Raw genomic sequence first — 57,671 nt, 5'->3', positions numbered from 1 at the left:
TATATGTACCTGCACTCGTGTAACCAGGTGTCCAGGTAAACATTGCGGTGTCAACATCGAAGGACGCACCCGTTGGTAAACCTGACACGGTATAAGTAACAGTTGGGTCACTACCTTCAAGGATCGTTAATTCACCCTTACTGTTACGGTCTTGTGGTACAAATCCTGGGTTATCTGGGTCAAAGGCAAATGCACGGAATCTAATACTTTCACCCTCTTGCGCTTCCCATTTGGTTAATCCTTCAAATAGAGGTGCAGCGTTAACATTCAATACAGTAATTTTGGTGCTTTGCGTTGTAATCGACTCACCATCAGTAACATTGAAAGGTATTTCAAACTCACCAGCTTGGAAGTATGCAGGTGTCCATTCAAACACACCTGTTACTGGGTCGAGAGTGGCACCACCTGGAAGTAAATTGCTGAAGTAAGTTAATGCTGTATTATCTGCGTCGGTTGCTTTTAATTGAATGCGGACATAATCACCTTCACGGACAATCTTATCAACAGGACGTACCAGTGTTGGTGTCTGATTGGTTGGTGCAACCAGAATATTTACAGTTTGTGTTACCCTTTCCTTGCCATCGTTAACAACAAACTGAACATTTTCATAGGTTCCAGCTTGTTCATAATTAGGTGTCCATGTAAGGATACCTGTGGTTGGGTCGAATACTGAACCACCAGGTAGATTCACTGCCCAATACGTCAGTTTATCTTTATCACTATCTGTGGCGCCAACTTTAATTTGTAGAGTTTTACCTTCAGCACCACGAATTATTGTAGGGGAAGTGGTTGTTGTTCCACTATTACTATTAGTAGTAATTGTGCCACCGCTAACCGCAGGAGTATTAAATACAGGTTTATTATTTGCCCCTAAAACATTGATAGTAAACGACTGCGTTGTATAACCACCACGCAAATCGTAAGTATATAGAACCACATCGTTTTGATTTGCACTACCTGCAACAGGAGTCCAACTAATCAACCCATTATTATCAACCTGCATTCCAGTTGGTGCATCGTACAGCAAGTATCCCAACACACTACCATCTGGGTCATTCGCAGCAACTTGATAATTATAATTTTGTCCAACAATAGCAGTTGTCACCGCATTTGAAGTAATTACCGGAGCAATATTGGGATATGGCATTGCATAGATGTCGGGTATAAATTCAACCCTCAATGCATCCGGATTATTAACAGTAATGGTACGAGTTGTAGTTGATTGACCCGGTTTGAGACGACCGTCGGGTAAACTATCCTTTAAATCAAGCAGATACGCACCATTATTTGCTTTTCCAACTGCACCAAGTGGTGTTCCAGTGAATGTTGCACTTGGATCTAACAGCAACATTACAGGTAGCAACAAGTCTTGGTCAGCTTTACTCGTAATTGTGACATCATAAGATACTGTATTTGTAGAGCGATACTCCTCCGGAGTCGCTCCACGAACGCTCCTAGCATTACTAAAGTTAAAATCAACTAAGTTGCTAAAGTTAGAAATAGTTGTAAATCTCTCACTATATGCAGTTTCTAATTCAGCACCTGCCGTACTCTTGATATTACGCAGTACCTTAAATTCATAGTTACCTGCATCAAAGCTATTAAATCCAAGTAATGCTGATTTTCTCGCTGCGTCATATTGTACAGATACAGGATTAATAATATTACTGTTGGCATCAACTAACTGATAATTATTTGGGTTGAGTACCGATGCGAGGTCACTACTTACACCCGCAAACATATCTGAATCAAACGTGACGTTGATAGTATTTAGCGGTAAAGCAATAATCGCATCTTTAACAGGATTGGTTGCAGCAACTTTTGGTGCAACAATTGGACTGAGAACATCGATTTGACTCGAATGGCTAATTAGTACTCGACCATCAGGTGTTGTTTCTATATTCTCACCCCAAGTGGCGCCTGTTTTCCCGGTTGCAACTTTAACGTATTGCATGGTAGCTAAATCTACCATTAATACATCACCTTTATTCGTAGAAACAAACGCTAATCCTGCTAATTGACTATTAGTCTGACCAAATGCTAAGGAATCTACTGGTTCTGATAACGATAGCATTCGTTGTGCGTTACCTTTGTTGTCAAACTTGACAACCAGTCCTCTATCAGGCCACGATGTACCCCATAAATTACCTTTACTATCGAACACTAAACTATCAACACGCAAGTCACTATAATGCTTGAATGTTTCTTTTACAGGGTCAAATATCTCAATCCCATTACCCGAAGAAACGTAAATTAACCCACTCGCTGAATTAATTGCCAGTGCTTGAGTAATACTTTCACCATAAGACTTGATTATTTTGCCAGTTTGTGAATCGAGTTGTAGTAAAGGACCACCACCTGTAGTTGCCCATAATGTACCATTACGATCAACTGCCATATCGTAAACGGGATGTGGTAATGTTGCAAGTGGTGTTGCAGCAGTTCCACCTATTGAATTGAAGCGGTATATAGAACCCCGATTGGCACCACCACTAGCAAGTACTGTACCATCCGGTAGGAGTGCGATCGCCATTGCACCAATCGAAGCATTACTTGTTGGAATATTAATTGCAAATGCACTTGCACTAAATGGTCGCAGGACTTGTTCAAATTCAGGTTTATTTATTGTTGGTAAAGTAGCTGGAGTATTATTTTCAGATTTCGCTTGAATAAATAATTGATTTGTCGAGATTTGTTGTGCAGGCGCTTCTGGTGGTAATATTTGCTGTAAGGTAGTTTGTCCAACAGTTGGGATAGTACCCAAGTTGACGCTAAACCCATCCGATGGTGCAGTAATTCCTAATGGTGGTGTTTGCTTATTACCTGCATTGTCGGTTGCAAGAACAAGGAATTCATATTTAGATGTTGCTTTACCACTAAATATTGTTTCTGTGTGAAGTGTTTGAGATTTCCATACTTTGAAGTCTCCACCATTTTCGGCAACATATATAGTTACATGCTTAACCCCTGAACCATTACTTTCATCAGTCGCATTCCACTTGACTTTATAATCAGTGCTACCACTAACTGTTGCGAGTGGAAGATTGTTTGTCGCACTATTATTACTACCAAGTGGTGTTGCAGTAATTGTCCCAGTTGGTGCTGCACCATCGATTTTACTTACAGTACGATTTGTATCGATTGGGGAAGTTGTGTTGAAGATAACTTTGGCAGTGCTGGTTATCTCTATTCCGGTTTTACTATTATTTAATGGTGCAATTGTGTAACTGACAAATCCAGCGCCTATTGCATTCGGATCATTCGGCAGTAAAATACCAACGTTGGGGTTTTTGATTACATTTCCAGTTTCTGGGTCGATTGCTTCGAGTAACCAAGATGCAGTTTTAGTTGGTAAATCAATTCCTGCACTGACTCGTAATATAAATCCTTTCGTTGCTGTAAAATCAAAGTCTCCTTGGAACGAACTTCTTCCAGCAGGAATATTTACTTGGATATCTCCTAATTTAAGTCCACCAAGTTGGAAACTACGTTCGTCTAAATCATCATCAAGTTTTGTGACAAGCTGGACTTTTCCAACAGCAGTTGGTGTAGTTGCAGCATTTTCAAACCTGATTGTGTAGGGTAAGTCTGCGCCGAGTGGGATAATATTATCGTTACCGTAACCAATTGGTCCTGTTAGTGAGACAAGGTTACTTGTGCTGCTGGGTGTTGTAAATGCACTGCCAAAATTAGGTGCTGGTACTGCTACACCTTGCGGTAACTCTACTCTTGCTTCTTTGAACGGTACGTAGATACTAAATGCTTGCGAGTGTGTTTTACTTGATAGTCGTTTATCAAATTGTTTTAAATCAGGAATTGCATTACTACCAATTTTGCTTGCGTCATGTCCATACCATTTACGAACATTTTCAAAGAAGTTGACGAGATTACCAGTTGATTTGATTTCTTTACCAGCAGGACCAACTAATAAACCTGTAGACAGTGTTGCTATTAAACTGATAATTTGCTGACTTTCTCGGATTGGTAGTATACCATTATCTGGACGCAATAATCCTGTTTGTTCCAATGCTGCAAGGAATGCGTTTGTCCAAGTGTCACTATTGGCAGCAAGATTAATTAATGCAGGTGTTGCAGTTGTATCCTTAAGGATAGCTTGTCGTAATTTGAGTGCTTCTCGTGATTGTTCTGCAACGAACTCTGCACGAGTCATCGCTGTTGCTGTTGCGACGATATTAAATTTAAACGCTAAATCATCACCGCTTAATTCTTCTAACAATTCGGGGTTTTGTAGGAGAATTTCTTGCAATCCGGGATAAGTTTGAACATTGAAGTTCATTCCCGTAAACCCTGCATTGGGTAAGTCAATCACATAACCAGGTGCAAGAATCTGTCCATTTAAGTTTACGTCTGATACAATTGAAGCCCAAGGAACATCGTCAAGTTTACCATCGGGGTTCTTATCAGGTTCTCCCCGTAAGTTTGAAGTGAATTTGACGTAAGGTATTTCTAAAATTGGATTTTCTCCAAGTTCGGGAATACCAAAACTAAAGTGGACGTAAGGTGTATCTATATTAGTGAGACTTTCTACCGATACTCGATATGTACCAGTTTCTCCAGGTGCAAGGATATTGGGTCCACCCAATCCTACCGTAACGTCGGTCTCAATTGCACGCTCAACTAAATAACGGTAAGGTAAAGTCGCTTCAATTGGAGTTGTACTACCAACAGTAGTCTTGCTAACCTTAACATCGTACAATCCATGCGGTGCGTTGGTGAGGTCAAATACTGCTTTAATTGTAGTGCTATCAATTAGCTTGATATTAGATGCTATAAATTCACCAATACCGGGACGAACTAGTTTGACAAAAGTCTTATCATCGAATTGAGCACCGATTATGGTAGTGGTAACATAACGACTATCACCACCTCTGTCCGTTGCAATGTCGGTGACACTAAATGACAATACTTCTGCTTTTATTGTTATTGGTTCGTCACTACCTTCGATACCACGTACTAATATATAGTATTTACCTGGTCTGGTGTTAGAAATGATTGCACTTTGGTCAGAACCAATTAAACCTTTTGAGATGCTGGTGTATTTGGTACTTGTAGGTGCTTCACCAAAACCGATATATATTTCATTTCCTGTTCCTTCACTACCATCAGTTGTAATGCGGATTGTTTGACCAACTTCGGTAATCTCAAGTTCAAACAACCTTTCTTGCTGTTTGCGTAGAGTTGTAGTTTGAGGAATATTAAGTTTTATTTCTGATGCATTAACTTTGAAAGTGTCTCCACTTGCTTTTAGGTTGTTGGTTTCTCCACCGTTAACACCTTCATAGACAGAGTTGTAAACATCGGTGCGAACAATGATGCGGTAGTTACCCGGTGTTACACCTGGTAGGAGAATATTATCGTTTGTGTTTAATTCGAGTGAGTAAGTATTACTGCCATCGGTAACATCATTACCCGCAAGACTTCCTTTAAAGGTTTTACGTCCAATTAAGCGATCGCTTATATTCCCTTTCTCATCTAGCCTTATATATACTGCATCACTCCATTCACCAGTAATGCTATAAGAGCTGTTATTCTTAACCGTCCACTTAATATTGTTAACTGTTTCTCCCACTTTGCTATTACTTGGGACGGTAATAGTATTTGTTAGAGTATCTACTTCTAAGTCTACTGGGTCTGGGCGCCGGATAATTAAAGGTTTGTCGTTAAATAAGCTATTATTACCTTCTAAGCTACCTTCATATACTACTCCACGCGGGTTGCTTTGTTGTGGGTCAGTGACAACAAAGACGTAATATGAACCATCAAGGTCGATAGGTAAATCAAAAGTTTGTTTATTGGTATAGCTGACCGAAGCACTTAACCCACCTGTATGGGATATATAACCAAGATAACGGTCAGCAACTAAATCAAGTTTTTGGTCGCGGGACAGGTATACTAAATCTGTCCAATCACTTTGACGTAGTGGTGTTGTTCTTTGACTAACGTTGGTGACAGTGTATTCAACGTTGAGTTTTTGTCCTGCAACTCCACTTTCTTGGGTTTTAAGTGCAGTAACTTGTAAATCAGGTAATATTGTCGGGTCAATAGTTAAGGAAACATTGTCTTGGTTGTTATCTTCCTGATCGAATTCAGGTACACGGGCAAATTTTCGGTCTAACCACCATTCAAAATTCAGATCATTACCAGCATACGGTGCATATGCATAGTTTGAGTCGGTGAATATTATAACTTTGTAATTACCCGATATATTATCTGGCAGGACGAACTGTTGAGTGCGTATGTAAAATTCGTCTTTCTTCAACCCAGTGGTATGCTTGTATTCACCAAGGAAAATATCTTTGCCATCTAAACTATTATCTCCCAGCGAGAGATAAACGCGGTCAATCCATTCGCTTTCACGGGTATCACGAGTTCCAGTGTTGGTGACTTTCCAACTTGCGGTAATTGTTTCCCCAGATTTAGGATTAACACCTGCTTGTTCCGGTTCAACTGTAATGTTGCTAATTGCTAAATCAGCTTCACGGAAAATAACTGGAATTGCAGCTTTATTATAATTGTTCGAGGTAACTTCGTAAGCACGGGTTTGATAACCAACACCCGTCCAATAGTTGTCACCCCCACCAGTTGGTACACCACCGCTATAGTAACCATCTGCAATGCTTTGGTTAGCAAAAACGTGGATGTGGTAATTGTCTTTAATTCCTGCTGGCAATGTTACAGTTTGCTTTTGAGTGTAAGATTGACCAGTAGCTAAACCACCAGTTGGAAGGTTTTGTGCAAACAGTCCTAACCAAGTAGCTTTGTTGGAATCAAAGGTACTATCTTTAGAAATCCATACTTCATCGTACCAATATCTAGTACCTGACCAAACAGCGGCACCATCATTTCTCACTGTCCATTCTATAGTAGTGCGATCGCCAGAATAATTTGGAGTAAATGTCTTGATATCGGTGACAACAAAATCAGCAGGTATGCTTGTTACGTCCGTTGTTGCATTTAAAGTATTGTTGTTGCTGTAGGAACCTTCCCAGACATTAACAACCGGATTAGCGTTAGTTTTAACGATGACATATTTACCACTAACACCTGGGGAAAGTACTGTTTCTAATTCTTCTGTGTAACTTCCTCCAAATGCTTGTAGCTGTGTACTGCGTTCAACACTTCCTAAGTCCCATATAACTCTTGATGCTTCCAAAGTTGGAGCGTCAGTAATGTATACTTCATCGTTCCAGCTACCCGAAGTTATAGCTACATTACCCTTATTTTCTACTTTCCAAGTTACTTTAAATGGTTGACCACCTGTTGCAATAGAAGTTGGATTTACTGATGTTACTTGTAAATCTGGTGCTGAAGGTAACAATACTTCGATGCGATTGCTGCTTGAGTAATTGTTGCTGTCAAGTTCGTTAGGGTCATTCGGATTAGTGTTAATATCTTGTGTGTCTTCGTAGACATCATCTAATGCATCCGACCAAACGGTAACATACCACTGTCCAGCGTCCAAACTATTTGGTAGGGTAACTTCTACAACGTTTTCATAGAATTTTGTACCCTTAAAGTCGTTTATAGTTTGTAGTGTTCCGGTATGACTAAAACTAGCAAGTTGAATATCTTGTGAACCACCATCAGCATTAAAGGGTGAAGGACGAGTTAGACCACGAGTTAACCAAATCGAATCAGTCCATGTGTTGCGTGTTGTTTCTCCAATTCCTTCATTGCTAACAAAATATTTTACTTTAATTGTGGAACCAGCAAATGCTTGTAATGGTGCAACGACGTTACTTGTAACTAAGTCAGCAGGTGGAAGTGATGTTAAATTGAATTCTGCAACTTTGATATTATTGTCGTCTTGGGGATATTCGTCAATGGTGTTACCAGCATCGGTTTGGACAATAATATATGCTTTTTCCCTAAAGTATGAAGGAATTTCAAAATTAGCCACGTTATGGCTATATTGGACTTGTCCTGGTAGCGCACTATCGTTATCGAAGCTACCGATTAAGATATCACTGCCGTCAATCGTACCATCTAACGATAGGTAAACATTATCAGTCCATTTACCCTTTGCTTCAACTGGTGAGAAGTTTTTGATTTCAAAACTTACTGACGCTGTTCCACCAGCACTAATTGCTGTTGTTGGTACGTTTAATGCATTAACACGTAAATCAGGACGGGTGGGGAGACTAACTGTAATGTTAGAAGTTGATTTAAGCGTGTTATTATTTAGTGCAGTTATTTCTTCATAGACACCACGATTACCTCTATCATCAACAACATTAGTTTCAACAACTACTTCATAGGTTCCTTCGAGACGGTCTGCCAAGGTAAATTGTTCGGTGCGAGTGTAGAATTTACCTGTTTGTAATCCATTATCTTGCTCAAAGATACCAAGATTAACTGTTCCCCCTGTAGTAATGTTCCGCAAGTAAACATAATCAATCCACTTACCACCTGCATCCCCAGTATTCGGTGCATTCGAGTTAAATACCTGCCAGGTTACATCAATCTTACTACCAGCTTGAGCGCTCGGTACGGTGCTGACACGACTGACATACAAATCGGGTGCAGTACCACGTTCAATTGTTATGGGTGTCGATATTTTAGTATTGTTGTCAGTGTAGATAAATTCGTAAGGATTGTTGCTACTACCTGTGGTGACAACAAAGTAATAAGTACCCGCTTCTAAGTCGTAGGGAATAAAAACATCACGACTGCGGGTATATGTGTTTTTCTCTTTTTGATTTGAAAGGACACCTGTACGGTCAAAATAGTAGGGAGAACCAATTAATTCAAGCGCACCATCTGAATTTTTACGTGCTAGCTGTACGGTGTCATTCCAAGATACACTATCAGTGGCTGCAATCCCGTTATTTGCAACTTCCCAATTGAGTTTGAAGAATCTACCTGTTAAAGTTGTCGTTGCTTCTGTATCAACTTTGGTGACAGTTAAATCTGCATAGGGTTTACGTGCGACTAAAAAGTCGTTGGGTGACGAAACTGTGTTGTTAGCTTCAAGTCCGTTTTCAAACACCGAGTAGATGATTTTGCCGTTACTGTCACGAACAGGTGCATTAGTTTGAACAAATAATTTATACTTTCCTTCAAATCCCTCTTTGAGTTGAATTGTCTTGGATTGATTGTAATATGCGTCTTTAAGGGTGGCACCACTGTGTTCAAATTCTCCCAGTATTACGTCATCGCTGTTACCAACAATCCCATCAACCGACGCAATAATGCGATCGTACCACTTGGACGTGATGCCAGCACCTGTACCAATATTGCTGACAGTCCAACTGATAGTAGCACTTGCTGGGTCGCCAATTATTGTTCCATTGGGAGTAAACGTGACATTAGATACTGCTAAATCTGCATAAGGTGCAAGGTTAATCTGAATTAACTTGCTGGCAACATTATTGTTTGTAACGTTGGTTTCGATTACTTGATTGTCTGCATTTGTTACTACAAGTAGGTAGCGATTGCCACTCACCTCTAAAGGTAAATCGATATCGAGTTGCGTCGAATAGCTGCTGTTTCCTAGGAGTGGTTGAGTGCGATTATATTCATTGAGCAGTAAATCGTTTGCATCAAACTTATTATCAGTTGATAAGTAAACACGGTCAACCCAATTTTTTGTTGCTGCTGCCGTACCTGTGTTATTTACTGTCCACTCCAAGGACAAAGTTGTGCCAGAAGTCGCAGTATTGAAATTTGAATTAATATTTGGTACTAGGTCAATCGAACCTAAAGTAATTGGGACAGCAGAAACGTTATTATTTTCATTGATTTCAGCTTGATACCCACTGCCATCAGCTTTAACTAATAAATACCATTGACCTGGTACTACACCCGAAACACTGAGATTTTTTTGTGAAGTGTAGCTACTCGACGCATTTAGAGGACTTGAACCAGGGGCAGATTGCCAATCTAGGTAAGTATCATTTACATCTAATATTTCATCAGCAGACAAATAAATATAATCATACCAATTGGCAAGGGCAGAACCTGTGCCAATATTGTTAACCGTCCAGGTTAGGGTTATTTCCTCACCCAATACACCTGTAGTTGTTGCCGTGACATCAGTTACCTTTAAATCTGGAGCTTTTACTGAGATGGCAACAGCACGGACGTTATCTGCTTCGTTGGTTTCTGGTTGTTTATTACCGTTATTGTCGGTCGCAAATAATAAGTACCAATTGCCTGCTACGACATCTGGGATAGTTATATCTAAGTTATTAGTATAGCTGGTGGCACTGTAGAGCGGACTGAAAATATCTGCTGTTTTTTGTCCTAAGTAGATGTCGCTGTCCGATAGAGTGCGATCGCTCGACAAATAAACATAGTCCTGCCAATTAAAATTAGCTGCACCCGTTCCGCTATTGCTAACAGACCAAGCAACATTAACTGTTTGACCTAGCGTTACCGATGTGGGAACATTTGCATTTGTAACGGTAAGGTTGGGTGCAGTCAGATTAAAAGATATTGCTTTGACATTATTGTTGTTGTTGGTTTCACCTTGAGCATTATTGGCATCTGCGACAACCAACAAATACTTACTTCCTGTTCCCCAATTACTTTGGATGGAGATGCCCAAGTTTTGCGTGTAACTACTTAAAGCGGCTAACGGTGCTTTACCAGTATTATTTAAAGACGCAACAAATCTATCCGTGCCATCGAGAGTAGCGTCATCCGAAAGATAAATTTGGTCTCCCCAATTAGCAGAAGCACTGTACGCTCCGGTATTTGTTATTGTCCAAGATACATTAACAGTATCACCCCACGCAGCACTATTTACATTACTACTAGCAGCAGTTACTTCCAAATCGGGTGCGGTTAGGGTAATTGCAACTGCTTTAACGTTATTGCTATCAAGTCTTTCTTCAATTTGTTTAGCTGCATCTGCTACAAACAATAAGTAGCGCTGACCTGTAGTAGTATTAGGAATGGTAATATTGCGATTGAAACTGTAAGTACCATTAACAGCAAGTGTTGTGCGTGCGGAATCACTATACGAAGTTAACTGCTCATCTGATGAATCAAACACCAAATCATCAGATATATAAATCGAATCATACCAATTACCTGTGGCAGCTACATTACCTTGGTTTTGAACCGTCCAATTTACTGCGATAGTTTCTCCTAATGCAGATTGTGAGGGAGATATTGCTGTGGTGACTACTAAATCTGGCTGTTGGTCACCAACAACAATTGGAACGACTTTGATGTTGTCCGATTTGCTTGTCTCACCTTGATTGTTGTAGAAATCGGTTACAAACAATAAATAACGGGCACCAATTGGTGTGTTAGTTGGTATAGTTAATAACTGATTAATTGTATATTTCCCACTTGCAACCACGGGGGTTAATCTTGCAGCTGATACCTCTTTAAGTAAAGAATCTTTACTTGTATCTAAAGTTGTATCATTAGATAAGTAAACACGGTCATACCAATCTTGGCTTGCTGAGATATTTCCCTGATTTTTAACAGTCCAGCCAACTTCAATCCGCTCACCGGGATAAATTTTAGTTGGAGTTACGGTATCTGTTATTACCAAGTTTGGAGCTTTAACGTTAACGGCAACGGCATAGACGTTGTTAGTCTCGTTAAGCTCATTTTGATATTTATACTTGTCGGCAATAAATAATAAATACTGATTGCCAACCCGATTTTTGGGAATTGTGACATTGAGAGTTTTAGTATATTCTCCATTACTATCTAATGGTGTTTCTTGTGACACCCATGTATTGTTAAGGTACTCATCGCTGCTATCAAAGATTGGGTCGTCAGAAATATAAACAAAATCGGACCAGTAAGAGGTTGCTGTTAACGTACCTATATTCTTGACCTGCCAAGAAACAGATACTGTTTCTTGTACTGTCACCGTACTGGGTGCGGTTGCTGTTACTACTCGTAAATCAGGTGCTTCACCTGCGATTGTGAGTGGAACTGCTTTAACATTATTGGTTTCGTTGCTTTCTGATTGATTGTTACGTTCATCTGTAACAAATAGTAAATAACGCTTGCCAGGTTCTCCAACTCTATAGTTGGGTAGCGTAACACTGATATTATTAACTTGGTAAGTTTCATCAACTCCGAGTTGAGTCGAATCTACCCAATGCTCGTCAAGTAGCCAATCGGAATCATCGTAAACAGCATCATCAGATAAGTAAACTCTGTCTAACCTACTTGTAGAAGTTGCTGTTTCCCCTTGATTTTTTATCGTATATGAAATATTGATGCTCTCACCACTTGTTGCAGTAGTTGGGGCACTAGTATCAATAACTACAAGGTCTGGTGCTTTGATTTTGATTTGAATTGCCTTAGTATTATTATTCTCGTTTGTTTCCCCTTGGTTGCGATCGCCGTCTGCAATAAATAGTAAGTAACGATTACCTGCTGTTACATATGAAGGAATAGTAATATTTGCGCTATTGGAGTAGTTATCCCCTGGTTCGAGTGGAGTTAACCCATTTGACCTAGCATCAACATATTCGTCGGAACCATCATAAACTGTATCGTCTGAAAGATAAATGTAGTCGTACCAATTACGACCAGCAACAACGTTTCCGGTATTGGTGACTGTCCAAGAAACTGAGACAGTTTCACCAAGCGCTGCTGTAATAGGAAACGTAGCTTCATTTACCTCTAAATCTGGGGCAGTAATTGTAATTGGAGTTGCGTAAACGTTATTTGTTTTGTCGGTTTCACTTTGGTTTTGACTTCCATCGGTGATAAATAGTAGATAGCGCTCCCCAAGCTTGGTTTGAGGAATTATTATATCCCCTGTAATCACCTCGGTTGCATTCGCTTCTAGAGCTTCGTTACTACTGCGATTTAAGTTAGCAACGTGTTGGTCATTTGCATCAAAGATTGCATCATCCGAAATATAAACCGATTCGTACCGATAACCAGCAGCTGCGACAGAACCATTATTTTTCACCGTCATTGACACCGCTACGGTTTCACCAATCGCTGTACTATTTGGAGCAGTTGCCGTAGTAATAGTTAAATCGGGAACAGTAATGTCAATGGGAATTGCATAGACGTTGTTGGTTTCGCTAGCTTCTGCAATATTTCTATCTCTATCTGTTATAACTAGCACGTACCACTTACCACTGTTGGTATTTTCTGGTAGTTTAAAACTTTGGCTATGAGTGTAGGTTTGTCCCGCTAACAAATTTTCGTTAATTGCGGCATAATCCATGTATATATCAAAACTATCAACTACCGTATTTTCCGAAAGATAAACGTAATCGTACCAACCCGATGCATTTATTGGTAAGCTGCCAGTATTTTTAACCATCCAATCCACTGTAATGGACGAAGCAGAAGCAGCAGTTTGGGGTGCAGTTGCAATTGTTACAACTAAGTCAGGATTGCTGGAACCTTCTGAGTTCTGGTTTTGAACTGGGGTACCAGGTAAAAGTAAAGACAGATTTGGGTCAAAGTCACTTATTTTAATGGAAACTGCTTGAACATTATTGTTGTCATTTATCTCACCTTGATTTTTATATTTGTCTGTGACAAATAGTAAATATTTATTGCCCTTGTTAATATTTAATGGTAGTGAAAGTAATTGAGAAACCGTATAGCTGGTGTTCTCTAATAGTGGGGTAAGAGAGCTAATTTGGGTATCTTTGAGAAGGATGTCATCATTCGAGAATGTGTTATCATCCGACAGATACACCGAATCGTTTTATTGAGTAAGGGCAGCGCTATTCCCCTGATTGTTTACAGTCCACTCTACTTCGATTCGGGCATCAGCATAAGCTACAGTAGGTGCAGTAATGTTTGTTACTATTAAGTCGGGTGCTTTTACTTCAATTGGAATTGCACGGACGTTATTATCCTTGCTCAACTCACTGATGTAATTGTAGGCATTTGCAACGAACAGCAAATATTGACTGCCTGTTCTTCCAGTCGGGATTGTAATGTCCCAGTTTTGAGTATATTCTTCGTTGACTAACAGTGAAGACTGATTTGAATTCCAATTACTAATTACTGTATCGTTGGCATCAAGAGTGCGATCGCTAGAAATGTAAACAGCATCATACCAGTATGAGGATGTCTCTTGCGTACCTGTGTTCTTAACCGTCCACGATGCCGATACCGTCTGTTGGGTTGTCACCGTGCTGGGTGCTGTTGCCGCTGTCACCTCTAAGTCAGCATTGTTACCCGTAATTGTTAGAGGTATTGCCCTAACGTTGTTATTTTCGTTGGTTTCCTGTTGGGAGTTATAATAATAAGCATCTGTAACAAATAATAAGTAACGGCTACCTGGTTGACCTACTGCATTGTTGGGTAGCGTGATATTGATATTATCTACTGTATAAGTATTATCTACGCCAAGTGGTGTTTGCGTTGAATGATAGTGCTGGTGGAGTTGGAAATCCGAACTATCATAAACTGCATCGTCAGATAGGAAAATATAGTCATACCAATCTCGAGTTGCTGCTATTTCTCCTTGGTTTTCGACTGTATAGGAGAGAGTAACGGTAGAACCAGGAGTAATAGTGGTAGCATCATATGTTGCATTAGATACTATTAAGTCTGGGGCTTTAACGTAGATGGGAACTGCCCTAACGTTGTTGTTTTCGTTGGTTTCACCTTGCTGATTACCGTTATCTGCAACGAACAGCAGGTAACGATTGCCTGCTTTTGCATATGTAGGAATAGTAATATTTTGGCTGATGCTATAGCTGGTGTTGCTAGCTAAAGGAGTTTTGTCACCTGTCCACTTGTCAGCTACGTACTCGTCTGAACCGTCTAAGAAAAGGTCATCACTAAGGTAAATTCTATCGTACCAATCACTATCCGCACTAACGTTACCAGAGTTTGTTACAGACCAATTAACTGATATAAGCTCACCCAATGCAGCTTGCGTCGGTGAAGATGCTTCACTTACAATCAGGTCGGGGGCATTTACTTCAACACGTATTGCCTTAACGTTGTTGTTTTCGTTGGTTTCGTACTGATTGTTGTAGTAGTCAGCAACAAATAGCAAGTAGCGATTCCCCAATGCTGTTTGGGGAATGGTAACAGTTTTTGTTAGGGTGTAACTTCCACCTGCCTCTACTGGTGTACCACTGACACCAGAATCAAAGTCGCTAACATATGTATCTGATGCATCTACTATTTGGTCATCTGAAATATAAATACGGTCATACCAGGGGTGAGTTGCCTGAACGCTTCCCTGATTTTCCACCGTCCATGAAATATCTACGCTACTACCTACTGTAATCGCAAGGGGTGCGGTTGCATTACTTACTACTAAATCTGGTACGGTAATATCAATGGGTAGCCAAAAGACGTTGTTGGTTTCACTTTCTTCAATTTGACCGTTATTGCGGTTGGCAACAAATATTAAATACTGTTTACCAGCACCTACCCGTTCCGGTAGTGCCATATTTGCTGTTACTGTATAACTATCGCCTGAGAAGAGTGGTGTTTTATTACTAGTAGAGACATACCCCATGTAGCGATCAGAGTTATCCCAAATCGTATTATCTGATAAATAAACGTAATCATACCAACTATCGGTTGCAGTAGCTTCTCCAATGTTGCTGACCGTCCAACTTAAGGAGACGCTACTGCGTTCGGGGGCTGTTATTGGTGCGGTTGCGCTTGTTATAATTAAATCCGGCGCACCAAAAGAAGCAGTTAAATTATACGCTCCTGTGGCACCGCTGGCATAACTAGTAACCCGCACTATATAATTAATGCCTGCAACAGGAGTAAATCTTATTCTTGAGTTTACACTTCCTCCTGAATCATCATTTTCTGTAATTACCCCAAGGGTATCTGCATCCACAAGTTGTAGAAAGGCATCAAAGTTGGAGGAAGATAAGTTCAGGGTTACCAGTTTCCCGACTGTAAAATCAGTTAGTAGGTAATCATCTTTTCTTCGACCATCACGAGTCGGGTTAAAAGGGTCTGTAGTACTTAATTCCCCAGGAATTGTATTGTTAGTTGGTGAAATTGTAGGTAAGTTTAAGGAAGCTGCATCTCTAACAGGTTCTAATCCTAGAGAAAAGTGTGAATCATCTAGTACTGGTATCCTTCTTGTCCCCACTGGTAAAGCAGGACTCATCAGGTGGTTTGGCTGTATAGTTGTTTCTACGTGTTCAATTCCCAGTACGTGCCCAAATTCGTGGGTAAGTATCGTCAGTAAGTCTACACGTCCATAAGCTAAATCGCCGGATACCGCTTGTAATTCGCTTGAGTTTACTACATTGCTAAATTCAATATCGTCGCTGGGAGTAGAATCAATAAACCACCCTTCACCCGCTCCATTAGTATCAATTTTGACTGTGTAACTGTCAGTTAAACCTAGTTTGTAGCCGGGTAAATCTTCAATTACCAGTTTTACGTTGTTAAGAATGCCTGTATCAAATTCTCCTACTCCTAAAGAATTCCAACGGGCAATGGCCTCGGTGCGGAATGTTTCTAATATTTCTTGTGTAAGTTGGTTTGATATTATATCGCTATCGGTTATTATATTTGTTTCTTTTTCTAAACCCAGTGATGGAGAAATTGACAATAAGCCAATATTTAAAGTGTTAATCGAATTAGCAGCGAGTGTATCGTCCTTGATATCACCGACTAATGGGGCATCAAGAATACCACCTGTAATTGGGTCTACCGAGGCTTTGTTATCGATTGTTCTATCTTTGATTAGAGAATTATTTGCAGCCGAATCAGGGAGTAGAGTGCTTGAGGAAGTTTCCTTACTGCTCAGTGGTTGTACGAGGTCGGTACTGGGGGCACCAATTGGTGAGGATGTTTGGTTGCTCGAAAACGGGTCTAGGTTTGCTGCTAAGGGGTCTACAAATGCATTATTATTTGATAACTCGTTGTTATTAAAAAGTGAATCGTTATTGGGTGATCCAAATTCGTTATTGCCTGCCATGTTGACCCCGTTTTATCTAGTAATGAAGAACCGTGTTTTTTTAAGTAGGTTGAAATCAAATATTAATTGCAATTTAAAGAGAAGCCGCGTGTTTTTGGGGATTGTGAGGCGAAAAATTTGTTATTAATGGATGTAAAAACCCCAATCGGATAATACGATACCGCTGTAGTGCAGCATCTTGGGGTCAGCATATATGGGTTGCGGTTGTTGCGTGTCGAGGATGAAATTTATTTCGTGGGGGACGACGGTGGGTGTCATGGGGTATGCGTGGGTGATTGTAGACACCGAATTGCGCCAAAAGTGAGGGATTTCTCCCTCACTTTGCGTGTATATTTTATTTTTTCGCTGTACTGACTGTTGATGATGCTAATTACACCGCAGCAGCAACGTTGTTCAGGGTAAATACATCGGGTACGCGACTTGAAGCTTGATGACCGAGGAATTTGTCGTTGATAATATCGCTGAATTCTTGTAAGTCGGTTTTCCAATTGCTCATGACTGCAAGCAGGTTGGTGAGCTTTTCGCTTGCGGTTTCTCCCGATACTTCGTAGCTGTAGCTGCCGGAGAACAAGACGATGGGAGTGCTGGTTTCGTCGGGGTTGCGGAGTGCTGCTTCGTTGAGGGTGAGGTATAAAGGCGCACGCTCAAAGGTGTAAACGAGGTTGATGGTGGAGCGCATGGGGGTAGTACCAACTTGTTGCCATGCTCCAGGTGCAAACATTCCTTCACTCATGAATCTGCGGGCTGCATCTGTGTCTGCACTTTCAAAACCTTTGTAACCGCGTGGGTTGACTCCCAAACCTTGATATTCGGCGTTGGGTAACATTTTTACGTAGCGTTCTGCGATCGCTGCGACGCTAATTTCTTCTGCTTTCTTATCCTCCAGCGATTCGACGAAAATGACGCGATTTGTTTCGGCGATTATGCTGACACCGTTTGTATATGTTACTTGAGAAACGCTACTGGAAAAAACAGGTTGACGAGCCAATTCCCACTCGCTAGGAACAATGCCAGTATATTTGAGGAAATCTGGGTTGAGAATAGCGGGTTTGTTATCTTTAATAGCGACGATAATCCCAAATTCTTGTACAACTAAACTTTGACTCATGATTTTTTATTGGTAGATTGTTTGATTACAGTTGTTTGTTCTGATAAAAAGTACTGAAAAACACGCTTTGGTGGAAAAAGCATAAGTGCTTTTCAAGAGTGCTTTCTTGGCAATTGCATCTTTAGCCAGAGTCTTGGACGATATTTTTATCAGCTATAAAAAGCGCTATTTGCGATTCTATTGTCTCAACCCTTGTAGCCGTATAGTATCTGACCTTGAGGTGTCAACCGCGCAAACTGGTTATTACTCGTCACTAATTGCCTATCGCTTTTACATTTCTACTCTTATTAGCCACGGGGCATCATGGGGGTAAATGCGTAATTTATTATTCTGGCTCTTTTTACGTGCTATTTCGTAACTGATTCGGTTGGTGGCCTGACTGAAAATTTATATTCTGGCTGAGAGTGCTAATCCGGCTTTTTAGCTAAAAGCCTTACCAGTTAACAATTGTAGTCTTTAATACCTTTGTTTAGTATTTTATAAATTCTTTTTTCAAAATAATCAAAAAAAATTACTTGTCAATACAATAAGTAACAAATCATACTAAGATATAATCTATTGACTATGAGCAGTTAGTAACAATCTCAGTATATTTAAGACGCTCCGGTGTATAGTTTCTTGATTCAGCATATATTTTTTTGCTCGTATATTCCTTTATGTGTGCGCTTTATACTATTTTCACTTAGTGAACTGGCTGCCGTTTGATTCAAAGCGAAAAAATCAGGCTGCGACTTTACTCGACGCTCGGAGTGGAGAAGGTGTCAATTCCTATAAGTACTCTTGCCAAAATTGTTAGCTTCGGTCTACCATTACCAAACCCTAACCAAATTCATCGCTCCTGTGATAATGTGCTGTAACGTAGTTTGGCGTAAGTTTTCACTGTTTCCTAATTTTCTTCATCACTCACTGCGTAATGCTTCTCCAACCATTGCAACAAGCCATCCTCGACAGGGGTCAAGTAAGTCTGCCGTCCCAAAGACTCCAGCACTGTATAAGCGCATCGGTCTAGCATTCCACAGTTACGCAAACGAGAAATGCGTTTTTTGATTTGTGGTAGTTGGTGATGTGCTTCTGGAGAATTAATTCTGCTGAGGTTTTCAGGTTTCACGTTTAGGGTAGTATCATGAACTTCAACCTCTACAGTAAAGTCATTGAGCGCAACAGCGATCGCCCAACACCCATTATATTTGCGTTCAGTACCCTCTAACCTAGTTAAAGTAAACACGTCACCTATTTGACAAAAATCAGTGGCACGAAATAAAGGCTTTTCCTTCAGCCGTTCGACAATTCCCTTGACAATACGCCCACTTGGAGCTTTACCACCAGCTTCTTCTACTCCCTGCAACCATGCATCCGCTTGAACTTCTGGTTCAAAATTCGATGACGCCAAATCTCGCAATTGACGTTCGTTGGTCGGCATAGGAATTTGCCGACCATTGGTCGGCAAAAATTTCTGGATGTTGTCATAAACAACAGCAGCCGCAATCTTCAGGTAAGCAGTGTCGCGACTATAGTTAAAGCGATCGCGGCAGTATTCCTCAAAATTACTGTGAGTACTCCGGTACAGCCGCCGTTCCAGCAGTTCTCTCAAGGCACAACCTGCCTCATAAAATGCCCGTTCTATTTTTAGTTCTAACCGATGGCGGTCATCTGCTTCATCCTGAGTTAGCTCCTCTAATATCTCAACCGCAACTACTACAGTATCAGCAGTTGGTAATTTCGACTCTGTTGAAAATTCTTCCGAGTGCATGGGTTCGCACTGTAGAGGATTACAGGACGTAGCGGCTGAAATCTCGCTATCACTTTTTTTTAATACCTTGTTATCTTTGTTTGCATCAACTTCTTCACCAGGTTTGAATTTAACTTCAGTAACTGTCATAGTTAATACCTATTCAAAAGTGCTGAAACTTTTGTACGGCAAAATTTCAGAGCCGACTGCGGTTATTTCCGTTTTAGGAGTATCAGCGCATCCTAGCTTTTGGGTGCATCAACTACAGAATGTTAAGTTAGATGCGGTTATTGCCTATTTTGTCAAGGTAAGCGTACCTAACTACCTCAAAACGGGATAAAATACGATATGCGAAAATGAATGGCAACAAAAGTTAGTGTAAAGTGCGCTTGCACCTAGCTTGATGGTGCTTTTCGGATTTGTCCTTCAAAGACATACATCACCCCGTCTGCATCAAAGAAAGTGAATTGCTGCGTTTTTTCAATTAAATTGGCAATTCTCATGCAAGCATCGATGAAATATCCACCAATCCGTTCCCCAGCCAGAGTCAACACCTCAATAGGCTGAAGCTTGGGGTTATCTTCTAGCCCATTCTCTACAATTGATTCCGGTTGTGATGTCAATACCTCAACAGGCTGGAGATTGTGGTCGTGTTCATTGCTACTTGTAGCCATTGCATTTACATCTTGCTCTGTCTTTTCAGTCACTTCTGAGGAAATGGAGTTAGCGATCGCTACGTCTACCACTATTTCAGTAGATTCTTGTCCCTGACCTTGAAAAGCTTCCCCAGCTTCAAAATCTGATAACGGGAGCATTGCTACATCAGCTGACTCAACGAGATGAGGTGCATTATCGTCTCCGCTCTGCGTCAGCGAGTAAATTGCGTTCCCGGAGCGTTTCGCAGACAAGCGCAGATCGCTTGGGGTTTCTATAATTACACTCATTGGGAACTTTGGATCGACGCTGGGTGAATTATCGTCTTGCTGATCGCCTGGGGTTTCTATATTTAACGATTCATCAATTGACAATTGACATTCCGATTGACCCTCCTGGTCAATCGAATCAGTGCCAGTTACAGTAGGCATCTCAGCATTTGAATTGACAAATTGACATGACTCTACATTTTCCACGTCCAATGAGGAATTTAAGTTGTGGCTAATAATCTGCTCTTTTACAACATCTGCCAAAACATTTGTGTCAAACGAGTCAATTATGTTGTCAAATGCAGTTTTGATAGGCGTTTCAAGGACTGACACTTGTGTCAATTTTGTGTCAATTTTGTCAATTCCTTTCGGTGGTACACTGTTTGCCATATAGACTGAATTGGAGCCAGAACCTTCAACCCAACCCCAACCCGCAGCTGCCATCATTTCCATCAGTTGGCGAATTTCAAAAGTTGCTTTTTTCCGCAGAGCGCGAATACGGCTTTTGAGCATGGAAGCTGTAGCTCCTCCCACTTGTTCAGCTAACTTCTGGATTTTCAGACCCCAAGATGTCAGTCCCGATTCCGGGGAGTTTTGAGTATGAATCAATTTATGCTGCCAAAGAAAATAAGCCGCTAGCTCAATTGCTTTTTCCATCGTGTCCCCAGAAATCACCTGGGTCGGAGTTTCACCTGCTAACACAGCATTAACAATGTGTAACCACAGCGCCAATCTTGTGGTATAAGCTTCAATTTTGGGATATACTATCCTTATTCCATAGGACTGTTCAGCAACTTGGGCATCTACAAGAGAATGCTGCCACACCTGGAAAAGCATAGCTGCGTCTGTGCTTAAAAAGTAGTCTTTTTCTGGCACCAAGGCAAGTTTTATGTAAAGCTGACGTAGTGCTTGGGAGATACCAGTATGGGGAGCAGAATTTTCTCCAACTAACCGCAGATAACGTTTTGGAGACTTAGCAGCGCAGAACAACCACCGAGCAAAACTGCCGTTGTAGTCATTGTGATCTCCCATTATCGCAGATAAAACTTCCCACTGGATGCTACCCGTGCGGGAAATGGCACTTTTGGGTAAACATACAGATTTTTCTGAGCGATCGTAAATAATTGCAGACCCATTAAATTGATCGAGTTCCTGCTCTTCATCAGCTCCCAAACCACCGCGATACTGATTGCGGGTTTTAAATAGCCCTACTAATTCATCCCGGTAGTACAATACCCCCCGTGGGTTTTCGCCATGAATCCGCTGCAATGTTTCCAGTGTGCTATCTTTAGTCACGTAGCGCTGGCGTCTGGGTACGTTTAAAGACTGATCATCAGAGTCGTCTTGCTTTTTACCTTTATGTGCTGCTTGTAACTTCCTGTATTCGGCTGCTTCTATTTGATAGCGTTCAAAAGCTGAGGTTTCTAATTCTACCAATGGGTCAATAATTACTCGCTGTGCCGGAGTTTTTACGGAGCCAGAGTCAGCGACAATGCTCGTCCACATTACCATTGGTTGGGTGTAGTTGGCGGACGGTTTGACAACTATCCGTGCTGCCGAGCCAATCTGAGATGCCGCAGTTGCCAGAAGCGTCGTGAATAAAAATTCCGGAGCTGTAGGCATGGCATTCGCGGTATCAATTAATAGTCGGGCGAACTGAGGTTCCAGTAATCGGGTTAGGTCAAGTTGTTGAGGACAAGTTTTAAGCAGAGATGAAAGTTTCTGCGTGGCAACTAAAGTATCAAAGTCTAAATCTACTTCATCTGTGAGTATTTTGGCTAGCTGCTCAATTTGCCGATATGGAAGCTTTACCAAATTAGCCAAATCCATAAGTGCGATCGCTCGCATTGATTCGGAATCATGGCGGCTTAAAATTTCTAGAATGCGTTCGCGAAGCGTCTCTCTAGGAGATTCGCGCTGTGTGTTATCTGAAATAGGCTGCTTATTCCCAACACTGTAAACATTATCAAAACCAGGATTACCAGAACTAGCTGATGAATTTTGATTCGGCTTGATATGAGTATTCCAGTACCAAGCCTTAATGCAAGTTTCCACACCTTCTGGAGTGCAACTGGGACCTGGGTGGTCTTTCTCGGCTGATTTCCAGATGCTATCAACTTCTTTGGCTGGCAGTGGTGGGGTGCAGCGATCGGCATAATCTTGTAAAAGTTGCTGTGGATCACCGTCAAACTGCTGACCGATGCTAGTAAAATGATTCGCAGTACCAATTAAATCTCGTGCTAGTTTTGCCCCATTGGTATTGCGACCTCCTTCGTTTACCCCAAAGTTAAGCAAAGCGCGAGACTCTTTTGAGAGGCAGACTTCGAGTGGTACTGCAACTGGTACAGGTACAGAAATATCTTCATAGCGAGTATACTGTTGCTGGTGTGCAGTCAGTTCAAAGTGCGATCGCGATCGCTCTGCGTCAGCGAGTAAATTGCGTTCAGCAGATCGCATGGCTTCACGCTTTTCTTGAACTAACTCAGGTTGTTGTTGCGCTGGAACAGAGGAGCGCAATTGTTCATAGGTGTATTTCAAACCAGACTGTGAAATAATATCGCAACGTAGCGGCTTTTCCCCTGGCTTAATGTGCCATGCTCCAGCCAATCGCATCACCCGACTAGGATTTTTGATGGCTGGGTCAGCATTGGTGTATGTTAAAAGGTCAGTTTGCAACTGCTTCCAATCTTCAACAGAGATGGGTTTTTCAAACACCCAGTAAGAATGGACGGATTTACGAGTCTGGACTTGAAAGGTTGGTTCTGGTAGCGAGAGTGTTTGCCACAAATCCCGCTGTAATTCTATTTCTAAGTCGTCATGCTCAATAAAAACCGCACGGCAAAGTTGAACATTTTCATCTTTATGACCACCACCGTTGATCACAAAATATACACCATAACCTTGCTGCTGCCACTGCAAAATTTGTTTGAAGTTGATTTTATCGGCTTTGCGTGCTGTGCCTGGAGCAAAACGGGGGTCTTCTTTGGGCAAGAAAGCTCGGACATAAACAGCATCACCGCGCTGGTATCCCAAAAGTTCTAGCTGCTTAATCGCTTGGGAGGTATCAATTTCAAATGATGGAAATTGTGTAGTCATGACCAAGCACCCTCCTTGTTCAAAGTAGGGGTGAGCTTGGAGACAAGAGCTAATGTGAGATTGCGGTATTTAAAGCAAATGGCAGTAAATAGCTGTGTGATGCCAGTTTTTAAATCCAGTTGGCTAGAAAAAGCCAAATTAATGGAGGTTACTTTCATTGAATACGGACTCCGTGAGTTTTTCGGTTTACGAAGCCGGTATCACAGCGAAAGTATAGTTGTCCACGCTTACCATTTAACGAAAATTTTGCTAAAGTCTAGATAGTTCTTAACTATCTGGATTTTTGTTTCCATGCAGTTAGCGCTGCTTGGACTTTAACAAAGTTCCCGTTTCAAACTTCGGTAAGTCGGTGAGAACAGTTACTTTTGCTGTTTTCTCCGGCTTTTTAAATTTCAGGACAGTTTGGCGTTGTTGAATCTGGGTATAGGTATTCCTGTTGCTCTTGGTTTATGTAAGTAGTACAAAAATAAGCCAATTCGTACCCCATAGGGATGTCTATTAGCGTAGCCTGTTTTAGGGGCATAAGATAGACCGTTTCAAACCGAAGTGCTTTTGGTTGTCAATATGGCATCCATATGCAGCACTTAACTAAAGTGACAGTCAGAAATCAAGTAGGCTGTCAACTTTAGAACTTAGCATTTAAAAATTTCACTTTCAAGGGGTCAAAATTGCCTATACGCCGGACTCACATATGACTTATACGCCGGACTCACGGATAAAAATGTATCTGGTACTTACGGATATAAAGGGACAAAAGACGCTATACTTACGGAGAAAACTCTACGCCGGACTCACGGATAAAGTTTTACAAGCCTTACCGTGTAAGTCATCAAAAAGTCAACCAGAAAAAAATGTACGCCGGACTCACGGATAAAAATGTACGCCGGACTCACGGATAAAACAAGGTGATGTGTGCTGGGCTTACGGAGAAAACTCTACGCCGGACTCACGGATAAAAGACTCAAAATCATACGCCGGACTCACGGATGATTGTTGAGATTTGTTACATTTCGGAACTGCCCATTTCTAAAATGCTGAGAAAACTGCCCAAGACTGCACACCCTTGATAAAATTTGTTCAAAGTAGTAGAGAGTAAGTGTGAACACAAAAGACACTGCTTTTCCAGTGGACGGACAGTTGCTAATGATATTACCTAGAGCGGGAGCCTCCATCAGAAACCCTGATGTGCGATTACCAGTTTTCAGCGCTGATGCAGAAGGATATTATCTGGAAATGCGGGTTGCTGGTAATTCCACAGACAACAGCGAAGTCGCTCTTACCCGTCGTGTTCGACTGGACGAGCTTTCAGCTATTGGAGTGGGAAGAAATAAAAGAGCAGTATGCTAATTTCGATTTAAAAGCTTGTAAAGATGAAGGAATTAGCAAAGGATTAGAGAATATTCAAGACCTACGGGTTCAGCGCTTGTTTGTAGCATTGCTTACCTTTCTAAATCCGAGGCAAGTTGCGATTGTGTTATTTCTATACAAGCAAGCGCGAGAGCAGGGTAAAGGTTCTCTGGTTTATTTTCGGTCTAACGATTTGTTGGAGAGCTTGGGCTATAGCCGTGCTAAGGATGGTAGTTTCACAACTAGATTGCGATAGCGAAGCGCTGCTGCGAAGCGCAGATCGCAACTCAACCAAGATTTAGTTACCCTTCACAGAACAGAACTCGTGTTCGCCAAGTCTTTGAAAAAAGGTAACACAATGGGAGCGAAGGTGATCGTTAAAAGTATCCTCCGAATCCGAGATTACGAAATCGATAATCTGCCGCGAGACTTTGATTTAGCAAAGGCTGCCGATTACACTTATGAATTGGCAGATGCTTACACGGTAGCACTGGAATTCTTTGAAGGACCAGAACGGACGGGTGACTATATTCTGTTTTCAAACAGCATTGACACTAAGCAAAAGCAAGGGAATAATGCCAAGCATGATTACAAGATGAAACTCCTAGTTTATCTTGCTAGCCGAATGAAATGGGATAAGCTAATTGATGGACAATATCTACACATTTCTAAACAATATCTTTTGAAGAATCTGGATTTGTTGGGCAGTAATCCGTCTAGGAGCAGCCAAATTTTATGGCGAACAATAGAAGAATTGCAAACTGAGGGGTATATTTTAGATGCTCAAGAGATACCTGGAAAGCGGAAGATTGCCAGTATCGAGTTTCAAATCAATTCTCAAAAATTACGTTGTAATTAAAAAGACTTTTTCGATCAAGGCTGACGCATCACAATAATCATACTGATAAATTTCAAAAACTGCTGTTAACCTTGCAGATAGTATAGAAAGTTGCAGTAAACGCGGTTGGAAATCAGAGCAGAGAATTCTCAACGCGCGCTCTTTGAGCCAGTCCGTTAATATGTATTGACAAAAACACGATAATGTGGTGCAGGAAAGCAAATTTTCGGGGAAATATTCGGGTAATAATATAAGCGCGATGGGCTTCGCCCCGCCAAGGGCGATCGCATTCATATTTTGAATTTTAATGTTTCGCCAACGCAGCAGGCTACGTGCTTGTGTATTTTGTCAATCACTTCTATTGAATCGGCTCTTTAGATTTTTGGTGGTTTAGAATCAGTATTTTCTGAAAGATTTGAGGGACTTGCAAAACGCTGCGTCTGTAGAAGAGTCACAGCACGATTGGAACGGTTGGGTATCTTTGGATATAGCTCAGTCATGGCGATCGGTAGTGCCAAGATTGTGGCGAAGTACTGACTAAAGTTCAGCACAGGATCAAGTGCAGGAGTTATCCAGGTAACATACAACCTGCGGTGAATCCCAACGACCAGACCAACTTGGCTGGTTACTGCGGCAATGCCTTCAATATAATCACCATTGGCAGGGCTACTTCCAAATCTTTGGAATCGCCTAATGCTTTGTAGTTGTTCACCATCAGTAACAGTTCCAAATAATTCAGGCTCAAGGGCAATTCTCACCCTCAGCCCTTCCTGAGTGCATACAACCCAGATGGGCGGCACAAAGCTGTAACCAGACATATTACTTCCTTGGTATGTTTTGTTAATCAACAGTTGGCAATGCTTTTTCAGACTGGAGTTTTCTAGAGATATCAAACTAGACAGGACTTTGCAGCAAGATTTGAGAAATCTCACGAATCTTGCTTCTAACAATAAAGCCCTTCTATGTGAAGGGCAATACTTTACCCTAAAAAATAGGGCTAATTTTTAGGAGAAATTTTTAGGGTATTTAATCAAGGGCATCCAAAAACTCTTGACTTAACCCGTGCTTCTTGAGAATTGCCTCTGCAATTTTGAGAGCATCAATCTCAGCGAGTCGCTTTTGGTACTTTTCTGGGCAGTTCTCAAAGTCAGGTCCCCAGGATTCTACAGTCTTTTCACTCACGTCAAGCACGTAGGCTAAGAGCTTGTTCCAGTTAGCTCTATAGCCCCACTCACTTTTTTGCTTCTTAGCGTACTTTTCGCAAAACTTTTCGGGGTTCAAGGTTTTGGGATTCGCAAACAATAGATTTAGCACTGCAATCTTACTCAAATCTGCCTCCTTTTCCTCTCTCCTAGTTTTGGCTTACAGGGTAATTTAATCTAATTTTTAGGGTTATTGAAAGTACAATAGCCCTAATGTAAGTCAAGAAGCAATCTGCTGTAGATAATTTTCTTTGTTAGGGCAGAATCTGGAAATAATTTTACAAAGTGCTGCCGGGAGCGTTACAGAGCGTTGCTGAATGAAGGGATAAGTAAGGCGATCGCCGCCCCTGACGGGGCATGAGAAACGAAAACCTAGCACTCGCTACACGCTAGTAAACACTACAACAATTTACACAATGGACACCCAGAATTTTCTGACACTGCTATTCGACGCGATCGCAATGACAGTTCATCGTCATCGTTACATTCGACTTCATCACGTTCATATCCATTTCGACACTGCACCAGAAACGGACAGTGGTCAACCCCGTAAAAGATGAAAATGAGCAACAACCCAATGTGATTGATATGGCTCATTCCAAAAGTACTTTCTCACCTGTCCCAGAAACTACCGCACCTGTTAATAACTCGCTTCAAGGAATAGACATTGAGAAGCTACAACTGCGCCCAGCACGCAAGATAGCCAAAGCTTTAAACATTGCTCAGAAAGTAGATGGTAAAGATGCACCCGTATCCTGGTTGCGATCGCAGATCAAGGCACAACTCAAAGACCAACCAGTCCAAACAGCCGAGGTGATTTCATCAATATTACAACAAGCTAGTTAAAAAACTTGGGATATTGTGGGGGTGGCAACTGCTGCCCCGACTGCCTCAACTATCCACGCCATTGAGCCTTTCATAACCGTTCAGACAAACTTATCGTATTATCATGCACGTAAAAAAATCGTTCACCACGTCTTAATCCTAAGCAAAAAAAATGGGTCAATAAGTTTATTGAACAACACCCAGGCGCGTGTGTTCGGGAAATCAGGGAAGATTTATCAGGCGATGCCCGAAGGGCATGCCGCGAGCGGCATCGCATTGTCGTCATTGAGTGGCAAACAAGTATAATTCCACCCCTGTTGTCAGGAAAAGAGAGGGGAGGGGGGTGGATATCTCACAAATTAATTGTGAAGCTACGAGTATTTGGCGATCCCCGCTATAGTGGTGACTACACAACTCGCATCACCTATCCACACTGTTCAATTGAGGAAATGCAAATTGTACAGGAAGGACAATTGAGTTTACCAATTTCTGAATTAGCACTACTTCCACCCTGTACTAATCCTGTGGTAGTCAAATACAAACCCCGTAATATGAAAGCGCTAAGACAAGCAATTCAACAATCACTCCCATTGTTTGGCGCTAGTGCCAAACTCCACTTTATCGCCACAGAAAAAGGTTATCCAACTTTGTCTGAGCAAACCCTACTAGCTGGAACAATAGAACATTGGGACTCAAACCAAAACAAAATCATCAATCTTCCGGTTGCCATAGTTGAACTTCTTAAAGAGGCAAACGCAAGCCTTGAAGAACAGGAAAACGCGATTGCACTCTTTCAAGTCGCAGGCGCTAATGCTGCCCTCAAGTACATTGAAGGACTAACCACTTTACGATTATTGCAGCAACCAACCAAAGGTAACAGAAATCAAGATGTGTTCACACACAATGATGGTTGGAATAATTGAAGAGCGCTAATATGACATTCAATAAATTCAGTTTGGTCAGAGCCAGCACACTTGAAGCTTTGCGATTGCACTGCCAAAGTTTAATACCACAAATGACACCCGATGTTAGTAAATACGCTCCTGGTCGATATCGTCTCTGGCTATTCCACGAAGCTTTGCTATCTCAAAATCGCATTATCTCCGCACATTTTGACCAGCGCTTGTGGGATTTCTGCCAACGCATCTATCCTGGTTCTAACATTGCCTTACTCACCTTCGGCGGAGAAGCGCAAGGCATTAACAGTAAAGGAACCATAGCTTTGCACAGAGACGATACCTATGCGATAGAACGCGCTTGTGGTGTTAATCTTGGTACTGCTACATTTGCTTACAACACTGAAAGAAAAAGCAGCAATCCAAATGCTTCAACTATTAAAAAGCTTCAGCTTAATGATGGCGATATCTACAGCTTCAATTGCAAACATCAACACGGAGTTGTAGAACATTCTGCTGAACGATTCAGCCTCAATATCTGGACTGTGCGAAAGAACTTAGATAAATACCCTGACTTTGCTTTCTTACCCAACAATTCACCAGTTACTCAAATAATTTTGTAAATCATAATAACTAATCACTCCCCATAAACGGGAGTTTTATTTTTAGGATTCAAACTGGCACATTTAGTTATTTGTTGTTAATAAACAAAGCTGTGAGGCTTTTAATTTTCTCGTTGAGGCAGAGAGGGGGGAGGGGGAGAAAGTTTGAGGCTTTGGTTCTAAATTTTAAGCATTGTAAATTGTAAACGCAACAGCTTATTGCACCTTAATTTCGTTGTACGAGGGAAATTTCTAGCAGCTTTCGTTAAAAACACTATGTTAATTATTTTGGCTTACGCCAAAGCATTATTGATATTTCATTTGAGTGACATGAGAAAAACATCCACTACTATTCATCCAGCATCCGCCGATGACTCGCTGCCAATGCCAGATACAAAGGCAGTAGAAACAGCACCAGCAGCTGAGGAGAAAATCGAACTTACACCTCAAATCCTCACTCTCAATACTGTCAACTTGGTTGGTCGGGTTGGTGCAGACCCTGAAATTCGCTTTTTCGAGTCGGGAAGCGCCAAAGCTACTTTATCGCTGGCGGTGCGACGGCGGGCTAAGGACGCACCCCCGGATTGGTTCAATATCGAATTGTGGGGAAAGACAGCAGAAATTGCCGCCAACTACATCCGTAAAGGCGACCAAATTGGTGTAACTGGCTACCTCAAAATTGAAATATGGAATGACCGCACAACAGGTACTCTGCGTTCCAAACCTATTGTTAACGCTAATCAGTTACACCTACTGGGGTCTAAACAAGACAGACCCCAAGCTGAAGATGATACTAATCTTGACACTTTTTAGGAACCACCCATGAACGATTGCACAATAGCCATTACCATAGTCGCCACTCCGGAATATCGACACACCTGCGACGGTGACCACATCGCTCAATGTTTGGGGACATTTTACAGTCCTCATCACAATGAAAAGGACGCATCACCTCCTCCTTCAACTATCAAAGTAGTGGCGTGGGGAGAAAACCTTGCCACGCAACGCGCGTAGTCTGCGCTCTTCACAGCAATGCGTAATTCAGGGACGCTTGCAAATGAACACAGTTGAACGACCGGAGGGATTCAAAGAAAAGTTAGCCGAACTTACGGCTGAAAGAATTATCCCGATCTAGCTTCAGAAAAGTTGCCTTTCCACCTGGAAGGGCGATCGCATCCGATGCTGTGTCCATATCTGCGGATACAGCCAATCGCGCTCAGACAATTACAACCGACTAAACCAAAAAACCAGGTGTGAGTATTTTCACACCACCTATTTCTCTACCCATAACGACATGAGCCGAAAATTTGACTCATGTTGTTTTTGTGGGCTTAGGCTCACGCCTTGAGGCAAATGAAATGTACCAATAACCCCAGAGGTTCAATGGCTAAAACAAAAGATATGTCTCTAGAAAACAGGGTCAATATAGTGGCAGAAAAGTTGATTGCAGCTTCACGCAAAGCTATTCAATCAGCAACGCCAGTTGAGGCATTGGCAGTTTGGAAATTAATCAAAACTCAACAGTTAGGGCGCATTCCCGGATTGACTTTGGAGCAGGTGCAAAGCTTGGTAGAAACTCAGGCTAAAGAGTTAGGTGCTGATTGCATTGTGGCAACTTCACTCTTCATCTACCAATACGCCAGAGGCTGCTATAGATAATAACTCTCCCGACACTAGCTCATTACCAACATCACCAGCAGATTCCAACATAGAAGGCGCTGGTGGTGCTAACGGAACAAAAGCAAAAACCGCAATCGGTAGCAAGTCCAAATAAACCTTTTACTTCCCCCGACTCCTAAAAAAAACTTTTCCGCATTTTGACGGGAGAGTTGTTTTTTGTCGTGGCTCATGGCATTTCATCCCAACTTCATTTAACACTGAAAATGACACTAAAGCAAACAGACCTCAACCAGTTTACAAGTTCAGAATCACTGTACAAACATCCACTGGGGCTGCTTTATACCTGCGGAATAAGCTATCTAGCTACTGCTGGTAACGCCTACTGGCTAATCGATGCCATTGCTTCTTATCAAACTAATAAGCTGCTTGCACTTCCCAACTTACAGGACTTCCAAATTTGGCGGTTGGTCGTTAATGATAACAAATCTGCCACATTAAGTTGTGAACGGGATACAGATTCGGAAATCTTACGGCAGGAGATTGAGTACACCGATTTTCCATTGCCTTGCATCAAATTTTATCTGGTTGAAAAGGTGTTGATGCTGCCCTCGGAATATTAGATTTTGTGTTACATGAAACGTATAGTAAAACGCTTTCTCAAATTATTGAAAGAGGCTGAATAACTTGAAGAGCTAGCACTTGAAACAGCGTCTGAAGATGGAACAGAAATATACAGATCCATGCTAATAGTTACAGCAACCATGAGGCGATGTGCCAAAAAGCTAGAAAAACAGCCCCCTTCAACCAATGACTCAAAAGAGTGATTCAACAACTTTATAAAGAATTAAGCTCACTCCCGACCGACTGGGGGTTAGTTCCTGTTTCAGGGAAACAACCCCTTGGAGGAAAGGGCTGGAATAAGCGTCCTTATACTCCGGCGCAGTTAATCCAGTGGCTTGCCAATGGTCATCACTGCACCGGATTTGGCTTGCTGACTGGCACGGCAATCGAGTCAGGGCGCAACTATCTGCTGGCACTCGACCAAGATGGCGCAGCCGCAGCCGAAGTGCTGCTCGTACTGGCACAAGAAAATCCTCTGCCCGATACAGTCGCCTTCACGTCTGGGCGACCGGGGCGTTGTCAACGGTTGTTCAAGGTGTCAGCCGATATAGCAGAATCACTCTACTCTCGCAAGCTGGACATGGGGCTGGAATTGCGGTTTAAAGGATTGATGTCCGTCCTGCCGCCATCAATTCACCCTATCACCCACAAGCCTTACAGCTGGCTAAAGAATTGCAGTCCTAATGAAAGAGCGATCGCCTTTGCTCCAGATTGGCTGATACAGTTGATGCTCAAAAAGCAATCCAAATCCCGTGTGCCAGTCAAAGTGTGCAGACATCCTCACACCACGCAACCAGCACGACAAGCTACGTACCGTCACATTGCTATGCTGCTGTCGCGGCTTCATCCCCACCGCGCCGACGACTACCACGACTGGATTCGCGTAGGAATGGCGCTGTACTCCCACTCACCAACACTGCTGCCTTTGTGGTCAGACTGGAGCCGACAGTCGAGCAAGTATAAGCCGGGAGAGTGTGCTTACAAGTGGTCAACTTTCAACCCCACCAGGATTAGTATCAGCACACTATACTATCTAGCCGAAGTTGATTCGCCTATGCGTTACACAGCTTAAATTTCTCACCCACAACACTCAGTTATGCCTTTAAGTTCTTCTAAAGAATCGCTGACGCTCATGAAAAAGTGAAATTAATTTGGTTCTACTACTATGGCACCTCGTAAATCCACCACCACCGCTATTCAGTCCATCGATACCTCCGCTCTCGGTGAATATAACACATCTGACTACTGCGAAAAGCAGTATGCCACGGTATACTACGCTTTGCGCGAGTTGCAGGGGTTGTCGGTGAAGCGCTCTTTAGGGGATTCCTTCTCTTGGGATGAACTCAAAGAACGGTTTACTGAAGTTTTCGGCACTATTGAAGAACGGCGCTATTCCCTTGAGCAGTTGCTGGAATATGCAGGGCGTAAGTTCGGTAAGTCGCTGCAAGATTTACAGGAAATCAACGACCGTTCTTGGGCGCGGCGCAAGGCTCGTCAAGAGCAGCAGAACAACGTTGTAGAACTTCCAAACACTGCCGAGTTCTAATCTAGTTGTCTAGTTACTGTATATACAGTAGCTAGACAATTTCTTTCCTAGGTAAGGTCGCGTTTTAATCAACATTATTTATAATTTTTTTCCCATAAATTCAACTGAATACTAACAATAAAAACAAATTCAGCTTGATAAAAATTTCAGTAGCTCACGCTTATAAAGGTGGTGAAATATTTGCAATTTTGCGTTATGAAACCACCCATTAATATCTACTCAGGCAGTGCTGATTCCCGGGAGCGCTGTCCCAGGTCATATTACAGTAGGTAGCATGAGAAACTTGTCGCCTAAGTTAGGCTTTGTTGATAGAATGTGTGATCGTACATCACGCCTCGGCAATCCGTTTGATATGCAAGGAGATGAAAGCTTACGCGATGCGGTATGTGATGCTTTCAGACAATGGCTATGGCAGAATATTAAGTTAGCCAGTACTGGCAGTAATGCAGTGGTTGACCCCAGTGAATGGAAACTACCAGTTGCTAAACAGGAGTGCCGACTCACAAGTGCTCAGGTGTGGGAAGAATTAAACAAAATTGCCAATCTCGTAAGAGCAGGTAGTAATGTGCGACTGTTGTGCTGGTGTAAGCAACCAAATAAAAATGTCCGATGTCACGCAGACACAATTAAAGCTTGCATCGAGTGGATGATAAATAACAATTAGCAGCAAGTAATTTACGTCTTATCACGCGCTCCCAACCAGGAGCTTTATTTTTTATATGATTCTTAAAGTTTAACTATTCCATGCTCACGCTTCATAAGGAGTGAAATTTATCGCATATAAGTCCTATTATTGGTCACTGCGATCGCATCTGCACTTTGTAGTCCAACCCCATAACAACTGGGCGCTAGAAATTGCTTTTACATCCACCACCGAAGTGTGTACCCCGTCGCAGCCACGCCGACACGATTAATAAGTGCGTAATCATCATAAAATAGCGTTTTTTAACAGACCAGCAATAAATTTTAATATAAAGATTGCAGCCTCACGGCTGGGAGAGGGAGAGGTTTTTCCTATCTTCCATTTATGCAACAACTAGAACTTTGGGACTTGCTTTCCCAGGTAGAAAACAGCTCTCAGGAAATAAAGCCGCTGCTTTTCCCCAATCCCCGCAAAGCCGAGAAACTACGCGAATTGGCTGACAGCATGACCAAGGCGATCTGCGCTTCGCAGCAGCGCTTCGCTATCGCAGCAAAGAAAAATTCACCCATCGCTCAACTTAACCCCACTCGCCGCCGCGCCCGAATTGCCGACTCGCTCTATCAAGAAGGCTTGAGACTGGAGCAAATTCAATTCCTGCTTTATGCGCTTGCCAACAGTGCAGAACTTGGGAACCTGCCCCGCATCAAAAGAAGGAATCACCGCCAAAACCCAACTGGAAGTCCTAGCATCCATGAGCAAGGACAGTTGGAGCGACAAGGATATAGAAGACGTATTCGCCTCCGACGGTTGGTATAAGGAGTGGGTAAAAAAGCTTAAAAGTGCTGGCATCCGCACTCCCCAACAGTGTAAATGTGCGATCGCTGCCCTCAAGGAGTTAGGTGCGGAACGTCCCAAGACTACCGAGGAAACTGAAGCATTAGAAATCAGCCAACTTAAGCGAGAAGCTGTGTGGCAGAAAATACCCGATTATTTTCCCACACCGCAGCATCTGTTGGAGCGAATGATGCAACAAGCTTGCCTCGAACCGGGAATGCGCGTGCTAGAACCAAGCGCCGGTTCCGGGTCGATTTGCTTGTCAGTCAGGGCAGCTGGCATTGAACCCCATTGCTTCGAGGTGTCGCCAAAAGTGCGAGAAATCCTCACTCGCCAAGGATTTAACTTAATTGGTGAGGACTTCATGGAAGCCACTCCAAAACCAATATATCAGCGCGTTATTATGAACCCGCCGTTCAGTGTTGGCAACGATATTTATCACATCCAGCAAGCGTTTAAATGGTTAGTCCCCTCAGGACGACTAGTGAGCATTGTTAGCAACTCCTACACCTTCGGATCAAAGCAAAAATATCAGCACTTCCGCTCTTGGTTGCGTTGTTTGGGAGCAACGGAGTTCGACAAAAGGTGCAGGTTCTTTCCTCCAGTCAGATCGGCGGACAAACGTAAACACCAGAATGCTTGTGATTAATAAACCCTTTCACGAATGAGGAAACCATTGCAAACAAGAGTAATGGTAACACTCCAAACACAACATCAACCTGAAAACCGCTCACGCGCTACTGGGGGTGATGTTTGAGGAAATTCCATCGTGAGCAATACCACATTAACCCCGCTTCAACAAGCTGAACTATCAAGCTGGTTCGACCAACTCGAACAACAATGGCTTGCTGCCATCCAGCAGCCTAAATCCGCTGAAGCTATTGCCTTAGCCGAGGCTGAGGCTGCTTGGGAGCAAGAACGTCAGTATTACCACGATGCTTACCTGTATTCTGACCGCTGCTAAACCATCAACAAAACTGTTGCAACCAAAACGCCCCAATTGCTATGGAACCCTACCTATTAAGGATACCAATGACAACAACCATTGACATCAACCATGCCAGCCTTGCAGTGCTATCAATCACCAGCGCCCAATTGTGGTCGGAGATTGACAATTGTGAGGGCGAATTAGAGTTACAACAGTTGCTGCATGACCAACTTAACGTGCAGCAAGCAACAGAGGCAAAAGTAGACGCGATCGCCTACGTCGCTGACCAGTTAAAGCTAGACCTGGAAAGCTGGGAAGCACGGCTAGAAAAGATTGTAGAACTGCACTCTACAGTTATCCAACGCCGTCGCAACCAGATAGCCCAAATAAAGGGGTATCTCCTGAAGTTGCACACTTCGGGAGTGCTAAGTGAGCAGGTAGCTGGAGTTGAACGCCGTATCGACTTTCAAAACAATCCGCCTTCGGTTGTGCTGTTGGTTGAACCGAATGAACTGCCAACACAATATCAGGAAGTCAAAGTTAGTGCCAAGTCTAAGGACATTCTAGCAGCACACAAACGCGGCGAGGACGTGAGTGCGATCGCCGAAATTGTTACCGCAAAGCACGTCCGCTTTCGACACATGAAACAGTCTAAGTCACCACGGAGTAAAAAATGAACATCAGCAAAAGCACAACTATCACAATCACACCTAGCAGCTATCTGAGTTGTTTCACCAATGAAAACTTGGGAACAGCAACTCTATATCTAAATGGTTCTAGCGAATCAATCGCCATCCAATTCAACCCAGATAATCTGCCAGTGCTGGAAACCCTGATATCAGAGCTACGAAAGCTAGAAATACAGTCCCAGCAATTGAAATTGCAAGACTTGCAGCATCAAATCTCTCAGCTTGATCTGTCGCTTAACAGTAATGTTAACGGTAACTGTAAAGCAATTGTATCTGCGGGTGAGTCTTTCTAGCAATCACCATTGGAATCATAATGCGCCTAAGCTATAGCCTGAGTGCGTTATGGTTCCACGGATTTCCCAAACGCCATCGTTCCCGAATCAAAAAACACTCTTCGTCCATAAAAATGATGGTTACAGCTATCTACACTTGACTTGGCCGTTTTCCTTCCAACGCTAATAGTCATATAGTGGGGGCAAAAATACGGTGTTTTACCTGAATCCCATGCAGAATAACTAGAACAGTTGCAAATACATTTAGTAGAAAAAACAAGAGCGCACCCTCACAACTACAAAATACGAGTATTGCCCTGACGGGCAATTCTAGGTGTAGTTTTTTTGAGTCGAAGATGGAACTTGACCAGTTTACACTAGAGCAATTTACAGGAACGCTATCGAGTTTTCCTTCCTGTCAAATTCTTAATGATAAAGACCCAAAAGTAGTAGGTCTTTTCATTAAAAAAGATAATCTAGACTTAATTGGCTGGGAAGGGGAACCAGCTACCTACGAACACACCTTTAGCAGCGGCACGGTTGAAATGGGGTGGCATAGTAAATCACCCAAGATGCACGTTCTCGCTATTTCTCCTCGGTTTATAGAATTAAGGGAAACAAAGGAGATCGTTGGTAATTATGAAACTCCTTCAGGCTTCAAGCTTTACAAAGAGCTTGGTGAAACAGCAGCCCTCCGCAGTTTTTATCTGATTTACGTACTGGGTAAAAATAACGAAAACTTGCACCAAGTACCACTGGTATTAACCATTTATGGCGTTGCTGCCGCACGGTTTGGCAAAGCGTACCAGCAATTCAAAACGAAGATGGAAGTGGCATACAGCAAAGCGACGAAGAAAGGCTACCGCAGCTTAAATACACAGTTTCATTGCTTATGTGTCTTTAATCCCACATTTAAACCATCCCTGGAGCCACCTGATGCTCCTAAGAAAAGCTGGGTAGCTATCCCTGAATCAGTGGCAATGCCAGAACCAACAGTTTTAAGCATTGGCAAGTTCATTTGCATGGATAAAAGTGAAGAACTATGGAGTCTAGCTGCATCAAGCACTGCATTCACACACAACATTAACATCCTCAAAGCAGCTGAAGAACCAACTGTATCTAAATCTGAATTGCCACCTCATACAGTTGACGTAGATTCAATTCCTTACTAACACAATTCCTGTTCTTATTATCCCACATAGCTCACTGGTGTTTAATCCAGTGGGTTTTTCTCTTTTTCTCAAGCTCACGCTTGCACGGTGATGAAGTTTCATTTATGACTCCATGTATCCCGAATATTTTGAAGAATTCCATTACGTTGTGCAAGACCGAGAACCAGTTGAACGTGAAATTCCCCCTCTTGAAGAAAGGCTAAAAGACCAAAACCTCTGGCAAAGCAGCGATTGGTGCTGCTATGACCGGGGAAAACGTCATGGGGACTTTGGCATTCCCCAACAATGTCAAAATCCTTTCTACCTTTTGGGCTATGCCAAAGGATACGAGAAATATAGGTAACACTAATAGTTTAACCAGCCCTTACTTGTAAGGACTGGTTAAGTTTTTTAAATACAGCCTTCTAGCACTTAAATCTCCTGCCATTCCTTAATTTCTGCAAGCTGTTTTTTGGCAAAACGTTGTTGTTCTTCAATTCTTTGAAGCCGTTCCTTCTGGGTTTCATATACTGGAAAGTCATCAGCCTCCATATACCCCTCACTCATGAGTTCTTCAGGCATCAAACCGCGCATAGACTGCTCGCTAGTCAATAGTGGTAGTTTTTGGTTACTCATGGGTTTGCAACACTCGGCAATCTTATTCTAACTTATGTCAAGAATAAAACAATTTTTTTAATTTACCTACAAAGGCAGATATCAATAGCAAATTATGTAATCCAATCTGGATATAAATATGTTCACACTTTTAGATAAACGATGACTCTAACCCTCAAACACTTTGATACAAAGCTAAAGCTTGATACTGGGGTAGAAGAGAAGATAGAAAATTCCTTGGCAGAATACTTGTATCCCGATGTCGAATTTGCCATCGGCACAGTTTACCCAGGTTCTACAACAGCCCAAGACTTGGAGGAACATGAGGGCAAGACGCTACAGTTCGCCGCTGGGGAACGAATGTATTTTGCCAGTGACGATAAAGTGCGCGATGGGCTTCGCCCCGCCAAGGGCGATCGCATTTACCCCAATGCTTCAGATGGAGCAGCTTACGGCTCACTGCTGTTTACTCCTTGTCGAGACTTCAAGGAACTTAAAAACCTACGCCTGATAGTGATAGACGATGCAACCGGGGAAAACGGAGGCTTTCTGCCACTGGATGTAGCAAAAAACCTAGTAGGTGACTGTTACGGCAAAATTAGTCTGGACTTGGCAGAAGAACTTACAGGCAACAGCAATACTCCATTCCAGTTTCGACTAGGCATCAAGGAACAAGAGAAAAACCCTGTAGCCCGGATTGCTAAAGGAACATTAGCTCCCTTTAGACTTGAGCAAGTAGGAGAAGCGTTAATTAGAGATAACGGCAAAACTGGTTACGACATGGTGTTAGCAACATCTTCCTTCAAAGGTAGGAAAGGGGAAGATGCTATTACACCGGGGGAATATAACTTAACAGTCGGCTTAGGAATCAAAACCCTGGCTGAGTATGGCAAACATAGCCTTGGTACGCAAATACTGGTCAATTACCCTCGTGCAGTAGAAGCCGATATGCTACCCCGGCTAGAATTGGATGCGATGATTTTAGCAAACATCCAATCAGATCCTCGCAAAATTGCTCAACATTACGTTGAAACTTACGAACGGCGCAAAGCATTTGTTAATGCCGAAGGAAAGTCCAAAATTTTAGACTTTGAAGGCGATTTAGCTGAAGAAGTTGAATCAGTTTTCAGCAACTTGGGGGAAAGCGGTGAACTTAATCCAGAACAACAGCAGCAACAAGACCAATTAGTTTATCGCTTGATTAAAGCAGATTTAGAAGGTCACTTCCAAATACTGGAACATCCCAAAATTACTGCCGAACTGCAAGAATTTGTTCGTGCTTCCTGGGTGGATATTGCTACTGGTCGGGCTATCAAATTCAATTCTGGACTGGCTCAACCGAGTTTGAAGCTGGCTGAGAATGAAATCTGCGTTCCTTATATTCCCGAAGGAGAAGAAATCATTGTCACTCGCTCTCCCTTAGTCAACTCTAATGGGGTAATTGTACTTACTAATCGACACCTGCCCGAAGTTATGAAGCTTTCTGGGACAGTACATATTAATCCTAAAACCGCTGCTGATAACTTGCAAGCTGATTTCGACGGCGATCGCTTGGCATTTGCTCATAAGCGTGATTTTCCTACTCTAGCTGCTGAAGTCAAGGAATACAATCTGCCAGCCAACCGCTATCCCGATGTGGTCAAAAAACCTAAAGTCCCCTATCAAGGCACTTTTGCAGAAATCGCCGTCAGCGCTATGGAAAATAAAATTGGACTTATTGCCAACGAAATTCAAAAAAACGTAGCGTTGCAATGGGAAACTCAGCTAATGCCCAAAGAACAAGAATACGGGTATCTTAGACGCATATCTACTCACTTAAGTAATGTAGAAGCTAAACATAAAAACGGCGAGATTAAAATTCCAGAAAAAATTTTAAAACAAATAGCTCCCATTGCTAAAGTATCAACTAGCCTATCTACACAACAAGTAGAACAAGGATTGAGCGAGGTAAGAAATTTATTGCGTTCACTTGTAGGAGAACTTTCAAACGAGTTACAAGTAGCCGTAGATGGTCCTAAAAGCGCACTTCGTCCTGATGAATCCATCCTCAAATACTGCCAGGAGATATGCAATTATAACTCTGTTGTCTGGTTAACTGATAAGAAAAACCCAGAGGCTTTTTTGAATCGGGGAATGAAAAGCACGAACCATAGTCCTATTGACTTGATGGTAAAGCAGACTAATCAGCACTTTGAGGAAAACCAACTCATTGCCCGACAACTAGAGCAATTTAGAGCTTTATATCCTGGAGTTGAGTTTACCCAGGAACATAAAGACCAAGCTACCACTATTAAAAATACCTACAACGGTTTGATTAAAGAAGCTATTAGATTAGAAGAAAAAAGAAAACTAGAACCGGGTCCAAGTCTAGTAATCACATCACCAACAAGTGGTCGGCAAATCGAAGTTACTAATTTAATTAAATTTGATACGTCTAAAAATCAGCAATTATGGAAAGCCACGGAACTAGATATTAAGTTAACAGACCACAAAGCCACCAAGGATATGCCTCAAACACTAGCTGCCAATATTATAGTCAAAGACCCTAAGACGGTCGAAAAAACAAGTCAAAGTATTGGCACGGTGTCTGTTGCCTCCGTTCGTGAACATAATCTCAAGGCTGGCATGACAATCAAACAAGGAAAAGTCTCCTTCCAGCCTGGAGTCAGCAAGAGTATGGTAGAAGCTGCCTTCTCAAAAGCCAGTGAATACCTGGAAACGGTAAGAAACTCTACATCTGAATCCGAAAAACTTCCACTTGCAGCAGCTCTCCACAATATTACCCATACTGAAGAAAGTCATTTGTACCAGGGGCGTAAGAAAGCCAGTGTAGCGTTTGCTGCTTTCCCCGACCAAATTATCGGACAACTAAAGGAATTACAATTCACCAACCTTTCTGTAGTTGGCACACACCAACCCAGCAGTGAACACAATGGACGCAACTGGCACGGTGAGAAAGTCCCCATTAAAATTGAACTGGATGTTGACCCCCGCGACCCCAATATCTCCCAACGCTGGGTGGTAGCAGAAGGCAAGAAGCTGGCTATGTTTAATAGCGAATCACCCCAACTGCCAACTGGCACAGAAGCTGTGGCAACAATCACTTCTCCCCCCAGTGCCTCAGTCATTATCACTTCCAGCAAAGGCAATCAGTTAAAGGTAGGGCAGATTAAAAAGTATGCTAAGAGCGATCGCTTGTTTCAAGGTGAATTATACACTATCTCCATTGAGTTAAAATCCAACTCTGACCATCGTAAACCGCCTACGCCGCTTGCCCTAGTTAATGGCAAAGCCTTGGGGGTTATTGATAAAGATTCGTTTGCAGTACTGAGTGAAAAGGTGCAAGCCGCTAATCAATCGGTAGAAAGCTTGAAATTTAATGCCACCATTCAATCTGCCCCGGCAACAACCGCCCATCTAATTATTGATCCAGCGACTGTCAGGTATCCCGAAGAGTGGAGAAATAAAGATGCAACTGCAACCCCAAAAAGTGAAATTATTAAAGCTGAACTCGAAAAGGAAGCTCAAGGTGTCAACACCAACACTCATACAACGCAAAAAAGTGAAATCATTAAAACTGAACCCTTAATTGACATCACACCAACGTCCAATGAACCCACAGAACCTAACCCCACTCCAACTATAATCCGTGAAAAATGGGAGCAAAATTTAATCAACGCCAGCCTCAAAGCGATTCGTGCCTTGCCTCATAATCAAAATGCCATTATTCAAACGGCGAACGTCGGCAGCAAACACACTGCTATTTATTCAACATCAAACAATACATTGCAAATCATTAACGATCAACAGCAAGTAGTTTACCAAGCTACAAGGGATCAAAAAGCCACAATTAACCACCTCACAGAAAAGCAAAAATCTTATTGGCAATCTACCACAAGTAAAAATCAACAGTCTCAATCCGAACGCTAATAAAACGCCAATTAAAATTGCTCTATGGTTTAAATCCTTTTTGAGGCGTTGGATACCTTTAGGCAATAGTACAAACGGAAATAAACCTACTATCTCAAACATCCAAAAACTTTGTATTTCAAGCTTTTTGAATGCGTGAATTCCCCATAAAGCTTGCGGCATAGCAAAAGAGTGGAGACGCGGAGCGTTAAGTTAAGTGTTGGGTGAGCGTATGAGTGTGATTGAGAAGGAGAAGCGGTAATAAGCTCTTCTAAACGCTCCTTATAAACTTTCAGGTAGGTTCATTTGAGACTTTAATAATCAATTTTCCCTTCTTGTTACCGTCGAAAAGTTTTAGGATCGCCTTGGGTGCATTTTCCAAGCCTTCGACAATCTCAAGAGCATATTTAATTTTCCCCTGATTTAGCCACTGTCCAATCTCCGTTATCGCTTCATGAAATCGGGGTACATAATCCAAGATAATAAATCCCTGGACGAGAGCGCGTTTCATAAGAATTTGGCTGTAATTATATGGACCAGGAACACGCTCCGAAGCATTATAAGTTGAAATTAAACCGCATAAAGGAATCCGTGCGTGCAGATTAATCTTGGTTAGCACAGCATCAAGGATTATTCCACCAACATTATCAAAATACACATCAATTCCATCGGGACAAGCTTGAGCTAATGCTTTTTCTAAATCCCCAGTTTTATAGTTAATTGCTGCATCAAAGCCAAGTTCTTCTGTAAGCCAACGGCATTTTTCATCACTGCCAGTTATACCGACTACACGACAACCCTTAATCTTGGCAATTTGTCCAACAATGGAACCAACTGCTCCTGCTGCGGCTGAAACGACCACAGTTTCTCCAACTTTTGGCTGTCCTATATCCAATAGCCCAAAATAAGCTGTGCAACCAGTAGCTCCCAGTGGTCCGGTAAATGCGGTGAGCGGACAAGGCAGAGGATTGGGTAATCGCGTGAGAGAAAAGCCACTATTTCCTTCAGCAATTCCGTAATCTTGCCAGCCAAGCATACCCGAAACCAAATCCCCCTGTTTAAATTTGGGATTCTTTGACTCTTCAACTACACCTATAATACCGCCGCGCATAACTTCTCCAATTTCAACAGGAGGCATATACTGCTCCACGTCGCTCATCCAAATGCGATTTGTCGGGTCTAGTGACAGATATATAGCACGTACCAGCACCTCACCTTCTTTTGGGCTAGGGATTGGCTCTTCTCGGTACTCAAAATCGCTTTCTTTAATGTCGCCCACAGGACGAGCTGCCAAACGAAACTGTCGATTTATCGCTTTAGTCATAAGTTTTTTGTTGATAAGATGCGGTGCTTCAATGTTTGGCGTTGGTGATATGAATTTGTTTCACGCAGAGTCGCAGAGTCGCAGAGAGTAAAGGTTTAAGATCCTTGATTTTTATAGTTTCATACTTCAATTCAGCAACGCCCAATGTTCTCTTTATCATATATCGATATATGATGCCCCGATTTCGATATATGATGCTGAAATAGCATTTAAATAAAAACCATGCAAATTCGACTAGCTGTAATCAGCAATGCCGGTGGCAGTGGTAAAACTACACTTTCAGTTCATTTAGCCTACGAATTGGCAAAACGCTCCTTATCTGTAGCCCTCATGGATCTTGACCCCCAAGGGTCTTTGACACTATTTTGTGGTTTGTCTCCCCCAGAACCAGAACATACGCTATCTGCTGTATTGCAAGATAACTTTGACGGGTCTTGGCCCTTAACTCCCTGTTGGACAGAACATACAGATAAAGTCGTTATTTGTCAAGGTGGGATGGTATTGACGCAAACGGCGGATGAGCTGGTACTCCACAAACGAGGAGCTTACCTTTTGGGTGACTGCTTAACTGATCATCCACTGGATCATGACCTAATTATCTTTGACTGCCCAGCTACCCTCGGTCCTTTGCCTTTAATGGCTTTGGCTGCTTGTACGCATATAGTTATTCCCGTGCAACTAGAGCCAAAGTCGATTCAAGGAGCAGCACATTTACTTGAGTGGTATTACTACCATTGTAAGCACCTACGCTTAAAACCGACTCCAGAAATAATCGGATTTGTCCCCAACCAATATGATGCCCGACGAGCAACACATCGGCAGATGTTGGCTGCATTGCCATCTCAGTTAGAGCAAATGAATATTCGTGCATTTGGTGCTATTCGCGATAGTGCTGAATTTGTCAATGCCAGCGGACAAGGCTTGCCGCTACATATTCACCGTCCCAGCCATCCTGCTAAAAGTGATTTTAAAGAAGTTGCTTCATACGTTGCAAATCTAATTGGAAATCAAAATAAGACAAGAGGTAAGAAATCATGACTGCGCGTAAAGCTCCTGACCTCACTAATTATTTTTCAGCAGCCAAGCAGTCTCAGCAGTTATCTGAAGCGGAGGAGGAACTCCAACGATTAAGAGCAGAAATTGAAGAACTTCGTTCGGAGGGTGCGGCTGAGTTGGAAGAACAGCTAGCTACACTGCGATCGCAACTCCAATCACAATCAGGTATACTTTCAATTTTAATTGAGCAAATTGAACCGAATCCAGAGCAACCCAGACAGACATTTTTGCCTGAAAGTATCGAATCCATGTCACGTTCCTTAGCGGAGGATGGACAGTTACAGCCAATTATCCTAATTCAGCGTGAAAATCTAGTACTATTCGATGGAGAGCGACGTTGGCGCAGTGCTAAAGCTTTGGGTTGGCAAAATCTTCAAGCTGTGATAATTCCAGAACCTGCTAGCTTGCACCGCAAAGCGCTACTGACATCGTTGCATCGAGAAGACTTAAATCCCCTCGATAAAGCTGAAGCGATTGTGCGGGAATTGGCTAATAATACTGACTTAGAGCAAGTGGACATTCCCCGCATTCTTTCAACAGTCGTGCGTCGGTTAAATGCACAAAAAAAGATGAACTCTGTTGTAGAACTGATGACGGTTGAAAATGCAGAGCAACAGTCAGGTTTAGTGGCTTTGGGTTTAAGTGACTCTGAACAGGCAGTTTTGGGTTTACTGTTAGATTTACAGCTTAATCCTGCCTCCATCGATGCCAACGTTTTTCCGATGCTGTCTCTAGCATCCGACCTCAAAGTTGCCATCAGAAGCGGATTAAAAGGGGTTCATGCAATGGCACTACAAAAACTTTCACCCAAAAATTTGGGAATTACAGAAGAAGAAGCGCACTTAATTAGGGTTACAACGACGCAGAAAGTTATGACAGAAAAGTTATCTGCTAGCGCTACCCGAAAATTAGTAACTGAAGTGATAGCAACACATGCACTGTCATCATCAACGTCTGAAGCAAAGATTAAACCCGTGTCACAGTCTTGCCGTCGGCTGCAAAAACTCTCCCTTGAATCGTTGAAGAAAGCTGAACGAAATCAACTAATAGAGTTTCAAGAAGTCCTGCGTCAAAAGCTAGCAGAAATTGAAGAAGTTTTGAAACAAAATTGATTTCTCACGAATGAGCCTAATTGTTGACAAATTTAACCATATTGCCATTACCCCCTCAAGGTTGGGAGATGTCTGGACACTCCGAGGACAACCTCATACAATACCTCAAGGGTAAAAACGAAGAACATTCTGGCTTTTTAGGGCAGGAAAAAGCGTCAATTCTCAACAACATTTCTGGAATTAACTGCCCCAAAAAGCCAAAGTTGTCCTCGAAGTGGAGAGTTCAAATGAAGCGGACACGCTCGTTATATATCTGGGATTATGGATACAAACTATACATTCAAATTTAACTCCTCCACAGCCTTAGAAGCACTCAAAGCTGGTAACTACGACCCATTCAACTTCTACGAGGCACGTCTAGACCTCTTCAATCTGTCCATCATGGCAGACTATGACCAACTAGTCTGCCTGCCGACACTTACTGCCATTGATAAATACTGGTATCAAATTGAGACAGCCCGAAAAGTACTCAGACAACTTGGGGGACGTGCATTATTAGCAGATGAAGTTGGATTGGGCAAAACTATAGAAGCTGGACTAATAATAGCTGAATACCTGGCAAGAGGCATGGTAAAATCGCTGCTGGTACTGACTCCCGCATCGCTGGTTTCCCAATGGCAATTGGAATTGAATGATAAATTTAACATCACCAGTATTACAACAGACGATCGCGATCCGCAACAACAAGTAGAAGAATTCTGGACAAATAATCCTCGAATTATCGCTTCCCTCAACACGGCAAAATCTGCCAAACATTTTTCTCACGTCACCAACCGCACTTGGGATTTGGTAGTCGTAGATGAAGCACACCACCTGAAAAATCGCAGTACCCTTAACTGGAAACTTGTCAACGCTCTCAATAAGCGATTTATCCTCATGCTGACTGCGACACCAGTGCAGAACTCGCTTGTGGAATTGTTTAATCTCCTCACCCTTCTTAAACCGGGACTGTTGCAAACCGAAGCTGCTTTCAAAAAAGAATATGTCGATTCTAAAAATGGACGAGTCCCTAAAAATCCCGAAAAACTGCGATCGCTAATGCGGGAAGTTATGGTGCGAAATACCCGCGCACTTGTAGATGTCAAACTACCTAAACGCTTTGCTACCACAATTACCGTTACCCCTTCTGCTGGGGAACAGAAACTTTACCACGACTTAAGCGAATATCTGCGTTTATCTGATGATAAACTCGATAGACTCTCCCGCACTAATTTACTAATGCGGGCTGGTTCTTCCCCTGGTGCTTTGGCTGACTCCCTCAAACAACTCACCAAACGTCTACCCCATGAAGAACTCAAATCTCTAGCAAGACGTGCTGCTCAAGTTAAACAGGTGGAGAAAGCGAAAGCATTGGTAGAAATGCTCACCAAATCTCGCCAGAAAACGCTAGTTTTCACTACTCACAAAGCAACCAGTGCTTATTTGGCTCAAACATTAAGAGCCGCAGATATACCTTTTGCAGAATTTCAAGGTGGGATGTCTCTCAAAGATAAAGATGCTGCGATCGCTTCGTTCCGCGATACTGTTTCTGTACTCCTAGCATCGGAAACAGGGGGAGAAGGACGTAATATCCAGTTCGCCAACTGCATCGTCAATTACGATCTACCGTGGAACCCGATGAAAATTGAACAACGCATTGGTCGCATCCACCGCATCGGACAAACCCAGGATGTCTTCATCTTTAATTTTTGTCTCAAAGATAGCATCGAAGAATATATTTTGCGTATACTCCACGACAAAATTAATATGTTTGAGTTAGTTGTAGGAGAGATTGAAACCATTCTGGGTAACGTAGATGATGAATTTGACTTTAGTGAAATCGTTATGGACATTTGGTTGAAGCACCAAGCAAAACCAGAATTAGATACAGCTTTTGACCAATTAGCGGATAATTTATTAAAAGCCAAAGGACAGTACCAGCAAACTCAGGAACTAGACGAGCAGATTTTTGGTGAGGATTTTGAGGCGTAAACTACTAATTATATCATGACAGGCTTATTAAATATATTGTAAAGACGTTCCGGACCGAACATCTATGAGCGTTGGTTACGATGTTTTTATTAGTGTTAATTAACCGGACATGATATTACCAACCCGTGTCTACTTGGAACGTATTTTTGTATAAGGTATGGAAAATTTTCCATACCTTTATCTGCGTGCGAGTTGGTCGGTAATTATAAGCGGTAAGCAGCAGATTGCATTGTCGTTATTTAATTAGGGGTTCTTCTTTCATATCCTTCGCAGTCGGATTACCTATCGGGACTTAGACAAAAAACAACGAGAAAAAAGCCTCAAATCTCTAAAGGGGCAAGGGATATACCTCAAACCCCAAAAAATCGCCCAAACCAAGATATATCAATAAAAAAAACTAAATCGAGATTAAATGATTGGTGTGTATAGCTTTGAGGTTTATTTTCCATAAAAAATGTTTAAGTCCCGCTATAAGTTATGGAGAGAGGAAAACGTACCATGTTTGAGTTACACCATAGGAAATGGCATCAACTATAGATTGTTAATCTGTAACTCACACTGTTGGAAAATATAGTTAACCGCAGCAAACAACTTATCTAATTCTTCAATTGTATAAAGATTTCTACTTCTGGTAAAAATATCTACATTTAGCTTGCCAAACTGCCATACTTTCCCATTAGAAACAATCCCAAAAACAGTCTTTTCTAAATCATCATTAATCCGTTGCACTGCTATCATTTCTGCAAGACACTGACCCCATCCTTCTTCAAACTTGTCTTGTTTTGCCTCAACTGCCAAAAAATAAGGCTTATCAAAAACAATAGTAGCGAGGGGATTTCGCTGCGTCACTATATAATCAGGAACTCCTGATAAATCTTCATCGTAAATTAATGTTTGGTGACTCCAAAGCGTTAGTTTGTTCCGATAAAATTTCCATACTTCTTTCAAAACAGGATAGATGAGATTTTCACAAATAGCAGATTCGGAATTGTCAATAACTCCATCTGTGAATAATAAATCTAGTTCGGATTTGAAATCATCTTTAACTGGAAATTCTGTTTCGAGAACAAAGTTAGTTTGCACATACTTTATTTGAAACTTTTTAATAACTGCGCTAAGACTTTTGTAACTGCTAAATGGCATGGTAATTCACCTTTAATTTAAAAACTCTGCTCTGTACATGAACGTAAGTAGCGTATTTCAAATAATTTTTAAACTTACATTACTAACGTAGCATTCATACTCCAAGACCGCCGGAAGATTACCTATTTAAAAAATCTCACTAGGCGCATATAATACAGAGGGAAGAAGTAGAATTTAAGGTAATTTCAGACTAATTTGGGAGTATTTGGTTAGGTGGCAGTCTCTCCAATACCGCTTGGGTAATCAATGGTGCCTTCAGCAGTGCTGGCAATCTTGTCGGTTTGCACTCGTGGCGGCACGCGATCGCATTGCTCTTAATTTATAATTAACAAGCGAACAAATAAACAGATTCAAGCCAATTATTAACAACCATATACCGCATAAAGGCAGTGGGGATTAGGAATTGGAGAAGAGGGTATATGTAAGAATTCTTGCAACATGATTTTTTCTGACGCTGTTCCCAGTCCCCAATCCCCAGTACCCAAATGATATCAGATCCGATTCTTTCAACGCTATCAAAATTGGTATCTCTGTATGATGGTGTTGCCGAACCTGATGGTGATAACCAGATGATGGTGATGTTGACTGCCAACATTGCCAAACAGTTGGAATTGCCCGAAGAAGTGACACTTTCCACCAAAGCTGATGTAGACAAGAGTGTATTTGTCACCTACCACTCAGAATTGCTGAGTCGATTTTCGCGGATTTTGGGAAATCGGGGAACAGTGAGTGCGATCGCTATCAATTACGATGGCTACCTGAAAACCAGCGGATTCGAGAAACAACTTCTGCAAACCATAAAACCCCACAACGGCTTAATTCGTTTTCTAGAAGCAAAACCGGAGACAACCCGTTATTTGTGGTGTCATGTAGCGTATACTGCTGAAGCTGATGAAAAAAGAGTCGGGATGGTTTCGTTCATTATCAACGAACTAACTTTAGTTACACCAGTTGATATTGGTGATGCACTATTTTGGGAATCTGACCGTATTGTGGTGGAACATCCAGAAGCAATTTCAGAAAGAAAGAGTGAGGAAATTTCACTGATTATTGAACACACTTCTGCTGAATTGGTACAATCTGACCTGAAAAATTGGCAGGCGAAATTATCTAGGGCGAAAGCTAGAGATGAAGAGCGATTAAAAACATATTACAACACTATAGCTGTAGAAATTCAAAATCGAATTCAATCCCGACAAATGGAGGGAGAGGGGAAAGAAAGAGAATTGGCTCGGTTGGATGCTACTAATAAGGAGCTAGAACGGAAATTGGCTGACTTGGAAGAGCGGTATTCTCTAAAAGTGTCAGCTTCTTTATATAGTGTGATGGTAATTCACTTGCCTACAGTTCATATTGAATGTGAATTGGTTCGCAAGAAAATCAAACGCACCGTCACTGCTGTTTGGAACCCTTTCAGCAAAATTATTGAGCCATTGCGTTGTGAGCGAAGTGGTGTGCCAGTTTATGAGTTTTACCTGGATGATATTAATGCTCAAATTATCGCTGCGACTGCCTGGAATCAGAAATTGTGAAACAAATAACAGAAAATATTATAGAAGCGCTGCTTGGGTAAAACATCAAAAATCCCAATCTTTTTCTTCTCAAGATTAATGGTAAGCGTACTAATTGTTTCGATAATAAATTATTAATCAAGTGTGAGCAAACATAAAGGAAAATCAACCACCAGTCGCGTAAAAGAAGAGTGGAAGTTTTAGAAGAGTACGTGCTTTTAAACAACTCGACGAGACAAATAGCGATCGCGCACTCTCTGTTTCGCCATTCTTTTCGCTTGCCGTTTCGTCCACTTGGGTGTAGGCTTAAGGTCAGGCACATTCTCAAATTCCCTCAAAAATTTATTACTCCCTATAATCCGACTAACCAATGCAGCAATGGTTTTACAACACGAGTGGGGATGTAAAACAATCTGGGCTTCACTAAACCGAATAACTATCCAGTTCCCCTCGACAAAAAAAGAATTGCGAATCGCATCAGCTTGTTGGTCGATGCAGTGGGTGGGACGGCGCGATTTATAATCATATGGCTCATCAATTTCACAATCAATGCAAACGCCAATTTCATCAAACACAATCGCAAAGTCAATGCTATAGGCATACTCTCTGCCGTTGATGGCGAATGGGAACTTTAGCTGAGTCTGCACTCTTCCTGGAAAATATTGCTCTAAGACTTTGTTAAAGTCACGTTCACTTGCACCAACTATCGCATCACTTACACCTGATGGTTGCCTGACTTGTTTATTGAGCGCTTTTTTTAGTTGCTTGAGCTTCTGCAAAGAGGCTGACTCAGATGAAGCAGAGCGAACTGCAACTGTATTTACTGTACTGGCGGGGGACTCTCGCAGAGTAAGGGACTTGTTGGATGTATAATCAAGCGATGATCCCAACAAGTACGGTGCAATCGCGTTGCGCTGCTGCCAAAGACAGATCGCCCACCCACTACTGTAGCCAATTAATACCAGCGCACCCCAGTTGCCAAAAGCATTTAGCAATGCTGTTAACGCGGCATAACTCCAAATAATGCTAGGGAGTAGCACAAGAATATGGCGCAAGACGACCCACTTTAACTGTACTCGCACACTTAACCACTGCCGATTTTGGGTAGTTTTAATGGGGCTACGCGGGATACGGTTCGGTAATTGTTCACGAATTGAGCCAACCGCATACCAGTTTTCTCGCGACAACTCTCTTGCCAGCGCTGCCTCCCCAACTTCTGCACCAACACTCGTACTGTAAGCTGCCATAAAATCAAGCAAGAGTTGGGGCAGAAGTATATAAGAATACGTACTCATAACTCAGCGCTGCTCAAACTTGCGCTCGTTCGGGGGAACTGCCCACACAACACAAAACCCGCTATAAGCTTTCCTGCCATCCAGGTTTAACGTAACTTTCAACCGCTGGGGGTCTTTTAAGCACTCTTTGGTGTCCAAGTACCCAGCATTCCAACGCATTAAATTCCGGGCAAACTTTCCTTCACCCGAAGAAGCCCACCGCAGCGCTTCAAGCTGGTTAAGTGTTAAAGAAGCATTCGATTCTACGTAACCCCCACCCTGCAAGCCCTGCAACCAAGGAGGAACCGACATACCCAGAATAAATCCCAAGCCCAAGATAGACAGCACTAGCCCAGCAGCGGGAAAAATAGAGGTGAATAAGCGCTCTGCCTCTTGTTTTTCTGCCCTAGAAATCAGTTCACCAGCTGCTTTGGCGATCGCCGCTTTCTGTCGCTCTAAGGTAGCTGATTCCACTAACTCTAAATTACGGGCAAGTTCACGGCTCCAATTCTTAAATAGCTGCTCTAAAGTATCCGGACCATCAAGAAGCAACACTTCTAACCTGCCCGTTGCGGCTAGAATGAGGAATAAGGGGTCATCAGGTTCTAACCCAGTCTTATTAACAATGTCCAAGACTTTGCCCTTAAATTCATCCCCGTAGCCAGAGAGCGCAACCTCTAATCGACTCTTAGAAACTGACTTTTCGCTTTGCTCCATAAAAGTTATTTATAGTTGACCAACACAACAAGTGAAAAAGCTACATTTGGCTTTCTAAGGCACATAAGCGTAAATAAATCTCACTTTCGTGTTTTTACAGCAATTTTCATGTATTTAGACCACACTTTTCTTCCTTTATTTCTTCCTTTGCGCGGCAGTCGCTACAACGGGGGGAACCCCCGCAACGCGCTGCCTTGCCTTTGCGATTTGCTAAAAATAATGTGGTTCATTTAGGTGAAAATCGCTGTAAATTATTCGTAGGCAAGTGCGGATCTAGATGTGACGAAAGTGAGATTTATTTTTATGGTTCCCCCTAAGAACTGCACAACACCTTGTCAACACGCACTGCTGCAACGCCTTGGTGTTCATTTCCTGCTGTTTTCCATCATGGCAATAGCCCCACTTTGTCCAACTCGCCATGTGCCTGTTTCAAGAATGAATGCACCCGCTGAGTTCCCAGTACCCCCAATTTCTGAGTGTAATTTTTTGCAGCAGCAAACGTCAGCTTTTCTTCTAAAAGGATATCCCGCTCTCGAAACGACAGTTTAGGAAAGACAACTTCCTGGACTTTATACTTAGCGATCGCACTTTTTAATTCTGGCTTTTCTAATACCCGCTCCCACTCATCACACATTGCGTAGTTCTTTACCAAAACATGAGTAATAGTATCCTTAAACTTGTCGAGTGACTCAATGAATAACTTTACACTGTCGTATGCTCCAGTACAAACGAACCATTTAACCAAGCGCACGTCATATTGAACACCGACTTCAAGAACACTGTTGCGTGAAATCCATTCGTTGACGAGGAGATAAACCTGCGCTGGGAGATTAACAACCACTGATTGAGTTAATGCCAAATTAAAAATCTCGTCAGCATCATAAGATTTTTTCTCATTTTCACTAAATGAGGCAGTTTTGGCTTTATTTGGGTATACTTCACTCACATCGGCATTTGTGCGATCGGCATCCACTAAAGTGACGGACTTTCCCGTATCAATGCAATACTGCATCAAAGTTCTGGCAAATAACGATTTCCCAACCCCCCCCTTCTCCCCATCGATAAGGTGAATTTTAGTTGGAGTTTTGGGATTTACTAAAGCTTCTTTTGAGCCATTTTCTGCATTCAGTTCACTTATGGGAATAACGCTCGTTGCAGCTCTATATTCTTGATGTTCCTGATGCTCCTTCGCTTCAGCTAAAGGTTGCGACGTTTTCGGATTTTCTAGTTTCAATTGCTCAACAGGCTTATCCATTGGTTCCGTCTTTTTTACTCGTGGCATTGTCTTATCCAAAAAGTTCTTGACTATCTAAATACAAATTTTTTTTCGAGTTGCCTGACAAATTTACGGATTCTTCCCTACCCTCAGTATTCGTGGAGATATTCTTAACAGTTGGTGGCATGTTCGCATACACCACTGGAGTCATCACTTCTCGAAAAGTTGAGTTCTGGACAGTTGGACTCTCTAACCGAAATGCAGCCCTCAGATAGCTGATATGTTTCTCCAAAGCATCCACACAGCCGAGTGCAACTAACCGCAATTCCTCTGGGGGTAAACTCCCTTGTTCTTGGTAAGCCAATGCTAACCAGCACATTGACAAAGTTTCTAGCACTGTTTTCTTCAGCACCCGCATTTGAGAACAATTAAGATAAGTCAAAACCACTCCATCAGGACTATCAGCATAAGGCGTGTATCTCAGGATCAGGTTTAACCTTTTTCTGGTTTGCCCACTCATATCACTGCCGCCTCCCGTTCTTGGAGATAAAGAAATAACCCGAATCCATCCAGCAGTCGAAATGCCAGCGCCGTCGCATTGGGATGATCTGCAAAGAAAATGGTTTGTACCTGCTTCATCAATTCATCTCCCCAATATGTTGGTGTACTGGAGAAATACCCTTGCAATTCCTTTTTGAAGTAATGTGCTGCACCACCACAGAGAATAACCTCTCCCACATTCAACTGGGGTTGTAGCGTTGTATCCAGCCATGCACTCAGCCGTCGCCAGTATTGGGTCCGTGACGATGCGATCGCACTGATAATTACCCTCACTTCTTCTGCCCGACGATGCTCATCTCGACTTTGTGCCAATGCTGCTATTGCGCTTTGGCTCTCATTAATCGCAGCACCTGCACTAAAAATTGCTTTCGTGAGCATGTCCGCACTTTGTCCACTTGTTCGCCGCACTACCATCTCAACCATTTGGTGAAAGCCCAAATCTGTTGTAGTGGTATGAATATGATTCAACTTGCCCTCTACAAATACCAAAGCACTTGTGTTTCGATGCCCAAACATTAGCGTGGCAATTGAGTGGGAACGAAACCAATCCAGCCCTTTGGTATTAAGCCGGCTCATTGCTAGTCCACTCCCTTCGGGACGGCATTCAAAGTGTTCTAACTTTACCCGTAACCGCTCATCCCTAAATGTGTAATTTTTCAAACTTGCCCGCAGCAGCCGTTCAAAGCGTTCTCTATCTGGATATTCATTCCAAGGCAACAACACTGCCAACGATATAGAAAACTTTGTTGGCAGTCCCAAAATTTGCTTAATTGCTCCAACTGCTGCCAACACCTTGTACACTGCTCGTTCGTACTTTAGTTCCCGCATCCCGGCATCTGCTAAAAACTCCCGTGCAAGACATCCCACCACAAAACACTTGTCATTTACTACCCCCCAAGCTTCTGCTTCCGGGCGGGGATTACCAAGGCGGTTCGATACGTAGCTTTTAAGCGCCTCATGTGTTACTAATATTACTTCCGGTTGCATCACGAGCAGAGTTGGTGTTTTTTCGCCCCTAACTTGATAGACTACTTTATTCAATGAAGCACCAGGGTCAAAACTCATTGTTAAGTCTGCCATTCGTTTGTCATGTCTCTTATCTTTGTTCCCACCTATTCATTGATAACTTGCATGACTTTTCTTTTACCTCAGAATAAAGTTAGAGGTACGCTACGGAATTGTTTTTGTATTTAAATTTACTTTACTCTTGACACTATTGTTATTTTTTGTTTTAATATGTCGCCATTGTGTTCTATTTGTGTTTAATTTTTGATTTATTATTGTTCTTAATCTGTCTATAGGTTGACTTTTCATTAACTTGATTGTGTTTTAATTGTGAAATTACATAATTGCTTCTCATATCGTTCATTCATACTTAATTAACCAACACAGCAACATCAACTTTTTGATATTTACGAAACACATATTGGTCACTTTTTTCACTCAATTATCTTATACTTGTCATTGGCTTTCGATTAGCCTTAAACTAGTTTGTGGACTCACTCCACAATTTTTGCCCTCACGGGCATCGCTTTGCTAAAATTGTTTCGTTCGCTTCGTTTTTCCAACCACCTCAAAACCAAGCGCAAAATTCAACCGTAGATAGAGCCATTGTGGCAGTATGAGCGAGCATCTTGGATATAGAAAGAATTGCTTTAAGCATATTTCATGGCTTACACGGTTTGTCGCATCCAGAAAATAAAGGATTGGGGAACTCTGGTTTCTAGTGAACTACACACCACCAGGGAGCGGGATACGCCCAATGCAGATCCAGACGTACATAACATCCGCCTAATTGGAGAAAAATCAGATCCAGATTTGGCGACGATATTCAAAGCGAAAATTGGCAATCAGAAGATTCGCTCCAATGCTGTGCTGGGTGTTGAATTTGTCTTGAGTGCCAGTGCTGAATACTTTCGCCCTGACGATCCATCCATCGCCGGAACTTATAACCAAAAGCGTTTAGACGACTTTGCAGATGTAACGTCAAAATGGCTCAAACAATCTTGGGGCGATCGCGTTGTCCGCTGTGAGTTACACTTAGATGAAGTTACTCCCCATATTCACGCCTACCTGGTGCCACTGGACGAACGAGGCAAGCTCAACTGTCGGGCGCTATTTGGTGGAACCCGGAAAAGGCTATCTGAACTTCAAGACAGTTTTGCAGCTGCTGTTGCCCCATTGGGCATAGAACGGGGCATTAAAGGTAGTACTGCCAAACATACCGAGGTCAAAGAATATTACGCCAGAGTTAATCGCCAATCCCTCAACTTGGACTTGGAACAAACTTTACCGACTGCCACACAAACCCAGAACGCGATCACTTACCGAGAACGTGTCAAGGAAACTTTGCAACCATCCCTTGACATTATTAACCACCAGCTATCAGATCGCGCTACGGCATTAAAGCAGCATCACGATATGGAGCAAAAAGCAAGAGCATCTGAAAAACAAAGGCAGAAGCTGGAGCAGCGCGTACTGGAATTAGAAGCAGAAGTTTTTAAGTACAAGGAAGAATTACAAGTGCTGCGAGACTTGCCCCTAGAAGATGTTGCCTACAACTTGGGACTAGATCCAGACTACAAAAATAAGCATAACTGGGAGGGTCACGGTAACATTATCAGCATTACCGACTCCAAGTTTTACGACTTAGAAGGTGAGCAACGCGGTGGTGGTGCAATTGATTTGGTGATGCACGTTGAGGACTGTAGCTTCCGACAAGCTGTGGTGTGGCTACGCGATCGCTTTGGAGAATCGGGGATAATAGGTGCCGTAACAAATCATACACTTAAGCAAGCCCAACAAATAGCGTTCGTAGAGCCAGTTCCAAAATTTACGCCCCCAGTGCCAGATGAGAAAGGGTGGCAGGCAGTGCAACACTACCTAACGAGGGAATGCAAACTTCCTGAAAATTTAGTGCAGACTCTGCACAAACGCGGATTGGTTTACGCTGACTCTAAACAAAATGCCGTGTTCATCATGCGCTCTCTGGATGGGGATGTGACGGGAGCTTTCTTGAGAGGAACAATGGGTAAGGATAACACCTTCATGGGTTTAGAGAAAGGCACTAAGCGGAACGCTGGTTGGTTCTACGTGCGAAGCGGTGGAAAGAGTGACGATCCGATTCAAAGAGCGGTGCTAACCAAATCCCCTATAGATGCTTTGTCTGCATCTGTGCTAGAACAGCCGCAAGGCCATAGAACCCTGTACCTTGCAGTTGATAGCACTCGAAGCGTGCCAGTGGAGTTTTTGAGAAAGATACCAACGGTGGTTGCTGAGGCACGATAATGATGAGAAAGGAAACGAAATGGCAAGACTTATCAAGCAGCTTTTGCCACAAGGAACGCAGGCTCAAACCAAAAGCCAGGGATTGGAACGAGCAATTGCATAAGCGTCTCTACTTGAATACAATTAGGCGACAGCAGCAACCACTGACCGAGGTGTAATTGAACTGCCATTGTGGGGAAATGCTCAGAATCGCCCCTATTAGCTTTGACGATAAATGCT

General features: G+C 42.4%; 46 protein-coding genes and 1 pseudogene (1 of these 47 running past the window's edge). 28 read left to right on the top strand and 19 right to left on the bottom strand.

Features of this window, described 5'->3' with window-relative positions:
* From OGM63_RS19165 to OGM63_RS19145, 5 genes and pseudogenes are all read right to left on the bottom strand, one after another.
* Window positions 1-13,663 (bottom strand): annotated as a pseudogene (locus tag OGM63_RS19165) (CARDB domain-containing protein); its annotated part reaches 10,304 nt to the left of the window's first position; the annotation flags it as partial.
* A gap of 9 nt (window positions 13,664-13,672) precedes the next feature.
* Window positions 13,673-16,885, bottom strand: a complete 3,213-nt coding sequence (locus OGM63_RS19160) for a CARDB domain-containing protein (protein WP_263747251.1) — start codon at window positions 16,883-16,885, stop codon at window positions 13,673-13,675.
* A 123-nt stretch (window positions 16,886-17,008) separates the two neighbouring features.
* Window positions 17,009-17,170, bottom strand: a complete 162-nt coding sequence (locus OGM63_RS19155) for a hypothetical protein (protein WP_263747250.1) — start codon at window positions 17,168-17,170, stop codon at window positions 17,009-17,011.
* Window positions 17,171-17,255: 85 nt separating this feature from the next.
* A complete protein-coding gene (locus OGM63_RS19150; RefSeq protein ID WP_263747249.1) occupies window positions 17,256-17,993 on the bottom strand; it encodes a hypothetical protein in 738 nt (245 codons plus the stop codon).
* Window positions 17,994-18,879: 886 nt separating this feature from the next.
* On the bottom strand, window positions 18,880-19,872 hold the full coding sequence (locus OGM63_RS19145) for a hypothetical protein (RefSeq protein WP_263747248.1): 993 nt from the start codon (window positions 19,870-19,872) through the stop codon (window positions 18,880-18,882).
* 19 nt (window positions 19,873-19,891) lie between these two features.
* Between OGM63_RS19145 and OGM63_RS19140 the strand changes: the two genes are divergently transcribed.
* Entirely contained in the window at window positions 19,892-20,062 is a 171-nt protein-coding gene (locus tag OGM63_RS19140; RefSeq protein ID WP_263747247.1) for a hypothetical protein, read from the top strand.
* Window positions 20,063-20,117: 55 nt separating this feature from the next.
* Here OGM63_RS19140 and OGM63_RS19135 read toward each other — a convergent pair whose 3' ends face one another.
* Window positions 20,118-23,741: a DUF3987 domain-containing protein gene (locus tag OGM63_RS19135; RefSeq protein WP_263747246.1), complete on the bottom strand. Its 3,624-nt coding sequence runs from the start codon at window positions 23,739-23,741 to the stop codon at window positions 20,118-20,120.
* On the bottom strand, window positions 23,738-23,899 hold the full coding sequence (locus OGM63_RS19130) for a hypothetical protein (RefSeq protein ID WP_263747245.1): 162 nt from the start codon (window positions 23,897-23,899) through the stop codon (window positions 23,738-23,740). The genes OGM63_RS19135 and OGM63_RS19130 overlap by 4 nt, the downstream gene beginning before the upstream one ends.
* Before the next feature lie 940 nt (window positions 23,900-24,839).
* On the opposite strand from OGM63_RS19130, the gene OGM63_RS19125 reads away from it, so the two are divergent.
* From OGM63_RS19125 to OGM63_RS19115, 3 genes are all read left to right on the top strand, one after another.
* A complete protein-coding gene (locus tag OGM63_RS19125) occupies window positions 24,840-25,088 on the top strand; it encodes a hypothetical protein (RefSeq protein ID WP_263747244.1) in 249 nt (82 codons plus the stop codon).
* On the top strand, window positions 25,054-25,344 hold the full coding sequence (locus OGM63_RS19120; RefSeq protein WP_263747243.1) for a hypothetical protein: 291 nt from the start codon (window positions 25,054-25,056) through the stop codon (window positions 25,342-25,344). The genes OGM63_RS19125 and OGM63_RS19120 overlap by 35 nt, the downstream gene beginning before the upstream one ends.
* A gap of 102 nt (window positions 25,345-25,446) precedes the next feature.
* Window positions 25,447-25,947: a hypothetical protein gene (locus OGM63_RS19115; protein WP_263747242.1), complete on the top strand. Its 501-nt coding sequence runs from the start codon at window positions 25,447-25,449 to the stop codon at window positions 25,945-25,947.
* Here the strand turns inward: OGM63_RS19115 and OGM63_RS19110 are convergent.
* The 3 genes from OGM63_RS19110 to OGM63_RS19100 all read right to left on the bottom strand — a co-directional run bounded on the left by OGM63_RS19110 (window position 25,933) and on the right by OGM63_RS19100 (window position 27,255).
* Window positions 25,933-26,220 (bottom strand): hypothetical protein, encoded by a 288-nt coding sequence (locus OGM63_RS19110; RefSeq protein WP_263747241.1) that lies wholly within the window; start codon window positions 26,218-26,220, stop codon window positions 25,933-25,935. The genes OGM63_RS19115 and OGM63_RS19110 overlap by 15 nt on opposite strands.
* Before the next feature lie 80 nt (window positions 26,221-26,300).
* Window positions 26,301-26,774: a hypothetical protein gene (locus tag OGM63_RS19105; RefSeq protein ID WP_263747240.1), complete on the bottom strand. Its 474-nt coding sequence runs from the start codon at window positions 26,772-26,774 to the stop codon at window positions 26,301-26,303.
* 178 nt (window positions 26,775-26,952) lie between these two features.
* Complete coding sequence (locus OGM63_RS19100) at window positions 26,953-27,255, bottom strand: hypothetical protein (RefSeq protein ID WP_263747239.1); 303 nt, start codon at window positions 27,253-27,255, stop codon at window positions 26,953-26,955.
* Window positions 27,256-27,544: 289 nt separating this feature from the next.
* On the opposite strand from OGM63_RS19100, the gene OGM63_RS19095 reads away from it, so the two are divergent.
* The 18 genes from OGM63_RS19095 (at window position 27,545) to OGM63_RS19010 (ending at window position 38,119) form a co-directional block, all read left to right on the top strand.
* Window positions 27,545-27,688 carry a hypothetical protein gene (locus OGM63_RS19095; protein ID WP_263747238.1) on the top strand — a complete coding sequence of 48 codons (144 nt, stop codon included), beginning with the start codon at window positions 27,545-27,547 and terminating at the stop codon, window positions 27,686-27,688.
* Window positions 27,666-27,974 (top strand): hypothetical protein, encoded by a 309-nt coding sequence (locus OGM63_RS19090; RefSeq protein WP_263747237.1) that lies wholly within the window; start codon window positions 27,666-27,668, stop codon window positions 27,972-27,974. Before OGM63_RS19095 ends, OGM63_RS19090 begins: the two co-directional genes overlap by 23 nt.
* A gap of 344 nt (window positions 27,975-28,318) precedes the next feature.
* Window positions 28,319-28,876 carry a hypothetical protein gene (locus OGM63_RS19085; protein WP_263747236.1) on the top strand — a complete coding sequence of 186 codons (558 nt, stop codon included), beginning with the start codon at window positions 28,319-28,321 and terminating at the stop codon, window positions 28,874-28,876.
* 11 nt (window positions 28,877-28,887) lie between these two features.
* On the top strand, window positions 28,888-29,472 hold the full coding sequence (locus tag OGM63_RS19080; RefSeq protein WP_263747235.1) for a hypothetical protein: 585 nt from the start codon (window positions 28,888-28,890) through the stop codon (window positions 29,470-29,472).
* A 255-nt stretch (window positions 29,473-29,727) separates the two neighbouring features.
* Window positions 29,728-30,264: a single-stranded DNA-binding protein gene (locus tag OGM63_RS19075; protein ID WP_318528503.1), complete on the top strand. Its 537-nt coding sequence runs from the start codon at window positions 29,728-29,730 to the stop codon at window positions 30,262-30,264.
* Window positions 30,265-30,273: 9 nt separating this feature from the next.
* Complete coding sequence (locus tag OGM63_RS19070) at window positions 30,274-30,465, top strand: hypothetical protein (protein ID WP_263747234.1); 192 nt, start codon at window positions 30,274-30,276, stop codon at window positions 30,463-30,465.
* 369 nt (window positions 30,466-30,834) lie between these two features.
* Complete coding sequence (locus OGM63_RS19065; protein WP_263747233.1) at window positions 30,835-31,110, top strand: hypothetical protein; 276 nt, start codon at window positions 30,835-30,837, stop codon at window positions 31,108-31,110.
* A gap of 224 nt (window positions 31,111-31,334) precedes the next feature.
* Window positions 31,335-31,691: a DUF6876 family protein gene (locus OGM63_RS19060; RefSeq protein ID WP_263747232.1), complete on the top strand. Its 357-nt coding sequence runs from the start codon at window positions 31,335-31,337 to the stop codon at window positions 31,689-31,691.
* A 200-nt stretch (window positions 31,692-31,891) separates the two neighbouring features.
* The gene (locus OGM63_RS19055) at window positions 31,892-32,764 is read left to right on the top strand and encodes a bifunctional DNA primase/polymerase (protein ID WP_263747231.1); all 873 of its coding nucleotides are present in this window, start codon (window positions 31,892-31,894) and stop codon (window positions 32,762-32,764) included.
* 93 nt (window positions 32,765-32,857) lie between these two features.
* Window positions 32,858-33,238: a hypothetical protein gene (locus OGM63_RS19050; protein WP_263747230.1), complete on the top strand. Its 381-nt coding sequence runs from the start codon at window positions 32,858-32,860 to the stop codon at window positions 33,236-33,238.
* A 313-nt stretch (window positions 33,239-33,551) separates the two neighbouring features.
* Window positions 33,552-33,902, top strand: a complete 351-nt coding sequence (locus OGM63_RS19045) for a DUF4326 domain-containing protein (RefSeq protein ID WP_263747229.1) — start codon at window positions 33,552-33,554, stop codon at window positions 33,900-33,902.
* 363 nt (window positions 33,903-34,265) lie between these two features.
* Window positions 34,266-34,697: a hypothetical protein gene (locus tag OGM63_RS19040; protein WP_263747228.1), complete on the top strand. Its 432-nt coding sequence runs from the start codon at window positions 34,266-34,268 to the stop codon at window positions 34,695-34,697.
* Window positions 34,633-35,364 (top strand): hypothetical protein, encoded by a 732-nt coding sequence (locus tag OGM63_RS19035; RefSeq protein WP_263747227.1) that lies wholly within the window; start codon window positions 34,633-34,635, stop codon window positions 35,362-35,364. Before OGM63_RS19040 ends, OGM63_RS19035 begins: the two co-directional genes overlap by 65 nt.
* 120 nt (window positions 35,365-35,484) lie before the next feature.
* Window positions 35,485-35,679: a hypothetical protein gene (locus OGM63_RS19030; RefSeq protein ID WP_263747226.1), complete on the top strand. Its 195-nt coding sequence runs from the start codon at window positions 35,485-35,487 to the stop codon at window positions 35,677-35,679.
* Between the two features lie 68 nt (window positions 35,680-35,747).
* Window positions 35,748-36,320, top strand: coding sequence for a siphovirus Gp157 family protein (locus tag OGM63_RS19025; RefSeq protein WP_263747225.1), 573 nt, complete (start codon window positions 35,748-35,750; stop codon window positions 36,318-36,320).
* Window positions 36,317-36,625 (top strand): hypothetical protein, encoded by a 309-nt coding sequence (locus OGM63_RS19020; protein ID WP_263747224.1) that lies wholly within the window; start codon window positions 36,317-36,319, stop codon window positions 36,623-36,625. The genes OGM63_RS19025 and OGM63_RS19020 overlap by 4 nt, the downstream gene beginning before the upstream one ends.
* 335 nt (window positions 36,626-36,960) lie before the next feature.
* Window positions 36,961-37,776, top strand: a complete 816-nt coding sequence (locus tag OGM63_RS19015; RefSeq protein WP_263747223.1) for a DUF5895 domain-containing protein — start codon at window positions 36,961-36,963, stop codon at window positions 37,774-37,776.
* A 112-nt stretch (window positions 37,777-37,888) separates the two neighbouring features.
* Window positions 37,889-38,119: a hypothetical protein gene (locus tag OGM63_RS19010; protein ID WP_029630809.1), complete on the top strand. Its 231-nt coding sequence runs from the start codon at window positions 37,889-37,891 to the stop codon at window positions 38,117-38,119.
* A gap of 68 nt (window positions 38,120-38,187) precedes the next feature.
* Here OGM63_RS19010 and OGM63_RS19005 read toward each other — a convergent pair whose 3' ends face one another.
* A complete protein-coding gene (locus OGM63_RS19005; protein ID WP_263747222.1) occupies window positions 38,188-38,391 on the bottom strand; it encodes a hypothetical protein in 204 nt (67 codons plus the stop codon).
* Between the two features lie 141 nt (window positions 38,392-38,532).
* Here OGM63_RS19005 and OGM63_RS19000 point away from each other — a divergent pair, with 141 nt between their 5' ends.
* The gene (locus tag OGM63_RS19000) at window positions 38,533-42,300 is read left to right on the top strand and encodes a hypothetical protein (RefSeq protein WP_263747221.1); all 3,768 of its coding nucleotides are present in this window, start codon (window positions 38,533-38,535) and stop codon (window positions 42,298-42,300) included.
* Window positions 42,301-42,571: 271 nt separating this feature from the next.
* Here OGM63_RS19000 and OGM63_RS18995 read toward each other — a convergent pair whose 3' ends face one another.
* Entirely contained in the window at window positions 42,572-43,603 is a 1,032-nt protein-coding gene (locus OGM63_RS18995) for an NADP-dependent oxidoreductase (RefSeq protein WP_263747220.1), read from the bottom strand.
* Window positions 43,604-43,825: 222 nt separating this feature from the next.
* Here OGM63_RS18995 and OGM63_RS18990 point away from each other — a divergent pair, with 222 nt between their 5' ends.
* The 3 genes from OGM63_RS18990 (at window position 43,826) to OGM63_RS18980 (ending at window position 47,742) form a co-directional block, all read left to right on the top strand.
* Window positions 43,826-44,641 carry a ParA family protein gene (locus OGM63_RS18990; protein WP_263747219.1) on the top strand — a complete coding sequence of 272 codons (816 nt, stop codon included), beginning with the start codon at window positions 43,826-43,828 and terminating at the stop codon, window positions 44,639-44,641.
* A complete protein-coding gene (locus tag OGM63_RS18985; RefSeq protein WP_263747218.1) occupies window positions 44,638-45,771 on the top strand; it encodes a ParB/RepB/Spo0J family partition protein in 1,134 nt (377 codons plus the stop codon). Before OGM63_RS18990 ends, OGM63_RS18985 begins: the two co-directional genes overlap by 4 nt.
* Window positions 45,772-46,032: 261 nt before the next feature.
* On the top strand, window positions 46,033-47,742 hold the full coding sequence (locus tag OGM63_RS18980) for a DEAD/DEAH box helicase (RefSeq protein WP_263747217.1): 1,710 nt from the start codon (window positions 46,033-46,035) through the stop codon (window positions 47,740-47,742).
* Window positions 47,743-48,273: 531 nt separating this feature from the next.
* Here OGM63_RS18980 and OGM63_RS18975 read toward each other — a convergent pair.
* On the bottom strand, window positions 48,274-48,825 hold the full coding sequence (locus tag OGM63_RS18975) for a hypothetical protein (protein WP_318528502.1): 552 nt from the start codon (window positions 48,823-48,825) through the stop codon (window positions 48,274-48,276).
* Between the two features lie 545 nt (window positions 48,826-49,370).
* Here OGM63_RS18975 and OGM63_RS18970 point away from each other — a divergent pair.
* A complete protein-coding gene (locus OGM63_RS18970) occupies window positions 49,371-50,417 on the top strand; it encodes a hypothetical protein (RefSeq protein WP_263747215.1) in 1,047 nt (348 codons plus the stop codon).
* Window positions 50,418-50,614: 197 nt separating this feature from the next.
* Here the strand turns inward: OGM63_RS18970 and OGM63_RS18965 are convergent, their stop codons facing one another.
* The 5 genes from OGM63_RS18965 to OGM63_RS18945 form a co-directional block, all read right to left on the bottom strand.
* Window positions 50,615-51,691: a putative endonuclease domain-containing protein gene (locus OGM63_RS18965; protein WP_263747214.1), complete on the bottom strand. Its 1,077-nt coding sequence runs from the start codon at window positions 51,689-51,691 to the stop codon at window positions 50,615-50,617.
* Between the two features lie 3 nt (window positions 51,692-51,694).
* Entirely contained in the window at window positions 51,695-52,387 is a 693-nt protein-coding gene (locus OGM63_RS18960; protein WP_263747213.1) for a DUF6753 family protein, read from the bottom strand.
* Window positions 52,388-52,772: 385 nt separating this feature from the next.
* The gene (locus OGM63_RS18955; protein ID WP_263747212.1) at window positions 52,773-53,669 is read right to left on the bottom strand and encodes a nucleotide-binding protein; all 897 of its coding nucleotides are present in this window, start codon (window positions 53,667-53,669) and stop codon (window positions 52,773-52,775) included.
* A 4-nt stretch (window positions 53,670-53,673) separates the two neighbouring features.
* On the bottom strand, window positions 53,674-54,123 hold the full coding sequence (locus tag OGM63_RS18950) for a hypothetical protein (protein ID WP_263747211.1): 450 nt from the start codon (window positions 54,121-54,123) through the stop codon (window positions 53,674-53,676).
* On the bottom strand, window positions 54,120-55,244 hold the full coding sequence (locus OGM63_RS18945) for a ParM/StbA family protein (protein ID WP_263747210.1): 1,125 nt from the start codon (window positions 55,242-55,244) through the stop codon (window positions 54,120-54,122). Before OGM63_RS18945 ends, OGM63_RS18950 begins: the two co-directional genes overlap by 4 nt.
* Before the next feature lie 588 nt (window positions 55,245-55,832).
* Here OGM63_RS18945 and mobV point away from each other — a divergent pair.
* On the top strand, window positions 55,833-57,452 hold the full coding sequence (gene mobV / locus OGM63_RS18940; protein WP_263747209.1) for a MobV family relaxase: 1,620 nt from the start codon (window positions 55,833-55,835) through the stop codon (window positions 57,450-57,452).
* Window positions 57,453-57,484: 32 nt separating this feature from the next.
* Here mobV and OGM63_RS18935 read toward each other — a convergent pair.
* Window positions 57,485-57,671: hypothetical protein (locus OGM63_RS18935; protein ID WP_263747208.1), on the bottom strand; the 187-nt coding region annotated here is incomplete at its 5' end.

It is taken from the genome of Plectonema radiosum NIES-515, assembly GCF_025753815.1.
Lineage (GTDB): Bacteria > Cyanobacteriota > Cyanobacteriia > Cyanobacteriales > Nostocaceae > Hassallia > Hassallia radiosum_A.
This window is presented reverse-complemented; position numbering and strand designations above follow the sequence as displayed.

Excerpts from the sequence above, each read along its gene's own strand:
- OGM63_RS18960 (WP_263747213.1), bottom strand. The coding sequence starts at position 52,387 with ATGGAGCAAAGCGAAAAGTCAGTTTCTAAGAGTCGATTAGAGGTTGCG.
- OGM63_RS19115 (WP_263747242.1), top strand. The coding sequence starts at position 25,447 with ATGGGAGCGAAGGTGATCGTTAAAAGTATCCTCCGAATCCGAGATTAC.
- OGM63_RS19005 (WP_263747222.1), bottom strand. The coding sequence starts at position 38,391 with ATGAGTAACCAAAAACTACCACTATTGACTAGCGAGCAGTCTATGCGC.
- OGM63_RS19035 (WP_263747227.1), top strand. The coding sequence starts at position 34,633 with ATGAGCAAGGACAGTTGGAGCGACAAGGATATAGAAGACGTATTCGCC.
- OGM63_RS19110 (WP_263747241.1), bottom strand. The coding sequence starts at position 26,220 with ATGAATGCGATCGCCCTTGGCGGGGCGAAGCCCATCGCGCTTATATTA.
- OGM63_RS19080 (WP_263747235.1), top strand. The coding sequence starts at position 28,888 with ATGACATTCAATAAATTCAGTTTGGTCAGAGCCAGCACACTTGAAGCT.
- OGM63_RS19075 (WP_318528503.1), top strand. The coding sequence starts at position 29,728 with ATGTTAATTATTTTGGCTTACGCCAAAGCATTATTGATATTTCATTTG.
- OGM63_RS19160 (WP_263747251.1), bottom strand. The coding sequence starts at position 16,885 with ATGGCAGGCAATAACGAATTTGGATCACCCAATAACGATTCACTTTTT.
- OGM63_RS19040 (WP_263747228.1), top strand. The coding sequence starts at position 34,266 with ATGCAACAACTAGAACTTTGGGACTTGCTTTCCCAGGTAGAAAACAGC.
- OGM63_RS18980 (WP_263747217.1), top strand. The coding sequence starts at position 46,033 with ATGGATACAAACTATACATTCAAATTTAACTCCTCCACAGCCTTAGAA.
- OGM63_RS18970 (WP_263747215.1), top strand. The coding sequence starts at position 49,371 with ATGATATCAGATCCGATTCTTTCAACGCTATCAAAATTGGTATCTCTG.
- OGM63_RS19135 (WP_263747246.1), bottom strand. The coding sequence starts at position 23,741 with ATGACTACACAATTTCCATCATTTGAAATTGATACCTCCCAAGCGATT.
- OGM63_RS19130 (WP_263747245.1), bottom strand. The coding sequence starts at position 23,899 with ATGAAAGTAACCTCCATTAATTTGGCTTTTTCTAGCCAACTGGATTTA.
- OGM63_RS19045 (WP_263747229.1), top strand. The coding sequence starts at position 33,552 with ATGTGTGATCGTACATCACGCCTCGGCAATCCGTTTGATATGCAAGGA.
- OGM63_RS18985 (WP_263747218.1), top strand. The coding sequence starts at position 44,638 with ATGACTGCGCGTAAAGCTCCTGACCTCACTAATTATTTTTCAGCAGCC.
- OGM63_RS19145 (WP_263747248.1), bottom strand. The coding sequence starts at position 19,872 with ATGACAGTTACTGAAGTTAAATTCAAACCTGGTGAAGAAGTTGATGCA.
- OGM63_RS19000 (WP_263747221.1), top strand. The coding sequence starts at position 38,533 with ATGACTCTAACCCTCAAACACTTTGATACAAAGCTAAAGCTTGATACT.
- OGM63_RS18945 (WP_263747210.1), bottom strand. The coding sequence starts at position 55,244 with ATGGCAGACTTAACAATGAGTTTTGACCCTGGTGCTTCATTGAATAAA.
- OGM63_RS19015 (WP_263747223.1), top strand. The coding sequence starts at position 36,961 with ATGGAACTTGACCAGTTTACACTAGAGCAATTTACAGGAACGCTATCG.
- OGM63_RS19025 (WP_263747225.1), top strand. The coding sequence starts at position 35,748 with ATGACAACAACCATTGACATCAACCATGCCAGCCTTGCAGTGCTATCA.
- OGM63_RS18950 (WP_263747211.1), bottom strand. The coding sequence starts at position 54,123 with ATGAGTGGGCAAACCAGAAAAAGGTTAAACCTGATCCTGAGATACACG.
- OGM63_RS18995 (WP_263747220.1), bottom strand. The coding sequence starts at position 43,603 with ATGACTAAAGCGATAAATCGACAGTTTCGTTTGGCAGCTCGTCCTGTG.
- OGM63_RS19070 (WP_263747234.1), top strand. The coding sequence starts at position 30,274 with ATGAACGATTGCACAATAGCCATTACCATAGTCGCCACTCCGGAATAT.
- mobV (WP_263747209.1), top strand. The coding sequence starts at position 55,833 with ATGGCTTACACGGTTTGTCGCATCCAGAAAATAAAGGATTGGGGAACT.
- OGM63_RS18955 (WP_263747212.1), bottom strand. The coding sequence starts at position 53,669 with ATGCCACGAGTAAAAAAGACGGAACCAATGGATAAGCCTGTTGAGCAA.
- OGM63_RS19010 (WP_029630809.1), top strand. The coding sequence starts at position 37,889 with ATGTATCCCGAATATTTTGAAGAATTCCATTACGTTGTGCAAGACCGA.
- OGM63_RS18965 (WP_263747214.1), bottom strand. The coding sequence starts at position 51,691 with ATGAGTACGTATTCTTATATACTTCTGCCCCAACTCTTGCTTGATTTT.
- OGM63_RS19050 (WP_263747230.1), top strand. The coding sequence starts at position 32,858 with ATGGCACCTCGTAAATCCACCACCACCGCTATTCAGTCCATCGATACC.
- OGM63_RS18990 (WP_263747219.1), top strand. The coding sequence starts at position 43,826 with ATGCAAATTCGACTAGCTGTAATCAGCAATGCCGGTGGCAGTGGTAAA.
- OGM63_RS19060 (WP_263747232.1), top strand. The coding sequence starts at position 31,335 with ATGACACTAAAGCAAACAGACCTCAACCAGTTTACAAGTTCAGAATCA.
- OGM63_RS19020 (WP_263747224.1), top strand. The coding sequence starts at position 36,317 with ATGAACATCAGCAAAAGCACAACTATCACAATCACACCTAGCAGCTAT.
- OGM63_RS19150 (WP_263747249.1), bottom strand. The coding sequence starts at position 17,993 with ATGAGTCAAAGTTTAGTTGTACAAGAATTTGGGATTATCGTCGCTATT.
- OGM63_RS19095 (WP_263747238.1), top strand. The coding sequence starts at position 27,545 with ATGGACACCCAGAATTTTCTGACACTGCTATTCGACGCGATCGCAATG.
- OGM63_RS19065 (WP_263747233.1), top strand. The coding sequence starts at position 30,835 with ATGGCTAAAACAAAAGATATGTCTCTAGAAAACAGGGTCAATATAGTG.